This window comes from Bordetella genomosp. 5 (assembly GCF_002261475.1).
In the GTDB taxonomy this organism is placed as follows: domain Bacteria; phylum Pseudomonadota; class Gammaproteobacteria; order Burkholderiales; family Burkholderiaceae_B; genus Bordetella.
In genome coordinates this window covers 1-57,671 of the sequence record NZ_NEVN01000004.1, presented here as the reverse complement: position 1 = coordinate 57,671, position 57,671 = coordinate 1, and the positions used below count along the sequence as shown (strand labels likewise).

General features: G+C 66.9%; 43 protein-coding genes, 3 tRNA genes and 2 pseudogenes (1 of these 48 running past the window's edge). 20 read left to right on the top strand and 28 right to left on the bottom strand.

Features of this window, described 5'->3' with window-relative positions; all coding sequences use genetic code 11:
* Positions 1-192: the 3' end of an aspartate aminotransferase family protein gene (locus CEK29_RS06775; protein WP_094857656.1), read on the top strand. Its footprint begins 1,149 nt before the window's first position; the window shows 192 of its 1,341 coding nt (coding positions 1,150-1,341); its start codon lies beyond the left edge, outside the window; its stop codon occupies positions 190-192.
* Positions 193-243: 51 nt separating this feature from the next.
* Here the strand turns inward: CEK29_RS06775 and CEK29_RS06770 are convergent, their stop codons facing one another.
* The 4 genes from CEK29_RS06770 to parE all read right to left on the bottom strand — a co-directional run bounded on the left by CEK29_RS06770 (position 244) and on the right by parE (position 6,459).
* Entirely contained in the window at positions 244-1,443 is a 1,200-nt protein-coding gene (locus tag CEK29_RS06770) for a DUF418 domain-containing protein (RefSeq protein ID WP_094857655.1), read from the bottom strand.
* Between the two features lie 114 nt (positions 1,444-1,557).
* Positions 1,558-3,873 (bottom strand): DNA topoisomerase IV subunit A, encoded by a 2,316-nt coding sequence (gene parC, locus CEK29_RS06765; protein ID WP_094857654.1) that lies wholly within the window; start codon positions 3,871-3,873, stop codon positions 1,558-1,560.
* A gap of 31 nt (positions 3,874-3,904) precedes the next feature.
* The gene (locus CEK29_RS06760; RefSeq protein WP_094800511.1) at positions 3,905-4,498 is read right to left on the bottom strand and encodes a YcxB family protein; all 594 of its coding nucleotides are present in this window, start codon (positions 4,496-4,498) and stop codon (positions 3,905-3,907) included.
* The gene (gene parE, locus CEK29_RS06755; protein WP_094800513.1) at positions 4,498-6,459 is read right to left on the bottom strand and encodes a DNA topoisomerase IV subunit B; all 1,962 of its coding nucleotides are present in this window, start codon (positions 6,457-6,459) and stop codon (positions 4,498-4,500) included. Before parE ends, CEK29_RS06760 begins: the two co-directional genes overlap by 1 nt.
* 324 nt (positions 6,460-6,783) lie before the next feature.
* Here parE and trxA point away from each other — a divergent pair, with 324 nt between their 5' ends.
* Positions 6,784-7,110, top strand: a complete 327-nt coding sequence (trxA, locus tag CEK29_RS06750) for a thioredoxin TrxA (protein ID WP_094800515.1) — start codon at positions 6,784-6,786, stop codon at positions 7,108-7,110.
* A gap of 138 nt (positions 7,111-7,248) precedes the next feature.
* Positions 7,249-8,505: a transcription termination factor Rho gene (gene rho / locus CEK29_RS06745; RefSeq protein WP_094800517.1), complete on the top strand. Its 1,257-nt coding sequence runs from the start codon at positions 7,249-7,251 to the stop codon at positions 8,503-8,505.
* A gap of 79 nt (positions 8,506-8,584) precedes the next feature.
* Here rho and CEK29_RS06740 read toward each other — a convergent pair whose 3' ends face one another.
* Positions 8,585-12,220, bottom strand: coding sequence for a YhdP family protein (locus CEK29_RS06740; RefSeq protein WP_255176087.1), 3,636 nt, complete (start codon positions 12,218-12,220; stop codon positions 8,585-8,587).
* A 123-nt stretch (positions 12,221-12,343) separates the two neighbouring features.
* Here CEK29_RS06740 and glnE point away from each other — a divergent pair, with 123 nt between their 5' ends.
* Both glnE and CEK29_RS06730 read left to right on the top strand, forming a co-directional pair.
* Positions 12,344-15,154, top strand: a complete 2,811-nt coding sequence (glnE, locus tag CEK29_RS06735) for a bifunctional [glutamate--ammonia ligase]-adenylyl-L-tyrosine phosphorylase/[glutamate--ammonia-ligase] adenylyltransferase (RefSeq protein ID WP_094800521.1) — start codon at positions 12,344-12,346, stop codon at positions 15,152-15,154.
* A 64-nt stretch (positions 15,155-15,218) separates the two neighbouring features.
* On the top strand, positions 15,219-15,893 hold the full coding sequence (locus CEK29_RS06730) for an epoxyqueuosine reductase QueH (RefSeq protein WP_094800523.1): 675 nt from the start codon (positions 15,219-15,221) through the stop codon (positions 15,891-15,893).
* Between the two features lie 48 nt (positions 15,894-15,941).
* Here CEK29_RS06730 and CEK29_RS06725 read toward each other — a convergent pair whose 3' ends face one another.
* On the bottom strand, positions 15,942-17,333 hold the full coding sequence (locus CEK29_RS06725) for an L-serine ammonia-lyase (protein WP_094800525.1): 1,392 nt from the start codon (positions 17,331-17,333) through the stop codon (positions 15,942-15,944).
* A 220-nt stretch (positions 17,334-17,553) separates the two neighbouring features.
* Between CEK29_RS06725 and CEK29_RS06720 the strand changes: the two genes are divergently transcribed.
* Entirely contained in the window at positions 17,554-19,218 is a 1,665-nt protein-coding gene (locus CEK29_RS06720) for a Na/Pi cotransporter family protein (RefSeq protein ID WP_094800527.1), read from the top strand.
* A gap of 45 nt (positions 19,219-19,263) precedes the next feature.
* Here the strand turns inward: CEK29_RS06720 and CEK29_RS06715 are convergent, their stop codons facing one another.
* The 3 genes from CEK29_RS06715 to polA form a co-directional block, all read right to left on the bottom strand.
* Positions 19,264-20,055 carry a dienelactone hydrolase family protein gene (locus CEK29_RS06715; RefSeq protein WP_094800529.1) on the bottom strand — a complete coding sequence of 264 codons (792 nt, stop codon included), beginning with the start codon at positions 20,053-20,055 and terminating at the stop codon, positions 19,264-19,266.
* A 58-nt stretch (positions 20,056-20,113) separates the two neighbouring features.
* A complete protein-coding gene (locus tag CEK29_RS06710) occupies positions 20,114-20,959 on the bottom strand; it encodes a ZIP family metal transporter (RefSeq protein ID WP_094800531.1) in 846 nt (281 codons plus the stop codon).
* A gap of 126 nt (positions 20,960-21,085) precedes the next feature.
* Entirely contained in the window at positions 21,086-23,806 is a 2,721-nt protein-coding gene (gene polA, locus CEK29_RS06705; protein ID WP_094857652.1) for a DNA polymerase I, read from the bottom strand.
* 52 nt (positions 23,807-23,858) lie between these two features.
* Here polA and CEK29_RS06700 point away from each other — a divergent pair, with 52 nt between their 5' ends.
* A complete protein-coding gene (locus tag CEK29_RS06700; RefSeq protein ID WP_094800535.1) occupies positions 23,859-24,488 on the top strand; it encodes a TIGR00730 family Rossman fold protein in 630 nt (209 codons plus the stop codon).
* A gap of 16 nt (positions 24,489-24,504) precedes the next feature.
* Here the strand turns inward: CEK29_RS06700 and CEK29_RS06695 are convergent, their stop codons facing one another.
* Entirely contained in the window at positions 24,505-25,461 is a 957-nt protein-coding gene (locus CEK29_RS06695) for a LysR family transcriptional regulator (RefSeq protein ID WP_094857651.1), read from the bottom strand.
* A 145-nt stretch (positions 25,462-25,606) separates the two neighbouring features.
* Here CEK29_RS06695 and CEK29_RS06690 point away from each other — a divergent pair, with 145 nt between their 5' ends.
* Positions 25,607-26,005, top strand: coding sequence for a tautomerase family protein (locus CEK29_RS06690; protein ID WP_094857650.1), 399 nt, complete (start codon positions 25,607-25,609; stop codon positions 26,003-26,005).
* Between the two features lie 86 nt (positions 26,006-26,091).
* Here CEK29_RS06690 and typA read toward each other — a convergent pair whose 3' ends face one another.
* The 8 genes and pseudogenes from typA to scpB all read right to left on the bottom strand — a co-directional run.
* Positions 26,092-27,912 (bottom strand): translational GTPase TypA, encoded by a 1,821-nt coding sequence (typA, locus tag CEK29_RS06685; protein WP_094800540.1) that lies wholly within the window; start codon positions 27,910-27,912, stop codon positions 26,092-26,094.
* A 10-nt stretch (positions 27,913-27,922) separates the two neighbouring features.
* Entirely contained in the window at positions 27,923-28,663 is a 741-nt protein-coding gene (gene truB, locus CEK29_RS06680; protein ID WP_094857649.1) for a tRNA pseudouridine(55) synthase TruB, read from the bottom strand.
* Positions 28,664-28,710: 47 nt separating this feature from the next.
* Positions 28,711-29,109 (bottom strand): 30S ribosome-binding factor RbfA, encoded by a 399-nt coding sequence (rbfA, locus tag CEK29_RS06675; RefSeq protein WP_094800544.1) that lies wholly within the window; start codon positions 29,107-29,109, stop codon positions 28,711-28,713.
* Positions 29,110-29,139: 30 nt separating this feature from the next.
* The gene (infB, locus tag CEK29_RS06670) at positions 29,140-32,247 is read right to left on the bottom strand and encodes a translation initiation factor IF-2 (protein WP_094857648.1); all 3,108 of its coding nucleotides are present in this window, start codon (positions 32,245-32,247) and stop codon (positions 29,140-29,142) included.
* A gap of 76 nt (positions 32,248-32,323) precedes the next feature.
* Positions 32,324-33,802 (bottom strand): transcription termination factor NusA, encoded by a 1,479-nt coding sequence (gene nusA, locus CEK29_RS06665; RefSeq protein ID WP_094800548.1) that lies wholly within the window; start codon positions 33,800-33,802, stop codon positions 32,324-32,326.
* Positions 33,799-34,296 carry a ribosome maturation factor RimP gene (rimP, locus tag CEK29_RS06660; protein ID WP_094800550.1) on the bottom strand — a complete coding sequence of 166 codons (498 nt, stop codon included), beginning with the start codon at positions 34,294-34,296 and terminating at the stop codon, positions 33,799-33,801. The genes nusA and rimP overlap by 4 nt, the downstream gene beginning before the upstream one ends.
* Positions 34,297-35,005: 709 nt before the next feature.
* Positions 35,006-37,090 carry a 23S rRNA pseudouridine(2605) synthase RluB gene (gene rluB, locus CEK29_RS06655; protein WP_141218331.1) on the bottom strand — a complete coding sequence of 695 codons (2,085 nt, stop codon included), beginning with the start codon at positions 37,088-37,090 and terminating at the stop codon, positions 35,006-35,008.
* A gap of 1,000 nt (positions 37,091-38,090) precedes the next feature.
* Positions 38,091-38,751, bottom strand: a pseudogene (gene scpB / locus CEK29_RS06650) (SMC-Scp complex subunit ScpB); the annotation flags it as partial.
* Between the two features lie 68 nt (positions 38,752-38,819).
* On the opposite strand from scpB, the gene CEK29_RS06645 reads away from it, so the two are divergent.
* A tRNA-Met gene (locus tag CEK29_RS06645) sits at positions 38,820-38,896 on the top strand.
* Positions 38,897-38,934: 38 nt separating this feature from the next.
* On the opposite strand, the gene CEK29_RS06640 is transcribed toward CEK29_RS06645, so the two are convergent.
* The 3 genes from CEK29_RS06640 to CEK29_RS06630 form a co-directional block, all read right to left on the bottom strand.
* Positions 38,935-39,153, bottom strand: coding sequence for a hypothetical protein (locus CEK29_RS06640; protein ID WP_094857647.1), 219 nt, complete (start codon positions 39,151-39,153; stop codon positions 38,935-38,937).
* A 959-nt stretch (positions 39,154-40,112) separates the two neighbouring features.
* Positions 40,113-41,021, bottom strand: coding sequence for a LysR family transcriptional regulator (locus tag CEK29_RS06635; RefSeq protein WP_094857646.1), 909 nt, complete (start codon positions 41,019-41,021; stop codon positions 40,113-40,115).
* 191 nt (positions 41,022-41,212) lie between these two features.
* Entirely contained in the window at positions 41,213-42,247 is a 1,035-nt protein-coding gene (locus CEK29_RS06630; protein WP_094800554.1) for a CobW family GTP-binding protein, read from the bottom strand.
* Positions 42,248-42,420: 173 nt separating this feature from the next.
* Between CEK29_RS06630 and CEK29_RS06625 the strand changes: the two genes are divergently transcribed.
* Positions 42,421-42,777, top strand: coding sequence for a cupin domain-containing protein (locus CEK29_RS06625; protein ID WP_094857645.1), 357 nt, complete (start codon positions 42,421-42,423; stop codon positions 42,775-42,777).
* A gap of 78 nt (positions 42,778-42,855) precedes the next feature.
* On the opposite strand, the gene CEK29_RS06620 is transcribed toward CEK29_RS06625, so the two are convergent.
* Positions 42,856-42,931, bottom strand: a tRNA-Asn gene (locus CEK29_RS06620).
* 238 nt (positions 42,932-43,169) lie between these two features.
* Between CEK29_RS06620 and CEK29_RS06615 the strand changes: the two genes are divergently transcribed.
* A tRNA-Thr gene (locus CEK29_RS06615) sits at positions 43,170-43,245 on the top strand.
* Between the two features lie 191 nt (positions 43,246-43,436).
* Here CEK29_RS06615 and maiA read toward each other — a convergent pair.
* The 3 genes from maiA to CEK29_RS06600 all read right to left on the bottom strand — a co-directional run bounded on the left by maiA (position 43,437) and on the right by CEK29_RS06600 (position 45,660).
* A complete protein-coding gene (gene maiA / locus CEK29_RS06610) occupies positions 43,437-44,081 on the bottom strand; it encodes a maleylacetoacetate isomerase (protein WP_094857644.1) in 645 nt (214 codons plus the stop codon).
* A 146-nt stretch (positions 44,082-44,227) separates the two neighbouring features.
* A complete protein-coding gene (ispH, locus tag CEK29_RS06605) occupies positions 44,228-45,205 on the bottom strand; it encodes a 4-hydroxy-3-methylbut-2-enyl diphosphate reductase (RefSeq protein ID WP_094857643.1) in 978 nt (325 codons plus the stop codon).
* Entirely contained in the window at positions 45,205-45,660 is a 456-nt protein-coding gene (locus CEK29_RS06600; protein ID WP_094800562.1) for an FKBP-type peptidyl-prolyl cis-trans isomerase, read from the bottom strand. Before CEK29_RS06600 ends, ispH begins: the two co-directional genes overlap by 1 nt.
* Positions 45,661-45,732: 72 nt before the next feature.
* On the opposite strand from CEK29_RS06600, the gene radC reads away from it, so the two are divergent.
* From radC to CEK29_RS06570, 6 genes are all read left to right on the top strand, one after another.
* Positions 45,733-46,410 carry a RadC family protein gene (gene radC, locus CEK29_RS06595; RefSeq protein ID WP_094857642.1) on the top strand — a complete coding sequence of 226 codons (678 nt, stop codon included), beginning with the start codon at positions 45,733-45,735 and terminating at the stop codon, positions 46,408-46,410.
* A gap of 80 nt (positions 46,411-46,490) precedes the next feature.
* Positions 46,491-47,120, top strand: a complete 630-nt coding sequence (gene kynB / locus CEK29_RS06590) for an arylformamidase (RefSeq protein ID WP_094857641.1) — start codon at positions 46,491-46,493, stop codon at positions 47,118-47,120.
* 46 nt (positions 47,121-47,166) lie between these two features.
* The gene (gene kynA, locus CEK29_RS06585; protein ID WP_170948486.1) at positions 47,167-48,054 is read left to right on the top strand and encodes a tryptophan 2,3-dioxygenase; all 888 of its coding nucleotides are present in this window, start codon (positions 47,167-47,169) and stop codon (positions 48,052-48,054) included.
* Positions 48,055-48,230: 176 nt separating this feature from the next.
* Positions 48,231-48,497, top strand: a complete 267-nt coding sequence (locus tag CEK29_RS06580; protein WP_094800568.1) for a type B 50S ribosomal protein L31 — start codon at positions 48,231-48,233, stop codon at positions 48,495-48,497.
* Positions 48,498-48,653: 156 nt separating this feature from the next.
* Entirely contained in the window at positions 48,654-50,390 is a 1,737-nt protein-coding gene (locus CEK29_RS06575; RefSeq protein WP_094857640.1) for an ArnT family glycosyltransferase, read from the top strand.
* The gene (locus CEK29_RS06570; RefSeq protein ID WP_094800572.1) at positions 50,387-51,829 is read left to right on the top strand and encodes an MATE family efflux transporter; all 1,443 of its coding nucleotides are present in this window, start codon (positions 50,387-50,389) and stop codon (positions 51,827-51,829) included. The genes CEK29_RS06575 and CEK29_RS06570 overlap by 4 nt, the downstream gene beginning before the upstream one ends.
* Positions 51,830-51,933: 104 nt before the next feature.
* Here the strand turns inward: CEK29_RS06570 and CEK29_RS06565 are convergent, their stop codons facing one another.
* The 3 genes from CEK29_RS06565 to radA form a co-directional block, all read right to left on the bottom strand.
* Positions 51,934-52,143 (bottom strand): hypothetical protein, encoded by a 210-nt coding sequence (locus CEK29_RS06565; protein WP_094800574.1) that lies wholly within the window; start codon positions 52,141-52,143, stop codon positions 51,934-51,936.
* Positions 52,144-52,364: 221 nt separating this feature from the next.
* Positions 52,365-53,132, bottom strand: coding sequence for a sulfite exporter TauE/SafE family protein (locus CEK29_RS06560; protein WP_440588314.1), 768 nt, complete (start codon positions 53,130-53,132; stop codon positions 52,365-52,367).
* 94 nt (positions 53,133-53,226) lie between these two features.
* Positions 53,227-54,591 carry a DNA repair protein RadA gene (radA, locus tag CEK29_RS06555; protein WP_094800578.1) on the bottom strand — a complete coding sequence of 455 codons (1,365 nt, stop codon included), beginning with the start codon at positions 54,589-54,591 and terminating at the stop codon, positions 53,227-53,229.
* Between the two features lie 173 nt (positions 54,592-54,764).
* Between radA and CEK29_RS06550 the strand changes: the two genes are divergently transcribed.
* The 3 genes and pseudogenes from CEK29_RS06550 to CEK29_RS06540 form a co-directional block, all read left to right on the top strand.
* A complete protein-coding gene (locus tag CEK29_RS06550) occupies positions 54,765-56,537 on the top strand; it encodes a vWA domain-containing protein (protein ID WP_255176086.1) in 1,773 nt (590 codons plus the stop codon).
* 13 nt (positions 56,538-56,550) lie between these two features.
* Positions 56,551-57,201 (top strand): RNA polymerase sigma factor, encoded by a 651-nt coding sequence (locus CEK29_RS06545; RefSeq protein ID WP_255176085.1) that lies wholly within the window; start codon positions 56,551-56,553, stop codon positions 57,199-57,201.
* Positions 57,198-57,671, top strand: a pseudogene (locus tag CEK29_RS06540) (hypothetical protein); the annotation flags it as partial. The gene CEK29_RS06545 and the pseudogene CEK29_RS06540, both read left to right, overlap by 4 nt.

Here is a 57,671-nt window from a genome sequence, read left to right as displayed (position 1 = left end):
CACGCACAGATCAAACGCGAGGCGATGGCCCGTGGCCTGATGGTGTATCCGATGGGCGGCACCATCGACGGACGGCACGGCGATCACGTCCTGATCGCGCCGCCGTTCATCATCACCGACGACGAGCTCGATCAATTGGTCGCGCGGCTCGCCGAGGCGATCGACGCCGCCATCGGCGGGCTGACGCGCTGAGACACGGCTTGCGCCAGCGCGGCCGTCATGCCCGAGACGGCCGCGATCCGCTCATGCCCGCCGGCGCCAGACAGGGCGGCGCGCGTAGGTCGCGGCGCGCAACAGCCATTCCACCGGGCCGTATTCGTGATGCCGCAGCCACCACGCGGACCACGGCGCCTGCGCGGCAAAAATCGCGAGCGCGATCAGCACGGTCTGGAGCGGCGACACCGTGCCGACGAGGCGCAGCCCCCAGGCAGTGAACACGAACGCGCACACCACCGACTGCATCAGATAATTGCTGAGCGCCATGCGCCCCATCGGCGCCAGCCAGCCCAGCAGGCGCGGGCCGATCGCCGTGCGCCAGACCAGAAAAAAGACGCCCGCATACGAGAGGCTCAATAGCGGCGCCGTGAAGAGCCCGATGGCAAGACCGATCACGGTGTAGGCTTCGGGCACCTGCGGCAGACCGGAGGACGCATACACGGCCGCCCCGGCCAGCCCGGCCGGCAGGCACAACGCGACCAGAAGACCCAGCGTGCGCGGCGATTGCCAAGGCGCGACGAGCGCACCGCGGCGACCGAGCGCCAGCCCGGCGAGAAACATCGCGAGCACGTAAGGCCCCTGCACCAGCAGCACCATGAACCACGCCGTTTCGATCAGCTCGCGTGCGTGCTGGGCGATCGTGGACCCGATGGTGCCGCGGTAGGCCTCGGCCGCGGCCAGCGGGCCGTCGTAGCTGATGGCGGGCGGCTGCATCGCCTGCGGGTCGAGCGTGGCGAGCCCGCCCAGCAGCAGCCATCCCAGCGAGGCCAGCGTGATCACGAACAGCGCGGCGTTCAGCGCGCGAGCCGGCGCCATGTCACGGCACGCCAGCAGGATCAACGCCAGCACGCCGTAGGTGACGAGAATATCGCCGTGATAGAACAGAAACGCGTGAATCAGGCCGAGCAGGACGAGCACACCGAAACGGCGCAGCAGCCTCGACACCGGCGCCACACCGGCACGCGCGGCCGAATCCAGCTGCAGCGAAAAGCTGTAGCCGAAGAGAAACGAGAACAGCAGATAGAACTTGGTTTCGAACAGCCAGGCGACGGTCCACAGCACCGTGCCGTCGAGAGGCCGATCGAAGTTTGGATCGGCCACCGCGTATCCGTAGTAGGTGGACGCGAACACATTGATGTTCACGAGCAGAATGCCGAACAAGGCAAATCCGCGCAGGGCATCGAGGTGCGTCAGACGCGAGGCGGTGGGATCGGGGAGTAGCGGCATGGATGAACGCGGCGCGGCCCGCGGCGGCAGCCGCCGCGGCGCGGCCCGCGGCGGCAGCCGCTAAGAATGCAAAAACGGCGATGAGCCTCGAGGCCCATCGCCGCCAGACACCGGTCAGAAGACCGGCGAGAGCAGCGGCTGCTTGGGCCGCACGTCGAGCTGACGGCCCTTGCGAGCGCGCTTGCCAACGTAGGGCGTGAGCGCCGTGCCCGCGAGGATGTCCTCGGTGGGCTTGTTGCGATAGATGCCGGTCGCGCGCACCCCGGCCTTGCCGATGGGCACGGCCTGCTCGAGCTTGTCGTTGGGATCCAGGCCCATCAGGATGGTGCCGCGGCCGCCACCCGACAGGGCTTTGACCTCGTCCAGCCCGAACACCAGGAACTTGCCCTTGGCCGACAGCAGCGCCAACTGCGCCGCGCCTTCGAAGAGCGGCACCGGGCGCAGCAACGCATCGCCCGCCTCGAGCGTGACGAATTGCTTGCCGCCGCGCTGACGGCTGCTAATGTCGGACAGGCGCGTGGCAAAGCCGTAGCCGCCCTGCGTGGCCAGCAGCCAGCGCGTGTCGGGCGCCGCCGCGATGGTATGCACGATGCGCGTGCCGGATTCCAGATCGATCATCGTGGTGACCGGCTGACCGTCGCCGCGCGCCGACGGCAGGCCCGCCACCGCCACGGTGTAGACGCGGCCGTTGTCGCCCACCGCGATCAGCGTGTCGGTCGTGCGGCACTCGAATGCGCCGTAGAGATCGTCGCCCTGCTTGAAGCTGAATTGCGCGGCATCGTGGCCGTGGCCCTGACGCGCACGCAGCCAGCCCTTTTGCGACACGATGACCGTGACCGGCTCGTCGACGACCTTGGTCTCGAGCACGGCGCGCTCGGCGGTCTCGATGAGGGTGCGGCGCTCGTCGCCGAACTGCTTGGCGTCTGCCTCGATCTCTTTGATGAGCAGGCGCTTCAGCGAACTGGGATTGTCGAGCAGGTCTTGCAGCTTCACCTGCTCTTCGCGCTTGTCGGCGAGCTCCTGCTCGATCTTGAAGCCTTCGAGGCGCGCCAGCTGGCGCAGACGCATTTCGAGGATGTCTTCGGCCTGACGCTCGGACAGCGAGAAGCGCGTCATGAGCGCTTCTTTGGGCTCGTCGGATTCGCGGATCGTCTGGATCACCTCGTCGACATTGAGGTAGACCACCATCCGGCCTTCGAGCACATGGATCCGATCAGCGACCTTATCGAGGCGGTAGCGCGTGCGGCGCACGACGGTGTCCGTGCGGAACGCGACCCACTCCTCGAGCACTTCGCGCAAGCCCTTCTGGCGCGGACGGCCATCCGTGCCGATGCACACGAGATTGATCGGCGCGTTGCTTTCCATGCTGGTCTGGGCGAGCAGCGTGTTCACGAAGTCGTCGCGATCGACCTTGGACGTTTTGGGCTCGAACACCAGACGCACGGCGGCATCCTTGCCCGACTCGTCGCGCACGGTATCCAGCAGGCTCAGCATCACTGCCTTGGACTGCTGCTGTTCGGGCGACAGGGCCTTCTTGCCGGCGCGCACCTTGGGATTGGTGAGCTCTTCGATTTCTTCGAGCACCTTCTGGCCAGAGGTGCCCGGCGGCAGTTCCGTGACGACCAGTTGCCACTGACCGCGCGCCATCTCTTCGAACTGCCAGCGCGCGCGCACCTTCAGCGAGCCACGCCCGGTGGTGTAGATCTGCGCGATATCGGCCGGCGCGGTGATGATCTGGCCGCCGCCCGCGAAGTCGGGGCCGGGGATGAACGCGAGCACGTCTTCGTCGGCGAGCTTGGGATTGCGGATCAGCGCCACGCAGGCGGCCGCGACCTCGCGCAGATTGTGCGGCGGAATCTCGGTGGCCATGCCCACGGCGATGCCCGACGCGCCGTTGAGCAGCATGACGGGCAGGCGGGCCGGCAGCATCTGCGGCTCTTGCTGGCTGCCATCGTAGTTGGGCACGAAGTCGACCGTGCCCTCGTCGAGCTCGTCGAGCAGCAGGCGCGCGAACGGGGTCAGGCGCGCTTCGGTATATCGCATCGCGGCGGCGTTATCGCCGTCGCGCGAACCGAAGTTGCCGTGGCCATCGATCAGCGGATAGCGCAGCGAGAAATCCTGCGCCATGCGGACCATGGCGTCGTACGCGGCCTGGTCGCCGTGCGGGTGATATTTGCCCAGCACGTCGCCCACCACGCGCGCCGACTTCACGGGCTTGGCGTTGCCGCCCAGCCCCATGGCCTGCATGGCGTAGAGAATGCGGCGTTGCACCGGCTTTTGGCCGTCGCCCACGTCCGGCAGCGCGCGCCCGCGCACCACCGAAACGGCGTAATCCAGATAGGCCTGCTCGGCATAACGGCCCAGCGTGATGGCCTCGTCGTCGCCCCCGGAAGGCGCGTCGAACAGGCCGGCTTGGTTGGTATCGGTCATGATCAGTCTTTATCCAATATGCGCTTCTTGCTCAGTCGGGCTGCAGCTGCGATCCGCTCACGTGCGCACGCACCTGCGCCCGCACCGCGGCCAGCGCGGCCGGATCCTGGCCCCGCTTGGGCAGGATCACGCCCTGCAGCGGCGCGATGAACAGGAAGAGGTAATCCGGGGTTTCTTCGGCGCTACGCACCATGTCCCAGGGCACGCTGCCCGAGGCATGCTCGGTCGCGTCGCCGATGCCGTCGTCCTCGAACAGAAAGTGATGGCGTCCCAGGAAAGGATTGTCGGGCTCGCGTGCGAAGGCACGGCGCACGTTGAAACGCGCCATCGCCGGCACCGCATGTTCGAACACCAGGGCCATCAGCAGCAGCGTGCCCAGCCCGACCACCGCGCTCTGCGCGAAGGCCGGCAGCACCACCGACAGACTGGTGCCCAGGCCGGCGCTCGAGCTGCGTGCCGCCGTGTAGAGCAGCAGACCCACGGCCATGATGATCCCGAACCGGATATGGCTCTTGATCCGGCGGCGGCGCAATTCGGGCCGGCGGTGCGCGTAGGTGATGAACGTCTGGTAATCGTCGAGCGTCAGATCCACCGTGAGCGGCGCGGGGGGCGTCACCTGCGTCATCAGATGTCGAGCTCCGCGAGATTGCCCTTTTCTTCGATCCACGCGCGGCGCTGGGACGACTCACCCTTGCCCATCAGCATGTCGAACAGACGCGTGGTGTCTTCGGGCGTCAGGTCGCCATAGCCCACCGGCAGGAGGCGGCGGGTGTCGGGGTTCATCGTGGTTTCCCAGAGCTGCTCGGGATTCATTTCGCCCAGACCCTTGAAGCGGCTGACGCTCCAGGCGCCTTCACGCACGCCTTCCTTGCGCAGCTTGTCCTGCGCGGCTTCGAGCTCGCCCGAATCGAGGCAGTACACCTTGCGCGCCGGACGCTTGCCCTGCGCGGGCACGTCGAGGCGGAACAGCGGCGGACGCGCCACGTAGACGTGACCCGCCTCGACCAGCTTGGGGAAGTGGCGATAGAACAGCGTGAGCAGCAGCACCTGGATGTGCGAGCCGTCGACGTCCGCGTCGGACAGGATGCAGACGCGGCCATAGCGCAGGCCCGAGAGATCGGGCGTGTCGTTCGGACCGTGCGGATCGACGCCGATCGCCACGGCGATGTCGTGGATTTCGTTGTTGGCGAACAGCCGGTCGCGGTCGACCTCCCAGGAGTTGAGCACCTTGCCGCGCAGCGGCAGGATGGCCTGGAATTCTTTGTCGCGGCCCATCTTGGCCGAACCGCCCGCCGAGTCACCCTCGACCAGGAAGACTTCGGTGCGCGTCGCGTCGCTGGACTCACAGTCGGTGAGTTTGCCCGGCAATACCGCCACGCCCGAACTCTTGCGCTTCTCGACCTTCTGGGCGGAACGCGCGCGTGCCTGGGCCTGCCGGATGGCGAGCTCGGCGAGCTTCTTGCCGAACTCGACATTGCTGTGCAGCCACAGATCGAGCGCGCTCTTGGAAAAGCCGCCGACCAGCCGCACGGCGTCGCGGCTGTTCAGGCGCTCCTTGATCTGCCCCTGGAACTGCGGATCCAGCACCTTGGCCGACAGCACGAAGCTCGCGCGAGCGAACACGTCTTCGGGCAACAGCTTCACGCCCTTGGGCAGCAGGCTGTGCAGCTCGGCGAAGCTCTTGACCGCGCCGAACAGGCCCTCGCGCAGGCCGGACTCGTGCGTGCCGCCCGCGGGAGTCGGGATCAGGTTGACGTAGGACTCGCGCACGACGTTGCCGTCGTCGGTCCAGGCCACCACCCACTGAGCTCCCTCGCCCTCGGCGAAGCTCTCGTGATCCGCGCCCGCGTACTGCTCGCCCTCGAAGAACGGCACCATCAGCTCGGCTCCGGCCAGCGCCTCGGCCAGATAGCCGCGCAGGCCCTCCGTGTATTGCCAGGTCTTGGTGTCGCCGGTCTTTTCGTTGACCAGCTGGACCTTCACGCCCGACAACAGCACGGCCTTGCTGCGCAGCAGGTGCGTGAGTTCGCCCAGCGGAATATTCGGACTGTCGAAGTACTTGGGATCGGGCCAGACGCGCACCCGGGTGCCTGCCTTCTTGCGGCCCGCTTCGGGATACGGCGCGAGCGCTTCGGTGACGTCGCCGCCTTCGAAGACCAGGCGATGCACGCCGCCATCGCGCCAGACGACCACCTCGAGCCGCTTGGCCAAGGCATTGGTGACCGACACGCCGACGCCGTGCAGGCCGCCGGAGAAGGCATAGGCGCCGCCGCCCGCCTTATCGAATTTGCCCCCGGCATGCAGCCGGGTGAAGACCAGCTCGACCACGGGCGCGTTTTCTTCGGGATGCATGCCGACGGGGATACCGCGGCCGTCATCTTCGACGGAAATGCTGCCATCGGCATGCAAAGTGACCTGGATCTGCTTGCCATGACCGGCAAGTGCCTCGTCGGCCGCGTTGTCGATGACCTCCTGCACGATGTGCAGGGGGTTTTCGGTGCGGGTATACATACCCGGGCGCTGGCGCACAGGCTCCAGCCCCTTCAGGACGCGGATCGACGATTCGGTGTAACGTGGTGTCGCCAAGTTATCCCCAACATCTGTGGAAAAAAACCGACATTCTACGGACAAGCCCTTATTCGGCGCGCCTTTCGGTGGAATGCGCACGAGCTGAGCAACCCGGAATTCGGTAGGATGGACAGGATGCGCCCGGCTGGGGAGCCGGTTGCGCCGCATCATGCTACACAAAACCGGCAAACCCTGTTGTTATCGACAGTGGTATGCTTTAATCCTTACCCTAACAAGTCACAGAGGGCGGCTGCCGCAGGCGCGCCACTGGCGAGCCGGTCCCCGGGCCCCCGGGGCAGTAGTTCCGGCCCATCCCTCCTCCCCCCGTCGAGAATCAGATCCATGAGCGAGCAAATCAAGAACGTCAGCGACGCCAGCTTCGAAGGCGACGTGCTCCAATCGGCCCAGCCCGTGCTGGTCGACTACTGGGCCGCCTGGTGTGGTCCCTGCAAGATGATTGCGCCGATCCTCGAAGAAGTCGCCACCGAGTACGCCGGCCGCCTGACGGTCGCCAAGCTCAACGTCGATGAAAACCAGGAAACCGCCGCCAAGTACGCCGTGCGTGGCATTCCGACCCTCATGCTCTTCAAGAACGGCCAGGCTGCCGCGACCAAGGTCGGTGCCCTGTCCAAGTCTCAACTGACCGCCTTTCTGGACAGCGCGTTGTAAAATACGCGCTGCGGACCGCGCCGCGCTGCGCCGGGAGCCACGCTCCCGGAATACGCAAGCGGCGCGACACTACCGCGCGGGCCCGTCCGTGGCCTGCCGCCAGATCCCGTCTCCCTCTTTTCCCCCTATTTCACCGCGATGCACCTCAATGAACTGAAGGCGCTGCACGTGTCGCAGCTGCTGGAAATGGCCGCTGGCCTGGAAATCGAGAACGCCAACCGCCTGCGCAAGCAGGAGTTGATGTTCGCCATCATGAAGCGGCGCGCCAAGCAAGGCGAGCAGATCTTCGGCGACGGCGTCCTCGAAGTCCTGCCCGACGGCTTCGGCTTCCTGCGCTCGCCCGAAACGTCGTATCTGGCCAGCACGGACGACATCTACATCTCGCCCTCGCAGATCCGCCGCTTCAACCTGCACACGGGTGACTCGATCGAAGGCGAAGTCCGCACGCCCAAGGATGGCGAGCGCTACTTTGCCCTGGTGAAGGTCGACAAGGTCAACGGCGTCACGCCCGAGACCATCAAGCACCGCATCATGTTCGAGAACCTGACGCCGCTGCACCCGAACCAGGTGATGCGTCTGGAACGCGAGATCAAGAGCGAAGAAAACCTCACCGGCCGTATCCTCGACATCTTCGCCCCGATCGGTAAAGGCCAGCGCGGCCTGATCGTGGCGCCGCCGAAGTCGGGCAAGACCGTGATGATGCAGCACATCGCGCATGCCATCACGACCAACTACCCCGACGCCGTCCTGATCGTCCTGCTCGTCGACGAGCGCCCCGAAGAAGTCACCGAAATGCAGCGCACCGTGCGCGGCGAAGTCGTGGCCTCGACCTTCGACGAACCGGCCACCCGCCACGTGCAGGTCGCCGAAATGGTGATCGAAAAGGCCAAGCGCCTGGTCGAAATGAAGAAGGACGTGGTGATCCTGCTCGACTCGATCACCCGTCTGGCGCGTGCCTACAACACCGTGGTGCCGGCCTCCGGCAAGGTGCTCACCGGCGGTGTCGACGCCAACGCCCTGCAGCGCCCCAAGCGCTTCTTCGGCGCGGCGCGCAATCTCGAAGAAGGCGGTTCGCTCACCATCCTGGGCACCGCGCTGATCGAAACCGGCAGCCGCATGGATGAAGTCATCTATGAAGAATTCAAGGGCACCGGCAACTCCGAAGTCCACCTCGAGCGCCGTCTGGCCGAGAAGCGTGTCTATCCGGCCATCAACCTGAACAAGTCGGGTACCCGCCGCGAAGAGCTGCTCATCAAGCCCGAGCTGCTGCAAAAGGTGTGGGTGCTGCGCAAGTTCATCCACGACATGGACGAAATCCAGTCGATGGAGTTCATCGTCGACAAGATGCGCGCCACCAAGACGAACGCCGAATTCTTCGACATGATGAAGAAGTAAGCCGAACGTCGGCAGTATCGAAAACGGGAGCCGAGGCTCCCGTTTTACATGGGTCGAACCGGCGGGCGTGGCTGCCCGATCAGCTGCCGCCGGTGCCGAAATCGGCCGCCGGATCTTCCTGCACCCGCGGGACGCGGGTTTCGATCGGGGCGATCTTGGGGTCGTCCCAGGATCCCGTGACCGCGTATTCCGCCGACATGGCGCGCGCGAGCGGTTGCTTGAGCAACCACTGCGTCAGAAAGGCGCCCAGGCCGATCAGCGGATTCACGATGGCGGCCGTGGCCACGGCCGCGCCGCTCGCGTCGATGTTCGGAATCACCACCGTTTTCAGGTCCCAGCGCTCGTCGATGATATTGGTGGTGCCGGCCAGCACGATGGCGGCCACCGGGCCGTTGACCTTGAAACCCTCGGTCCGGACCAGGCCATCGTTGATGGCCACATCGCCCCGCACCGTATCGAACGGGAAGCCCTCGCGCAGCACGCCGGCGGGATTCAGATCGAGCTTGCTCAGCCGCTGCAGCGACTGCAGCGACAGCAGCTCGAGCAGCCGCGCCGTGCGGGAGTTGACGTTGAGAAAACGGCCTTTGTCCAGGCTGAGCAACAAGGCGCCATCCACATTGGCGAGGTTGTGCGTCCAGGGCAGATCCTGCCAGGACAGATTGCCGTCGAGCGTGCCGCTGCCGCCCGCCATCACCTGCTTCAGGCCGACCTGGTCGAGCAGCTTGCCCATGTCCGCGAACTTGGTTTTGACGTCGATCGACAGGCCGCGCTGAGCGCCCTCGAGCCGCCAGGTGCCGGTCGCGTCGAGCGAGGCCGCGTCGTTGGTGATCTGCAGCGTGTCGAGCCGCCAGAGTTTGCCCCGCTCCAGATTGGTGCCCAGCAGGCGCAGCTTGCCCAGCGGTTTGTCGTACAGCACGAACTGGTCGGCGACGAGATCGACGGCGGGAATATCGGAGAGGTCGGTCCCTTCGTTCAGCGCATCCTTGGCCTGGTTGGTGTCGTCCGAGCCGCCCAGGGCCAGGTGTTTGAAGCGCGCGGTGATGCGCCCCGCGATCACCTGCGACGCTTCGGTCCATTCGAGCGCCCCCTTGGCCTGACGGGAATCGATGTCCACGCGCCATTGATCCGGCGCGGGCCGTTGCGCATACAACTTCAAATTGTCGAGCACGTAACCGCCCGCACGCAGCTTCTCGGTGGCCAGATTCACCTGGGCCGCCGGCGGCAGCGCGGGCCGGCTGTTCGCCACCGGGCGCGCGCTCTTCACCGCGGGTTCGTCGAACGCATCGATGACGGTATTCCAGCCATCGAGATCGAGCGCGGGCACGGTCGCCGCGAGGCTGAGGCCCGTCGGGGGCAGCACGGCCGCGCGGTTCACGCCCACCGCGCCGCGCGAGAAATAACTGGCGCGCAGCGCCGGGTCGCGCTCCAACAGCACGTTGATATTTTCGCCGAGGCTGCCCGAGAGCCAGCGCCGGTCGCGCGCGCCGGCATCGGTCGCGGCGCTCCATTGCAGCGACAGCGGCAGCGCGCTCGCGGCCGGCTTGCCCACGGGCGCCGGCATGTCGATCGCCAGGCCGTCGAGGTCGGATTTGACCGAGATGTCGACCGCACCGCCCCGCAGATAGCTGAGCTGTCCGCTGTAGCGAGTCCGGCCGGAAAAGCGCTTCATGGCCTGGGCGTTGACCAGTTCGCCGAGCGCGTCGCCGGCCAGCGTGCCTTCGACCCGCAGCGGTTCGGCGCCCTGCTCCATCTTGCCCCACACGCGCGCCGGGCCGCCCAGGAAGTGCCCCTTGATGTCCTTGACCTCGAGCCCCCGCTCGGTGAACAGCAGCTCTCCTTGCACCTGATTGAACACCGGGATCTCGGGCATGAAACGGAAGCTGCCACCGTTGAAGATCACCTTGCCCGCCACGCGCGAATCGTCGGCGTTGAGCAGGGGGACGTCGAGCTTGAGCGGCACATGCCAGTCGCCCTGCCCGCTGGCCTCGTCGAGCGCGCCGTCGAGCAGGCCACCCAGCGGGGAATGCGCCACCAGCGCAAGATAGGCCGGCACCGAGCCGTGCGAATCGCCGTCGACCGTGAGCGTGGCGTCGTGCTCCATGTCGGGAATCACGGCGTGGACCTTGCCCAGCGAGAGCGTCTCTTTGTCGCTGGTGCGGATGCGGCCCTCGCCCGGCGAGTCCAGGGTCAGGCTGGCACGGTCGATGGCAAAGCTGCCGCCGAGGTTTTCGAGCCGGGGCCAGGCCTTGCGCCCGGGTCGCGCCGGCGCGTAATCGACGATGGCGTCGCGATACGCGCCCGCCAGCCGGAACTCGCCCACGGCGCCCGGGGCGGAAAAGGGAAAGCCGTCCAGATCGCCCCGGATCGTGATGGCCGCGTCGCGGATCTCGCCGGCGGGCAGCCCGTAGGCAAGCCAGTCGCGTGCGTCCTGGTTGACCTCCAGCGGCAGGTAACGATGAATCGCGGACATGGCGGCGCGCGACAGACTGCCGCGCAGGTCGGCCGTGCCCGCGGGCGTGCTGCCCTCGGCCCGCCAGGTGCCTTGCAGACGGCCCTGCAGGTCATCGTTGACCAGACTGAGCTCGCGCAGGTCGAGCCGCAGCGGCTGACCCGGCGGCTCGACCCACCGGCCGTCGAAGACGGCCTGGTGCGCATCGAGCGTCGGCGTGGCGAACACCTCGGGCAGGGCCACGCTCGCCCGATCGAGCTTGAGCCTGACCGACACCCCACGGCCGTCGGCGCTGCGCGCGAGCGGCACATCGGCGAACGTCACGATGTCGCCGGGCGATCCTTCGGCATGCAGGCTGGCGCTCGAAAACCCCGCCTGCGTTTTGCCGTCGTCGGCACGCCACGCGCCCCCTCGGGCCAGGGCGTCGGCGCTGAAGCCGGTGATCTTGCCGGCGGCCATGTCGGCCCAGGCCCGCGCGGAGAATCGGCCCTGCACATGCACGGGCAGATCGAGCCAGCGCTTCCAGGCCATCGGTTCGGCATCGATGAGCTCGGCGTACAGTTGGCCGCTCCTGTTGGCGGGATCGCGCGACGCACCGCGCACGAACAACGCCCGGTTGTACTCGCCCTTCACGTTCAGCGACGCGCCCAACTCGGCCGGCGGCCGGGCGCGCAGCGCGAAGCGGTGCGACAGGGCGCCGTTGCGCACGACAAAATTCAGGTCGGTGAGCGCGATTTCGGGCACCTGCCGCAGCTCGTCCTGCCAGCGCAAGGTCGCGCCGTGCAGGCTCAACTCGCGCTGACGCATGAGCCAGCGCATGAGCGGCGACTGGCCGTCGCCCGTTTCGCTGAGATCGAATGACTGCCCCGCGACCCAAAGATGATTATCCGCGGCGCGCCGCAAGGTCACGTCGGCGTTGTCGATGCGCAGATTCAGGAGCCGCGGCGAGAGCAGCAGCACGCTGCGCCAGCCGAGCGTGGCCGCCACCTTGGGCAGTTCGAGCACGGACTGCCCGGTCTGCGGGTCGTGGATGCTGACGCCCAGCAGCCGCAATCGCGGATTGAGTCCACGCCAATCGGCGCTCAGGTGTTCGATCGAGACCTTGGTGCCCAGCGTCTCGCTGGCGTATTGTTCGATGTCCGGCCGCCAGCGGTCCACCTGCGGCAGCACCCAATACCGCAGCCCGATGAAACCGGCGGCCGCCACGCAATAGAGGGCAAATAGCCCCCAGAACAGGCGTCGGATCAATTTGCGGGAAACGGACACGTTGGATGATCGGGAAAGTGCATTCTCAGGTATCGTCCCCTTATACATTAAACCTGTCCGTCCTGCGCAGCGCCGGCGAACTGCCTGACGGGCTCGCCCGCCTCTTTTGTAGCGAAATACATCATGACTCGATCCGATCTGCTGGCTCCTGCCCTCGCCTGGTCCGGGCATCTGCGCCGCCGCCTCGACGCGCATCCCGATCTGGCCGCCTGGCTGACCTCGGCCGCACCGCACGCCGTCACGCCCAATGTGCTGGCATCGTGGCAGGCCGAACTCGCCGGACCGGACGCGCCCGACACCCTGAGCGTGGAGCAGTGCCGTGTCGTGTTGCGGCGCCTGCGCGAGCGCGTGTTTCTGGCCCTGATCGTGCGTGACGTGGCCGGGCTGGCGGATCTCGAAGAAGTCGTGGGCGCGATGACGGCACTGGCCGATACGGCCGTGGCCACGGCGTACCGCAGCGTCGCCGCAGAACTCGCCGCCACCCATGGCCTGCCGCGCGAACAGAGCGGCGGCGAACCGCAGGAGATGCTGATCGTCGGCATGGGAAAGCTGGGCGGTTGCGAGCTCAACGTCTCGTCCGATATCGACCTGGTCATGCTGTATGGCGACGAGGGCGAGACCGATGGCCCCCGCCGCATCAGCAATCATGAGTTCTATGGCCGACTGACGCGCCGCATGATGCCGGTGATCTCCGAGGTCGATGCCGAGGGCCAGGTGTTCCGCACCGACCTGCGGCTGCGCCCCGACGGCGACGCGGGCCCGCTGGCCTGGAGCCTGGATGCGTTCGAACACTACCTGATCGGCCAGGGCCGCGAGTGGGAGCGCTATGCGTGGCTCAAGGCGCGCCTGATCCCGGCGCAGGCCTTCGCGGGCAGCGATAGCGCGCCGCAGGAGCGCGTGCTCGAGAGCCTGCGCGTGCCGTTCGTGTACCGCAAGTACTTCGATTTCGACGCGCTGGCCGCGCTGCGCTCGCTGCGCGAACGCATCCGCCAGGACTGGCAGCGCCGCGCGCTGTCGCGCAATGGCGTGGACAGCGCCAACAACATCAAGCTGGGCGACGGCGGCATCCGCGAAATCGAGTTCGTGGTGCAGCTGTCGCAACTGATCCGGGGCGGCCGCATGCCCGCGCTGCAGCGCCGTGGATTGCTCGAAGCGCTGCATGCCGAACGCCAGGCCGGCCTGCTCGGCGCGGAAGACGCCGAGCGGCTCGAGGCGGCCTATCGCTTCCTGCGCCGCACCGAGCACATGCTGCAGTATCGCGAAGACGAACAGACCCACCTGCTGCCGGGCGACCCCGCGCAGCGCGCCGCGCTGGCCCAGGCGCTGGGCCTGAGCCCCGAAGAATTCGAGCAGACGCTCGCCGCGCACCGGCAGTTCGTCTCGCAGACCTTCCGCAATGCGTTCCGGCTGGCCGGCATGGGCGAAGAGGAACAGCAGGAACGCGCGCCCGCCCAGGATACCGGCGCCCAGGGCAACGCCCAGGCAGCCGGTGACACCGACGGCGATGCCGAAGACCGGCTCGCGAGCCAGATCCAGGCGGCCTTTGGCGAGCAGGCGCCCGATCTCGTGCGCCGTACCGAATCGCTGCTCGGCAGCCACCGCATCCGCAGTCTGCCGGAGAGCAGCCGGCGCCGGCTCGAGGCGCTGCTGCCCGCGGCGCTGGCCGCCGCGCAACAGACGCCCGCGCCCATGGATGCCGCGACGCGCCTGCTCGACCTGATCGAAGCGATCGCCCAGCGCAGCGCCTATCTCGCGCTGCTGGCCGAGTATCCCGACACCCTGGCGCGCGTGGCGCGCATGGTGGCCGCGAGCCCGTGGGCCGCTCAATACCTCACTCAGCATCCCCTGCTGCTCGACAGCCTGATCGACTGGCGCACGCTGTTCCAGGCGCTGGACTTCGCGCAGATCGCGCGCAGCCTGTCCGCCGATCTCGATGCCTGCGTGCTGCCCGGCGGCGAGCCCGACATCGAACAGCAGATGAACCTCATGCGCGACGTCCAGCGTCAGGCCAGCTTTCAGTTGCTGGCCCAGGACCTGGAGGGCGAGCTCACGGTCGAGAAGCTCGCGGACCAGCTGTCGGCGCTGGCCGATCTGCTGCTGGCCGAAACCATCCGACGCGTCTGGCCGCTGGTCAATCGTCAGGCGGGCGCCGAGCCGCGCTTCGCCGTGATCGCCTACGGCAAACTGGGCGGCAAAGAACTGGGCTACGCCTCGGATCTGGATCTGGTGTTCGTGTTCGACGACCCGCGCGAAGACGCGCCGGAGCTCTACGCCAAACTCGGCCGCCGGATGACCTCATGGCTCTCGACCATGACCTCGTCGGGCCGGCTCTACGAGATCGACCTGCGCCTGCGCCCCGACGGCGACGCCGGCCTGCTGGCCGTGTCGCTCGAAGCCTTCGAGCAGTATCAGCGCAAGCATGCCTGGCCATGGGAACACCAGGCGCTCACGCGCGCCCGCTACGCGGCCGGTGACACCACCGTGGGCGCCGCCTTCGAGCGCATCCGGGCCGACATCCTGGTCACGCCGCGGGATGCCGCGAAGCTGCGCGAAGAGGTGTTGAGCATGCGCGAAAAGATCAATGCCGGTCATCCCAATACCAGCGGACTGTTCGATCTCAAGCACGATCGTGGCGGCATGGTCGATGTGGAATTCGTCACGCAGTATCTGGTGCTGTGCCACGCGGGCGAACATCGCGTGCTGGTCAACAACCTGGGCAACATCACCCTGCTGCGCCTGGCGGGCGAAGCCGGGCTGATCGATCCCGCGGCCGCGCGCGCCGCCGGCGATGCCTATCGCACGCTGCGGCGCGCCCAGCACAAGCTGCGTCTCAAGGGCATCGACAAGGCGCGGGTGCCGGCGGATCAGCTCACCGAAGAACGGCAGGCCGTGACCCAGCTCTGGGACGCGGTACTGGGGGCGCCGTCCGCCTGAGTGGCAGCGCTGCTGCAAGTCGTCGTAAAATAACGGTTTTCCGCCTGAAAGCCCGCTTTTTGCCATGTCCGAACTCGTGCGCCCCAAACTCGAACTGCCCAAGGGCCGCAGCAAGGTGCTGATGCACTCGTGCTGCGCCCCCTGCTCCGGCGAGGTCATGGAAGCCATGACCGCCTCGGGCATCGACTACGCGATCTACTTCTACAACCCGAACATTCATCCGGTCAAAGAGTACGAGATCCGCAAGCAGGAAAACATCCGGTTCGCCGAGCAGCACGGCATCGAATTCATCGATGCCGACTACGACATGGACAACTGGTTCGATCGGGTCAAGGGTCTCGAGGATTCGCCCGAGCGCGGCGAGCGCTGCACGGTGTGCTTCGACATGCGCTTCGAGCGCACCGCGCTCTACGCCCACGAACATGGCTTCGATACCATCACCAGTTCGCTCGGCATCTCGCGCTGGAAAGACATGAACCAGATCAACGGCTGCGGCGAGCGCGCGGCCGGTCGCTACGACGACCTGATCTACTGGACCTACAACTGGCGCAAGGGCGGCGGATCGGCGCGCATGATCGAGATCAGCAAGCGCGAAAACTTCTATCAGCAAGAGTATTGCGGCTGCGTCTATTCGCTGCGCGACACCAACCGCCATCGCCGTTCGCAGGGCCGCGAACGCATCCACATCGGCGTGAAGTTCTACGGCAAGGAAGACCTGATCAACGAAGAACAGCTCTGATCCACGCAGAGCCATCAGCGGGGGGTGCCATGCGCCCCCCGCTTCATTTCAGCATTCCACGATGTTCACGGCCAGACCGCCGCGGGCGGTTTCCTTGTACTTGGTCTTCATGTCGGCGCCGGTTTCGCGCATGGTCTTGATCACCGAATCCAGCGACACATAATGCTTGCCGTCGCCGCGCAGCGCCATGCGGGCGGCGTTGACGGCCTTGACCGATGCCATGGCGTTGCGCTCGATACAGGGGATCTGCACCAGACCGCCGACCGGGTCGCAGGTCAGGCCGAGGTTGTGCTCCATGCCGATCTCGGCCGCGTTCTCGACCTGCTCGACCGTTCCGCCGAGCACCGCGGCCAATGCCCCGGCCGCCATCGAACAGGCCACGCCCACCTCGCCCTGGCAGCCGACTTCGGCGCCCGACAGCGACGCGTTGTATTTGTAGAGCAGGCCGATGGCGGCGGCTGTCAGCAGGAATTCGCGGATGCCCGCTTGCGACGCACCTGGCACGAAACGATCGTAGTAGTGCATGACGGCGGGAATGATGCCGGCCGCGCCGTTGGTGGGCGCCGTCACGACCCGGCCGCCGGCGGCGTTTTCTTCGTTGACCGCCATGGCATACAGATTGACCCAGTCGAGCGCCGACAAGGGATCCGCCAGCGCGCGCTCGGCGCGCTGCGTGAGGCTGCGGTAGAGCTCGGCGGCACGCCGGCGCACCTTGAGCGGCCCCGGCAGATCGCCGTCGGCCTCGGGGTAATCGATGCCACAGCCGCGCGAGACACAGGCCTGCATGACCTCCCAGATCCGGTCGAGGCCCGCCTCGATCTCGTCCTGGGCGCGCCAGGTCAGTTCGTTGCGCATCATGAGGCCGGCGACCGACAGGCCGCTGGTACGGCACATGTGCAGCAGCTCACGCCCGGTGCGGAACGGAAACGGCAGTTGATCGTGGGCCGCGATGACCTGGGCATTCGCCGCGCCGGCGGTCACGACGAAGCCGCCGCCCACCGACAGATAGCGAGCCTCGCGCAACGAATTGCCCTCGGCATCGAACGCGTGGAACTTCATGCCGTTGGGATGTTCGGCCATGGCTTCGCGGCGATAGAACAGCAGGTGTTCCTTCTCGATGAACGGCACGCGATGATGACCGAGCACCGGCATCACGCGGCTGGCGCGCACGGCCTGCAGCATGCCCGCCACCGCCACCGGGTCCACGGTGTCGGGCGCCTCGCCCATCAGGCCGAGCATCACCCCTTTGTCGGTTCCGTGTCCCTTGCCCGTCGCGCCGAGCGAGCCGTAGAGTTCGGCGCGCACGTGGGCGACACGAGGCAACAGGCCATCGCGCTCCAGGCCCTGCGCGAACAGCAGCGCGGCGCGCATGGGTCCGACGGTATGCGAGCTGGACGGCCCAATGCCTATCTTGAAGAGATCGAATACGGATACCGCCACGGCCACTCCTGCTGGTGTCAAACGGGGAACATGATTCGCGCCCATGATACGCGGGCATACCACCCGCGCAAGGTTGGGCGCAGAATGGGGGCGGACACGAATCGAAAGCACCACCTAAACGTGTCCATTGCGCGCCGCCGCATGCGATCATTACAAAATTAATTCATGTCATATTTCCGCCGGGTCGGCACCCGGCGGAAAGTCAGGCCTGAGGAGTGTCATGTCGGGACTGTTGCCGTTATTGGATTTCGCGGGATACGTCGCCCTGCTGCTGTGGGGCGTGCATATGGTGCAGACGGGTGTGCAGCGCGCGTTCGGCGCGGCGCTGAGCGCAGCGTTGGGCAAGGCGCTCGGCACGCGGCTGCGCGCCTTTCTGGCCGGTCTGGGCATCACGGCGGTGTTGCAGAGCAGCACCGCGACGGGCCTGATGATCACCGGCTTTGCGGCCGGTGGCGTGGTGAGCCTGGTCCCCGCGCTCGCCGCCATGCTGGGCGCCAACGTCGGCACCACGCTGATCGTGCAGCTGCTGTCGTTCGATCTCACGGCCGCCGCGCCCATCCTGATCCTGATCGGCGTATGGATGTTCCGCCGTTCGCAGCCCGGCCGCTCGCGCGACCTCGGGCGGGTCTTCATCGGCCTGGGTCTGCTGTTGATGGCCCTGCATCTGCTGGTGGAGCTCTTCGCCCCCTTCGAAAGCGCGCCGCTGCTGGCGGTGATCCTGGGCGCCCTCGGCAGCCAGCCGGTGGCGGCGGTGCTGATCGCGGCCGCCCTCACCTGGGCTGCCCATTCCAGCGTCGCCGTCGTCGTGCTCATCATGTCGCTGGTGAGTCACGGCATCGTCGAACCGCACGTGGCGTTCGCGCTGGTGCTGGGCGCCAACCTGGGCACCGCGGTGAATCCGATGCTCGAAGGCGTGACGGGCGATGATCCGGCCGCTCGCCGCCTGCCGCTGGGCAACCTGCTCACCCGCGTCGCGGGCGTGCTGGTGGGCGTGATCCTGCTGCCATGGATCGAGCCCTGGCTCTCCGGCATGGCGAGCGGCGATTCCGCGCGCGCGGTCGCCAACTTCCACACGCTCTTCAACATCGTGATCGCGCTGGTGTTCCTGCCGCTCCTCACGCCGTATGCGGCCTTTCTCACCCGTTGGCTGCCCAAGCGGGCCGATCCCAACGACCCGTCCCGGCCGCAATACCTCGACGAATGGGCGCATGACGTTCCTGCCGTGGCACTGGGCAACGCGGCGCGCGAATCGCTGCGCCTGACCGACATGCTGCAGACCCTGCTGCTCTACGCGCGCGCCGGCTTCAAGCGCGACAACCGCCACCGCATGGTGCAGGCGCGTCAGATCGACACGGCCGTCGACAAGCTCGAAAACGCCATCACGACCTACGTGGCGACGCTGGACCACGAAAACATGACGCAGGAAGATCGCCAGCGCGTGGACAGCATCATCGCCTTCGCCAGCAACATCGGGCACGCCGCCGACATCGCGTATCACGGGCTGCTGGGCCACGTGGGCAAGCTGCGCAAGCAGGGATTGGCGCTCACGCCGGAGCAGCGCGACCGGATCGACGAAACGCTCGCCGCCCTCATCGCCAATCAGCGTCAGGCGGCGGCACTGTTCGTGAACGACGACGTGCGCCAGGCCCGCGCGCTCGCGGGCGAGAAATCACGCTTTCGCGCGCTCGAGGCCGAAGCCGCCGACACGCATCTCGCGCAGATCAAGTCGGGCAAGGTCGAGTCGGCCGATGTGGGCGCCCTCTATCTCGACATCCTGCGCGACATGAAGGGCATCAACTCTCATCTCATCGGCGCCTCGGCCTACCCGCTGCTGGCGCGCCACGGCGAACTGCTGCCCAGCCGTCTGCGCGACGCGGGCAACTGATACCAAAGCAAAGGCGGCCCGGATCCGGGCCGCCTTGTCGGGCGATCAGCCCAGGTGACGCTGGAACCACGTCAGCATGCGGGCCCAGCCGTCGCGCGCGTCTTCGGCGCGGTAGCTCGGCCGGTAATCGGCCAGGAACGCGTGACCGGACTCGGGATACACCACGAAGCTCGACGCCTTGCTGGCGTCGTTACCCGACTGCAGCCGTTGCTTCATGGTGTCGATGTCGGCGAGCGGAATGCTGTGATCCTGCGCGCCATACAGCCCCAGCACCGGGCCATGCAGCTGACCCGCGATGTCGAGGGGCACCTGCTTGATCAGCGGGCCGTGGCCTTCCGCCAGCTTGCCGTACCAGGCCACGCCGGCCCGCACCTTGGGATTGTGGGCGCTGTACATCCAGGTGATGCGCCCGCCCCAGCAAAAGCCAGTGATGCCCAGGCGGCTCGTGTCGCCGCCGTTCTTGCCGGCCCAGGCCACGCAGGCGTCGAGGTCCGCGTAGACCTGCTCGTCGGGCACTTTGGCCACGAGCTCGGAAATCAGCTTGGGAATGTCGTCGTAGGCCGAAGCGTCGCCCTGGCGCTGATAGAGCTCGCTGGCGATCGCCAGATAGCCGGCATGCGCGAGCCGGCGGCAGAGGTCCTTGATGTGCTCATGGACGCCGAAGATCTCCTGGACCACCAGGATGACCGGCAGCTTGTCCTTGCCCGCGGGCGCGGCGTAATAGGCGTTCTGCGTGCCATCGGCCACCGGCAGGGCGAAGTCGCCGTGCACGAGGCCGGCGGCGTCGGTGTGAATGGTGGTGTCGGCGGGCTGGCCGGCGGCGGCGGCAAAATTCATGGGCGGACTCCTGACGGGATGGAAGAGGTCCCGGCAGCCAGCCCGCGCGACCGCGAGATCAATGCGTGTGCGGTGCCTCGATACGCGCAGGACCGTGGTCGTGGGCGTGATCGTGGCCGTGGTCGTGGCCGTGATGCATGAACGAGGTGACGCCATAAATGATGACGACACCGATGCCCACCAGCAGCAGCTGTGGCACCGCATCGGCCAACGTCACCCGCTCGTGCATTTGCGGCATCAGGTCGGCTACCGAGATATACAGGAAGCTGCTGGCGGCGATCACCAGCACGTACGGAACGAGGTTCTGCGCTTCCTGCAACACGAAATATCCTACACCGCCGCCGATGGCCGTGCACAGGCTGGTGAAGAGGATCAACCCGAACGCGCGCTTGCGCTGCAGGCCCGCGTTGATCAGCACCACGAAGTCGCCCAGCTTGTGAGGCACTTCGTGCACGATGATCGAGGCCGCCGTCAGCAGGCCCAGCACCGGATCCGTGAGGAACGCCGCGGCGACCAGAACACCGTCGCACAGGTTGTGCAGCGAACTGCCGATCAGGATCAGCACGCCGCCCCGCCCCGCCTCGTGGCGATCGTGACCCTTGTGGTGGTGGTGCCCATCGCCTTCGTGGTGATGGCTATGGCGCAGCAGCGCGATCTTCTCGAGCACGAAAAAGCCGATTAGACTGGCAAGCATCAGGCCGAAGAGCGTGTGCACATCGGCTTGCGCCGACTCGAACGCCTCGGGCAGCAGATGCAGCAGCGCGACCGACAGCAGGACGCCCACCGACAGGCTGACCATGTGATGGAGATAACGGGCAAAGACGCGATAGGCGAGCCAGCTCGCGACCGAGATGGCGATCAGACCGCCAGCAATCGTGGCCAGGACGATCCAGAGTAGCAACATGGGGAGAAAATCGGTGGGGGGCGAAAGCGCAACATTATATCGTTGCAGCCGCGCGGGAGGAAATCGGCCTCGGCCAGCCGGGCAGCGCGGCAGGGAACGCGCGGACGCGCTCCCTGCACAGGCGCCTCAGTGCGCCTGTTCCCAGTTGTGGCCCATGCCGACTTCGGCAATCAGCGGCACGCGCAGCTCGGCCACATCGCTCATCAAACGCGGCAGGCGTTCGCGCACCCGCTCGAGCTCGGACTCCGGCACCTCGAGCACGAGTTCGTCGTGCACCTGCATGATGATGCGGCTCTCGAGCCCTTCGGCATCCAGCCAATCCTGGGCGGCCACCATGGCCAGCTTGATCAGGTCGGCCGCCGTGCCCTGCATCGGCGCGTTGATGGCGGCGCGCTCGGCGCCCTGCCGGCGCGGGCCCGACGCGGCGCGGATGTCGGGCAACTGCAGGCGTCGGCCAAAGACCGTCTCGACGTAGCCCTGATCGCGCGCCTGATGACGCGTGACGTCCATGTAGCGTGCCACGCCGGGATAGCGCGTGAAGTAGCGGTCGATGTACTGCTGGGCGGCGTCGCGCGTGATGCCGAGGTTGGAGGCCAGACCGAACACGCCCATGCCATAGATGAGGCCGAAGTTGATGGCCTTGGCGGCGCGGCGCTGATCGCTCGTCACCTCGTCGAGGGCCACGCCGAACACCTCGGCGGCCGTGGCGCGGTGGATGTCTTCGCCCGCGGCGAAGGCGCGCTGCAGGTTCGCGTCATCGGAGACGTGCGCCATGATGCGCAGCTCGATCTGGGAATAGTCGGCCGACAGCAAGACGCGCCCTTCGGACGCGATGAAGGCCTCGCGCACGCGGCGGCCCGCCTCGGTACGCACCGGGATGTTTTGCAGGTTGGGATCGGACGACGCCAGCCGGCCCGTGATCACCGCGGCCTGCGAGTAATGCGTGTGCACCCTGCCCGTGGCCGGGTTGATCATGCGCGGTAGTTTGTCGGTGTAGGTGGACTTGAGCTTGGACAGACCCCGGTACTCGAGCAGCACCTGCGGCAACGGGTAATCCTGAGCCAGTTTGGACAACACTTCTTCGTCGGTGGACGGCGCGCCGCTCGCGGTCTTGCGCACCACCGGCAGGCCCATGCGGCCGAACAGGATCTCACCCAATTGCTTGGGCGAGTTGAGGTTGAACGGCTGGCCCGCCAGCTCGTAGGCGCGCTGCTCGAGCGAAAGCATCTCGCGGCCCAGCACATTGCTCTGGCGGCCGAGCTCGGCGGCGTCGACCAGCACGCCGTTGCGCTCGATCACGTTGAGCACGCGCGAGACCTGCATTTCGAGCAGATAGGTGCGCTCTAGGCCCGCATCGGCGCTCACGCGCGGACGCAGCGCCTGATGCAGCTGCAACGTGAAGTCGGCGTCTTCGGCGGCATAGAAGCCCGCCTTGTCGATCGCGACCTCGTCGAAGCCGATCTGCTTGGCACCCTTGCCACAGAGGTCTTCGTAGCTCACGCCGCTGCGGCCCAGGAAGCGCTGCGCCAGATCGTTGAGCCCGACGCCGCGATGCGACTCCAGCACATAAGCCTGCAGCATCGTGTCTTCGGCCACGCCGCGCAGCGCCACGCCCTCGTTGGCGAACACATGCGTGTCGTACTTGGCGTGATGCAGCAGCTTGGGGCGATCCGCGGCTTCGAGCCAGCCGCGCAGGCGTTCGATCACGTCGTGCTTGGGCAATTGCGGGCCGGTGTCGGGGCCGCGATGCGCGAGCGGGATGTAGCAGGCGACGCCGGGCGCGACCGCCATCGAGACGCCCACCAGGCGTGCCTGCATTTCGTCGAGCGAGGTGGTCTCGGTGTCGAGCGCGACCAGCTCGGCGGCGTCGACGCGCGCCATCCAGTCTTCGAGATCGGACCACTCGGTGATGATGCGGTAATCGGTTTCGACGGGGGCGACATGGGCCGCCTCGACGGCGCGCGCGTCGCCGGTCGGCACGCGCTCCGGCTCGCCGCTGAGCTCGCGCAACCAGGTGCGGAAGCCGTAGCGGTCGTACATGCGGGCCAGCGTGTCGTTGTCCTGCGCCTTGGGCGTGAGGTCGTCCATACCCGCGATGTGGCCGGTGAGGTCACAGTCGCACTTGATCGTGAGGAGCTGACGCGTGAGCGGGAAATTGGGAATGGCTTCGCGCAGGTTGTTGCCCGCCACGCCCTTGATGTCGGCCGCATGCTCGACCAGATTTTCGATCGAGCCGTATTCGCCCAGCCATTTGACCGCGGTCTTGGGGCCGACCTTGGTCACGCCCGGCACGTTGTCGACCGCGTCGCCCACCAGCATCAGATAGTCGACGATGCGCTCGGGCGGCACGCCGAATTTGGTCTGCACGCCGGGCGGATCGAGGGTCTCGCCGCTCATCGTGTTGACCAGCGTAATATGGGGATCGACCAACTGCGCCATGTCCTTGTCACCGGTGGACACGATGGTGTGGATGCCCTGAGCCGCGGCCTGGCGCGCGAGCGTGCCGATGATGTCGTCGGCCTCCACGCCCTCGATGGCGAGCAGGGGCCAGCCCAGCGCGCGGATGGTTTCGTGGATGGGCTCGATCTGTGCTGAGAGGTCGGGAGGCATCGGCGGACGATGCGACTTGTACTCAGGGTAGAGGTCGTCGCGAAACGTCTTGCCACGCGCATCGAAGATGCATGCGGCATACTGTGCCTTATGATCCTGAACAAGCTTCTTGAGCATGTTCACGACACCATACAGTGCCCCGGTCGGTTCGCCCTGGGCATTGCGCAGATCGGGCATGGCGTGAAAGGCTCGATACAAATAGCTCGAACCGTCCACCAGCAACAAGGTTTTTTTCATGGTTAATAAGGCAGAAAAAGAGACGCCCGCCGGCATGCAAATACCGGTGATTATGTCAGAGATAAAGACCGCGGCCGAAAAGCTGGCGCATATCGGTCCGGCTGTAAGTGTGTTCGGAAGCGCGCGGATCAGCCGCGATTCCCCGCATTATGAAACCACCGTGGCCATCGCAGCCGGGCTGGCGCGCGAAGGCTTCGCGGTCATCGCCGGCGGCGGCCCCGGCATCATGGAAGCCGCCAATAAAGGCGCTTTCGAAGCCGGCGGCACGAGCATCGGCTTGAACATCAACCTGCCGCACGAGGCGCACAACAACGAATTTCAGACCATCAGTCTGCAGTTCGACTACTTCTACTCGCGCAAGGCCACCTTCTTCATGCACAGCGCGGCCTACGTGTCGATGCCGGGCGGCTTCGGCACCATGGACGAGCTGTTCGAGGCGCTCACGCTGATCCAGACCGGCAAGGTGCCGCCCGCGCCGATCATTCTCGTCGGCAGCGAATTCTGGGGCGGTCTGGTCGACTGGCTCGGCGAACAGCTGCTCGGCAACGGCATGATCGGCGCGCACGATCTCAATCTCTTCATCATCGAAGACGATCCCGAGAAAGTCGTGCGCCGCGTCGCGGAGTTTTTCGACAAGGTCAAGGTGCCGGACGAGGCCTACGCCCCGTCGCTGCCGGCCTGAGGCCGCGCCAGCCGCCTCAACGAAAGTGCGCGACCACCGCGTCGCGCACCTGCCCTGCCCGCGCGTCCTCACCGGCGCGCGGCGGCAGCGCCTCGAATACCGCCATCCCCAGCGCAGGCAACGCGCCGGCCCCGCGCCACGGCACGATGCCGTCGCTCATGGCCCCCCGATTCAGGCACGCCACGCCCAGGCCGGCCGCCAGCGCCATCTGCAGGCCCGCCACCCCGGTCGTGACGTGGGCTACCCCGTAGGCCACGCCAGCCCGCCGCAGTACACCCTCGGTGTATTGGCGCAGTGAGCACGACTCCGTGAGGCACAACAGCGGCAAGGACGCGGCTGACATATCGACATCCGACGCCCCGGCGCCCGATGTATCGGGGCCCGACGTACCGCCGCCAGCCGCAAAGACCTCGGGATCGCCCGCCACGCCGAGATCCACACCCTCACCGGCCAACCATACCAGCGGCTCCCGGCGCAGCACCCAGGCCGGATCGGCGGCCGCGTCCGACGCGCCGGCCTCGGTCACCCGCATGGCCACCGCCACGTCGAGCTCGCCGCGGGCGTAGGCGGCGCGCACCAAGTCGCTCTTGGCGATCTCCACACGCAGCCGCAGGCCCGGATAGGTCAGCTTCAGGCGGGCCAGCAGCGGGCTGATCTCGTTGGGCCGGAAGTAGTCGGTGATCCCCAGACGCAGGTCGCCCTCGAGGGCCAGCCCGCGCATCTCGCGCTGCGCCTGCTCGGCCAGCGCGAGGATGCGGCGGGCGTAGTCCAGCAGGCGCACGCCGGCCGGCGTCAGCACCACGCCGGTTTTGCCCCGCCGCAACAGAACCTGGCCGGCGCGCTCCTCGAGCTTGCGGATCTGCTCGCTGACGGACGACTGCGACAGGAAGACCCGGGGCGCCGCCGCGGTCAGGCTGCCGGCGTCGGCCACGGCGGCGAAGGTACGGAGCTGGTCGAGATCGAGTTGTGACATGGCGGGCTTCCGGGGGAGATGGATTTATCCATCGCTAAAACCGATCGATTCGATCATAAATTCCCGCTATGCCGATGCCAAAGGCCTCCCTAGACTGATGTCATGGCGGATGCGACCGCACCGCCGCCCCTCTTGGAGAACCACCATGCCTCACATCGTGATCCACCTATCCGGCGCACCCGACGCTGCCCGCGACGAACGCGTCGTGCAAGCCACCATGGACCTGACGCAGCGGGTGCTGGGCAAAGAACGGGATGTGATCGCCATCACCCTGCTGCACGTCCCCGCGGCGGCCTGGTACGTCGGCGGCCGCAGCCTGGCCGATCTCGCCCGCAACGCCTTCCATCTGGACATCAGCGTGACCGACGAGACCAACACCAAGGCCGAGAAGGCGGCCTATCTGAAGGAAGTGCATACCGCGTTCGCTGCGATTCTCGAGCCGCTGCACGAGGTTTCGTACGTGCACGTCATCGACGCCCGCGCGGCGGCCTACGGCTACGGCGGCCGCACGCAGGAATACCGGCATCAGCACCGGCCCACCTGACGCCACAAATGACAAAGGGCGCATCGTTGCCGATGCACCCTTTGTCGGTGGCGGCGCCGGAGATCCCGGCGCCCCTGCCCTGGCGCTTATGCGCCTTCGCGCGACGCGCGGCGACGCTCGTGCTCTTGCAGGTGACGCTTGCGCAGACGGATCGACTTGGGCGTGATTTCGACCAGTTCGTCGTCGTCGATGAACTCGACCGCGTACTCCAGCGTCAGCTGGATCGGCGGCACCAGGCGCACGGCTTCGTCGGTGCCCGAGGCGCGCACGTTGGTCAGCTGCTTGCCCTTGATCGGGTTCACGACCAGGTCGTTGTCGCGGCTGTGGATGCCGATGATCATGCCTTCGTACAGCGGCTCGCCCGGGCTCACGAACATGCGGCCACGATCCTGCAGCTTCCAGAGCGCGTAGGCAACGGCGTCGCCGTTGTCCTGGCTGATCAGCACGCCGTTACGACGCTCGCCGATCGAACCTTCCTTGAGCGGCGCGTATTCGTGGAACGTGTGGCTCATCAGGCCGGTACCGCGGGTCAGCGTCAGGAATTCGTTCTGGAAACCGATCAGGCCACGGGCCGGGATCAGGTATTCGAGGCGGGTGCGGCCACGGCCGTCCGGCTGCATGTCCTGCAGGTCGCCCTTGCGGCGGCCCAGCTCTTCCATGACGCCACCCTGGTGACCGTCTTCGACGTCGACCGTCAGGGCTTCGACCGGCTCGCACTTCACGCCGTCGACTTCCTTGAACACCACGCGCGGACGCGACACGGCGAGTTCATAGCCTTCGCGGCGCATCGTTTCGAGCAGAATGGTCAGGTGCAGTTCGCCACGGCCCGACACTTCGAACACGGTGTCGTCACCGGTGTCGCGCACACGCAGCGCCACGTTGGACTTCAGTTCGCGGTCGAGACGGTCGCGCAGCTGGCGGCTGGTCACGAACTTGCCTTCGCGGCCGGCCAGGGGCGAGGTGTTGACCATGAAGTTCATGGTCAGGGTGGGCTCGTCGATGCGCAGCACGGGCAGCGCTTCGGGCGTGGCCGGATCGGTCACGGTGGTGCCGATGTTCAGGTCTTCGATACCGTTGATCAGCACGATGTCGCCGGCTTCGGCTTCGTCGACCACCACGCGCTCCAGGCCGCTGAACTTCAGCACCTGGTTGATGCGGCCGCGCTGAGCGGCGGCTTCGGGACCGAAGCGGAAAGCCACGTCCATGCCGGGGCGCATACGGCCACGGTTGATGCGGCCCACGCCGATCTTGCCGACGTAGCTGTTGTAATCGAGCGAGATGATCTGCATTTGCAGCGGACCATTGGGATCGTCTTCACGCTGCGGCACGTGCTGCAGAATAGCTTCGAACAGCGGACGCATGTCGCCTTCGCGGATGTCGGCGGTCAGGCCGGCATAACCCGACAGGCCCGAGGCGTACACCACCGGGAAGTCGAGCTGCTCTTCGGTCGCGCCGAGCTTGTCGAACAGTTCGAAGGTCGCGTTGATCACGAAGTCGGGACGGGCGCCCGGACGATCGATCTTGTTGACCACGACGATGGGCTTCAGGCCGAGGGCCAGCGCCTTGCGGGTCACGAAGATGGTCTGCGGCATCGGGCCTTCGACCGCGTCGACCAGCAGCAGCACGCCGTCGACCATCGACAGCACGCGCTCCACCTCACCGCCGAAGTCCGCGTGTCCCGGGGTGTCGACGATGTTGATGTGCGTGCCTTCGTACTCGACCGCGCAGTTCTTGGCCAGAATGGTGATCCCGCGTTCTTTTTCGAGATCGTTCGAGTCCATGACCCGCTCGGCCACGGCCTGGTTCTCGCGGAACGTACCAGATTGGCGCAGAAGTTGGTCAACCAGCGTGGTCTTGCCGTGGTCCACGTGGGCGATGATGGCGACATTGCGCAAGGCGCGGGTCATAGCAGGTCCTTTAAGTTCGAGTGACGGGCAGCAAGCCCGCCGGCAATTCATTCAGGGCAAGCAGCGCCGTCTTGGGATCGGGCATCGCCTGCAAGGCGTCTAACGTCACGGCGCGGTCGAGCGAAAACGGCCCGACCTGAGTACGCCGCAGCGCCGCCAGGTGGCCATAGCATCCCAGCGCGCGCCCGATGTCCTGGGCCAGCGTGCGGATGTATGTCCCTTTACTGCATGCCACATCGATCTCTGCCTGCATGCCATCACAGGACAGCAGCTCGATGCGGTGGATGGTCACCCGCCGGGGCGGGCGCTCCAGTTCGATACCGGCGCGCGCATACTCATAGAGCGGCTTGCCGTCGCGCTTGAGCGCGGAATACATGGGCGGAATCTGCTCGATGCTGCCCTGGAAACGTGACAGCACGTCGAGCACCTGCTCGCGCGTCACGCCCGCGAAGCCGGCGTCGGCGCGCGCCACGACGTTGCCGGTCAGGTCGCCGCTGTCGGTTTCTTCACCGAACTGAATGACGGCGCGGTACGCCTTGTCGGCATCGAGCATCGCGCCCGAAATCTTGGTGGCGCGGCCCATACAGCACAGCAGCAGACCCGTTGCGAACGGGTCCAGCGTGCCGGTGTGACCGGCCTTGGCGGCGTCGAGGGTGCGCCGCGCACGCTGCAAAGCGTGATTGCTCGACAAACCCACGGGTTTATCGAGCAGCAGCACACCGTCGAGCGCGAGCCCGCGTCGTTTGGCCATCGTCTAGATCCGGAAGTAAAACGAAAAAAACAGAGACGACAGCCCGATCAGGACTCGTCTTCGGGCTCGTCGGGCACGCCAGAGTGCGGCCCGCGATTGGCGCGGTCGATCAGCATCGACATTTCGATGCCGCGCGTGATTTGCGGATCATGGAAGAACCGCAGCGTGGGAACAGTGTGGATGTGCAGCAGCTTGTAGAGCTGCGAGTGCAGCCAGCCGGCCTTCTCGTTCAGCAAGGCGGCAGCGGTCTCGGGCTCGGCGCCCAGGACCGTGAAGAACACCTTCGCGTGTGCGTAGTCGGCCGAAAGCTCCACACCCGACAGCGTGATCAGTCCGGCGCGGGACATATCGATCTCGCGCTGGATGATCCCGGCCAGATCCTTCTGGATCTGGTCGGCCAGCCGCAGATTGCGGCCGGGGATGGCTTTGGACTTGTGACGGCTCATGTAGAAAACGACTTGAATCGCACGTATGCCTTACAGCGTACGCGCAATTTCCTTGATTTCAAAGACTTCCAGCTGGTCGCCCATCTGGAGATCGTTGTTGCCGCGCAGGGTCAGACCGCAATCGAAGCCCGACTTGACTTCCTTGACGTCGTCCTTGAAGCGGCGCAGCGAATCGAGCTGGCCGGTCCACTGGACCACGTTGTTGCGCAGCAGGCGGACCTGCGAATCGCGACGCACGTAGCCGTCGAGAACCATACAACCGGCGACGGTACCGATACGCGAAATCGTGTAGACCTCGCGCACTTCGACCAGGCCGATGATCTCTTCGCGCTTCTCGGGCGCCAGCATGCCCGACATGGCTGCCTTAACCTCATCCACGGCGTCGTAGATGATGTTGTAGTAGCGCAGGTCGATGCCGTTGTTCTCGGCCAGCTTCTTGGCGCTTTGTTCGGCGCGCACGTTGAAGCCGATCACGACGGCATTGGAGGCGATCGCAAGGTTGACGTCGCTTTCGGAGATGCCACCCACGGCGGCATGCACCACCTGGACGCGCACTTCGTCGGTCGACAGCTTGGTGAGCGAGGCCACCAGTGCTTCCTGCGAACCCTGCACGTCGGTCTTGACGATGAGGGGCAGCGTCTGGGTGCCTTCGCCCATGTTGTCGAACATGGATTCGAGCTTCGCGGCCTGCTGGCGAGCCAGCTTGACGTCGCGGAACTTGCCTTGACGGAACAGCGCGATTTCGCGGGCCTTGCGTTCGTCGGACAGCACGATCAGTTCGTCGCCAGCGGCGGGCACGTCGGTGAGACCCTGAATTTCGCAGGGAATCGACGGACCGGCGGCCTGGATCTGCTTGCCGTTTTCGTCGAGCATGGCGCGCACGCGGCCGAAGCTTGCGCCGGCCAGCACGACGTCGCCGCGCTTGAGCGTGCCGCTCTGCACCAGAATCGTGGCCACCGGGCCGCGACCCTTGTCGAGACGGGCTTCGATGACCAGACCCTTGGCGGGTGCCTCGATCGGTGCCTTGAGCTCGAGAATTTCGGCTTGCAGCAGCACGTTTTCGAGGAGGTCGTCGATGCCGGCGCCGGTCTTGGCGGACACGGACACGAACGGCACGTCGCCACCGTATTCTTCGGGCACGACTTCTTCGGCGACCAACTCCTGCTTCACGCGCTCGGGGTTGGCATCGGGCTTGTCGATCTTGTTGACGGCCACGACCAGCGGCACGCCGGCGGCCTTGGCATGGTGAATGGCTTCACGCGTCTGGGGCATCACGCCGTCGTCGGCGGCGACCACCAGAATGACGATGTCGGTAGCCTTGGCACCGCGAGCACGCATGGCCGTGAAGGCCTCGTGACCCGGGGTGTCGAGGAAGGTCACCACACCACGGCCGGTTTCGACGTGGTACGCACCGATGTGCTGCGTAATGCCGCCGGCTTCGCCCGCGGCGACCTTGGCGCGACGGATGTAGTCGAGCAGCGAGGTCTTGCCGTGGTCGACGTGACCCATGACGGTGACGACGGGGGCACGCGGTTGCTCTTCGGCATCCGACGCCACGGGCGCCAGGTCGAGGAAGGCTTCCGGATCGTCGAGCTTGGCGGCGATGGCCACGTGACCGAGCTCTTCCACCACGATCATCGCGGTTTCCTGGTCGAGCACCTGGTTGATGGTGACCATCTGGCCCAGCTTCATCAGGTGCTTGATCACCTCGGCGGCCTTGACGGACATCTTGTGGGCCAGGTCGGCCACACTGATGGTCTCGGGCACGTGGATTTCGCGTGCGATGAATTCCTGGGCTGCCGGCTCGTTGCGGCGGTCGTTCTGCTGATGACGGTTGTTGCGGCCCTTGCCACCACCACCCTTGCCACCCGCGCGCCAGCCGTCGCGCGACGGCGCGGCGGGCGCCTTGTCGGCGGGCTTCTTGCGCGACGCGTCGTCGGACCAGGTGGACGACACTTCGGCCGTCTTGATGACCTTCTTGGCGCCCGGAGCGGCCGGCTTGGCGCCGTCCTTCTTGGGGGCAGCAGCGGGCTTGCCGGCAGGCTTGTGCAGCGTACCGGTGATCGCGCCCGCGGCGGGCTCGGGTTCCGGTGCGCGCAACACCTTGCGCGGACGGTTCAGCATTTCGCGCAGCGCGGCGGCTTCGGCTTCGGCGGCGCGACGGGCGTCCTCGCGGCCGGCACCGCCGGCGGAGGCGGCCACGGGGGGCGCGGCACGGCGAGCGTCGGGACGCGCGGCGGACTTGGGTGCGTCGGCACGAGCGGCGGCAGGCTTGCCGGCGTCGGATTGGGGCTTGGCGGGCGCGGCGGCCTGCGCTTTGGAGTTCAGATCGGTTTGAGCTTGCACAACAGGTTCAGATCGAGCAGCTTCAGCCGGTTGCTCGACGGCAGGTTCATTCTTGGCTTCGGGCTCGGCGGGCTGCGCCGAAGACTGCTTGCTGGAAGCCTCGGGTTGAGGTTCGGACTCGGACTCAGGCTCAGCCTGGGCCGCGGGTTGGGCGGAAGCCGGAGCCGGGGTGGCTTCGGCGGGCACGACCGGCGCGGCGGGCGCTTCGGCCACGGGGGTCGTCGCAGGCGCAGCCTCGGGCGCGGTTTCGGTGGCGGGCGCCTCGGCGGCCGGCTCGGCCTTGGGCGCTTCTTGCACTTCGGGCGCCGGCTCGGCCGCGGCGGCGGGCGCCTCGGCGGCGGCTTCTGCGACCGGGGCGGCCTTCACGTCGGCAGGGGCGTCCTGGACGGGCGCCTCGGCGGCCGGCGTCTGCGCAGCGGGCGCGGCGGCGGCGTCCTGAGCCGCGACATCGGCGGCTTCGGCCTGCTCGGCGGCCTGTTCGGCGGCGAGCTCGGCCGGATCACGCTTGACGAAGACGCGCTTCTTGCGCACTTCGACCTGGATCGTACGCGAGCGACCGGTGGCATCGGCCTGGCGGATTTCCGAAGTCTGACGACGCGTGAGCGTGATCTTCTTGCCTTCGGAACCGCCATGCGCGCGGCGCAGCGAGTCGAGCAATTTCGCCTTGTCGCTGTCGGTCACGGCATCGTCGACCGATTTGAGGTCAACACCAGCCGCACGCAGCTGCTCCAGCAGCGTGTTGGCAGGCATTTTCAGCTCGGTGGCGAACTGGGCGACAGTATTACTCGACATTAGGCTCTCTTCCCTATATGCAGCTATTTACAAACTTCAACTCGCGGCGGATCGCCGGCCTGATAGGCGGGGCGGATCATTCCTCGTCGAACCAGTGAGCGCGTGCACGCATGATCAGGTCGCTTGCCTGGCTTTCGTCCAGGCCGGCGATCTCGGCCAGCTCATCGGTGGAGAGCTCGGCCAGATCATCACGCGTGTGCACTTGACGCTCGGCCAGCTTGGCAGCCAGCTCGGGCGTCACGCCTTCGAGTTCGAGGAGGTCCTGCGCCGTTTCGAGCCGCTCTTCCTGGGCGATCGCCTCGGTCAGCAGCGCGTTGCGGGCACGGGCACGCAGCTCGTTGATGGTGTCTTCGTCGAATGCCTCGATTTCCAGCAGTTCCTGCATGGGCACGTAGGCGATTTCTTCGATACCGGTGAAACCTTCATCGATCAGGATGTCGGCGACCTCTTCGTCCACGTCCAGCTTCTGCATGAAGGTGGCGCGCAGCGAGGTACGCTCGGTTTCCTGGCGGTTCAGGCTTTCTTCCGGCGTCATGATGTTGATCTGCCAGCCGGTCAGCTCGGAGGCCAGACGCACGTTCTGGCCCTTGGCGCCGATCGCCTTGGGCAGATTTTCTTCGTCGACCACGACGTCCATGGCGTGCTTGTCTTCGTCGACCACGATGGATTCGACGTTGGCAGGCGCGAGGGCGCCGATCACGAACTGGGCCGGATCTTCGGACCACAGCACGATGTCGACTTGTTCGCCGCCGAGCTCGTTACGCACGGCGGTGACACGCGAGCCGCGCATGCCGACGCAGGTACCGATCGGGTCGATACGCTTGTCGTAGGCGATCACGGCGATCTTGGCGCGCACGCCAGGATCACGGGCCGCGGCTTTGATCTCGAGCAGACCCTGCTCGATCTCGGGCACTTCGTTTTCGAAGAGCTGGCGGATGAATTCGGGCGACGTGCGCGACAGGATGACCTGCTGGCCGCGGGCGGCATGGTCGACACGCAGCACGAAGGCGCGCACGCGATCACCGATGCGGAGGTTTTCCTTGGGGATCATTTCCGAGCGCGGCAGACGGGCTTCGATCTTGCCGGTTTCGATGATGGAATCACCCTTGTCCATGCGCTTGATCGTGCCCGAGATGATGGTCTCGCCACGGTCGAGGAAGTCGTTGAGCACCTGCTCGCGCTCGGCGTCACGGATCTTCTGCAGAATCGCCTGCTTGGCGGCCTGTGCGCCGATACGGCCGAATTCGACCGGCTCGAGCGGCTCTTCGATGTACTCGCCTTCCTGGATTTCGGGCACGATCTCCTTGGCGTCCGACAGCATTTCCTGCTTGTCGGGCTCTTGCAGACCGGCCTCGTCAGGCACCACGAGCCAACGGCGGAAGCCTTCGTGGCTACCCGTCTCGCGATCGATCGAGACGCGGATATCCGCATCTTCCTTGAAACGCTTTTTCATGGCCGAAGCCAGCGCGCCTTCCAGCGCCCCGAACACGACATCGCGCGTGACGTTTTTCTCACGCGCCAGTGCATCGACCAACAGAAGAATTTCGCGACTCATCGCTTTTTGCCCTTGAAATCCAGAACGGGATCCAGCTTGGCGCGCTCGATGTCAGCGAGCGTGAAGCTCAACACCTGGATATCGTTCTTCTTTGCCTCAAATTCGAGACCGAACATCGCCGTGTCCTGCGCCGCGCCTTCAGCGGAAGGCGCCGGCTCGGCCAGACTCAGGATGCCGGTGAATACTTTGCGTCCGTCGATGGCGTCGCGCAGCTTGATCTCTACGCGCTCGCCCACGAAACGGCGGAATTCTTTTTCGGTGCGCAAGGGCCGATCGACGCCGGGCGAGCCGACTTCGAGACGCTTGTAGTCGATGTTTTCGACTTCATACACACGCGAGAGCTGGCGCGAGACCTGCTCGCAGTCTTCGATGCGCGCACCGCCTTCACGGTCGATCGTCACGCGCAGCAGTCCCATGGCGGCACGTTCGACATCGACGAGTTCGATGTCCATGCCAGCCAGCGCTTCTTCGGTCAGTGTGAATAAATCAGCCATACGCTCAAAAAAAATGGGCTGTACGCCCAGCCCACCCTATTGCCTGCCCGAGATGCCACCAGAACGCCCGCCTTAAAAACGGACATCGCCCCGACAACCCTCTCCAGACAGACCCAATGTTGCGACCTGCGCCGTGGAAATACCGGTATCAGCTACCGCGAGCTCGCAGGCTCGTGACCACGGCAGTGGCGGACAGAAAGGAGCCCGATACCGCCAGGCCCTGCACGGCGTCCGCCGCTATAACGTCTGTTTTTTCGTTGCGCCTGCCTTGCGCAGCCAGCTCAACGAGCCCGCGGATCGCGCGTCGCACGATACCGGCAACCGCGGCACACGGCCCGCAGCGCGATCACGAAAGCGCCGTGGCAGGCAAACCTGCGGGTGCTTCGTCCGTACTGGCCACATGCAGCGCAGTCTCTGCGCGGTTTTTGCTCAGCTGCTGCAGTTTCTGCAGCTGCCATGTACTGCCACCTGCATCAACCTACACCCGAGGGGCAGAACGCAAAAACCAGCAACGCTGGCGCGGTTCTCCATCGCCACCCGCCAAAAACCGGCCGAGGCAAAAGATACGCGCGCCACGAAAACGAATGATTCTACCAGAAATTGAAAGAAATTGCCTGATTCGTCGCGGGTTTACGCGTAATCGGGACATATCTCTGGCAGCTCGGGCATCGTGCCGCGGACGCGCCGCGGCACGACGGACCCGCATCGATCAGCGGTCGCCGCGGCCCCGGCCACCCATGAATCCCAGGCGGGACTCGTGCGCCGAAGCGCCCTTGGGTTGCCAATCGTCGCCACGACCGGCGCCACCACCATTACCACCGCGGCCGCGGGGCTTGCCGGAGGCTGCCGGCTTGTTGCCTCCATTCGCCGATTTGGCGGCGCGCGGCGGCTTACCACCCGCACCCTGCGCCTTCTGATTGCGACCCTGACCCTGACCCTGGCCCTGGCCTTGACCCTGACCGGGGCCCGCGCCACGCGGCTTCTTGCCACGCCCGCCGGCGGGCTTGTCAGCGCCCTCGACACCCGGGCCACGCGGCTGGCCGCGGCCACCCGGCGCCGCCTTGCGCGCGCCACCGCGACCCTTGCCGCCTTCGGCGCGAGCACCGCCCGCCTTGCCGCCCGCGCCACCCTTGCCACCGCGGCCCGAGCGATTGCCATTGGCATCGCCACCGAGCGGATGACCGTTGGCGTAGCCGCCGGTGATCATGAGACCCGTGCCGAAGGGATCCGACGGACACGCCGCGGCCTGGCCCGCGCTACCGGCGCGACCGCCCTGCAACTTGCCGCGACGGCCGATACGCGCACCGTTCATGCCATTGCGATCCATGGTGCCGAACCCCGGCGGCAGCGCGCTGTCATGCGACTGCGGCTGGCGCGACTTGCGGCGTCCGCCCTCGGAATCGTCGTCGTCATCGCGCAACAGACCGAGCTGGACCATCAGCGCGCTCACCAGCTTGCCGTCGAGCTCTTCCCAACGACCGCGGCGCAGGCTGCGCGGCAGCACGATGTCGCCGAAGCGCGTGCGGATCAGGCGGCTCACCGTGACACCCACCGCCTCGAACATGCGGCGGACTTCGCGGTTGCGGCCTTCCTGCAGCGTGACGCGATACCAGCGATTGCTGCCGTCGCCACCGATGTATTCGAACGAACCGAACGCCGCCGTGCCGTCATCGAGCTCGATGCCTTCGGTGAGGGACTTGCGCTGAGCCTCGTCCATCTCACCCAGCACGCGCACGGCGTACTCGCGCTCGGTGCCGTAACGGGGATGCATGATGCGGTTGGCCATGTCACCGGAGGTCGTGAAGATCAGCAGACCTTCGGTGTTCAGGTCCAGACGGCCCACCGACAGCCATTTGCCGGTGCGCAGCTTGGGCAGGCGCGCGAACACGCTGGCACGGCCGCCCGGGTCGTCATGGCTGACGATCTCGCCGGCCGGCTTGTGATACAGGATCACGCGCGGCGGCTTCTTGGCATTCGGACGCATCACGGGCTTGCCATTGACGCGCACCTGATCGTTGGCCGCGACACGCTGCCCGATGTGGGCCGGCTCGCCATTGACGGACACGCGGCCCGCCACGATCAACTCTTCCATTTCGCGCCGCGACCCGATACCGGCGTCGGCCAGCACCTTGTGCAGCTTGGGCATGACCGCTTCGCTGTTGAGGTACTTGCCCAGACGCTGTTCGATGCGCTCGGCGTTGTCGAGATAAGACAGAGCCTGGTCGGCATCGCGCTCGGCGGCCGGGTCCGCGGCGTAGGCCGGGAACTGATCGCCGCCCTCTCCACGAGGCGCGCGCTCACCGCGGGGCGAGCGTGCCCCGGGCGGACGCTCGCCGCGAGGGGCGCGCTCGCCGCGAGGGGCGCGCTCACCCGGAGCGCGCTCGCCGCGAGGGGCACGCTCGCTCTTCTCGCCTTTTGCGGCACGTTCGGCCTTCGGCGCACGTTCACCCTTGGCGGCACGTTCACCCTTCGGCGCGCGCTCACCCTTGGGCGCACGCTCACCACGAGGCGCTCGCTCGCCCTTCGGGGCGCGTTCGCCACGGGGCGCGCGCGCAGGACGCTCGTCAGGCGCGGCGCCCTCTACCGCGGGGGCAGCCTCGGAGGACTCGCCATCGCCCGCGGCGGCTTCCGCGCCCGGCGCCTGCTCGGCATCACCCCGGCGGCGACGGAACGGCGTGCGCAGCTTGCGGCCACGGCCACGGCTGCCCGCATCGCCCTCGGCGCTCGCGCCGGGCTGCTCTGCGCCAGCGTCGGCGGCGTCGTTGCCCGGGCCCGGGGTATTGTCATCCTGCATCGTGATATTGGTTGTCACTGGGACAGCTCCGGATTTCAAACTTGGGAAGGCTTGCCGTCGGCAAGCTCATCGTCATCATCATTGGACGGATTCGATGCGCCAGACACGCCGGGCAAAGCCTCGGGCGCGGGGGGCGCGATCTCGGGTTCTTGCAGGCCCGGCTGGAATTCCGGCGCGGGCGCTGGGGGCGTGGTTTCGCCGGGCACGGACGGCGGATCGATACGATCCGAGTCGAGCTGTGGCACCTCGGGCACCACATCGGCCAACGGTACGCCCAGAGGCGCGCGCGGGGCGCTCGCCTGGACATCATGCGAAGCTTCGGAAGGAAGCGCCGCGGGGGGAACAGCATCGATCCGGGCGCGGCCCGAAAGCCCTGCGGGATCGCCAGCGGCAAACCCTGCCGCATCGGCGACACGCCCTGCCCCGCTCGCCACCCCGGCCGGATCCTGATCTTGCGAATCGGGGTCTTGTTCGGGGGTTTGCTCCGAACTTTGCTCCGAACTTTGCTCGGGGGTTTGCTGGGGCTCCTGCTCGGGGCGTTGCTCCGGGTTTTGCCGGGGCTCCTGCTCGGGCTCCTCCGGGAGACTCGGCTTTTGGCCTTGCTCTTGCCCGGCATCGGAAACCGGCGCGGCGCCCTGAAGTTCGACACCTTGCAGGTCAACACCCTGACCGTCGGCACCGTCGGCACCCTCGCCGTCGAGCGCCGGATCCGAATCGGAGGCGACGCGCGAAACCATCGATTCTACGCCATCTGCGTCCTGTGCGTCAGGCAAAGCTTCGGGCGTGTGCGACGCGGTTGCGACCGCAACGTCTTCGACCACGCTGTCGCCCGGCTCCTCGGCAGGCGGCAGATCTTGCGCCACCGACGTCCGGGCCTCGCCGTCGGGGGCTGATTCGCCAGGGGCGACGTCGGCCTGCGAGCCCGCCTCGGCGCCGCTCTCGGCGGCGTCGGCGTCCTGCGCGCGATCGGCGCCCGGCTCACCATCGAGCAGCGCGCCCTGCTCCGGCGCATCACCCAAGGCATCGCCCACGGCCTGCGCGGCGGGATCGGTCTCTTCCGGCGCCAAGCCTTGTGCGATCGCAATCTCTTCCGGCTGAATTTCGGCCCCGCCCAGATCGAGGCCGGCCAGCGCGGCGGCGGCCTGCGCCGACTCGAGCGGCGGCAGCTCATCGAGCGCGCGCATGCCCAGATCGTCAAGGAATTGGCGCGTCGTGCCGAACAGTGCCGGGCGACCCGGCGCGTCGCGGTGGCCGATCACTTCGATCCAGCCGCGATCCTCGAGCGCCTTCACGATCTGCGACGACACGGTCACGCCGCGGATGTCTTCGATGTCGCCGCGCGTCACGGGTTGACGCCAGGCAACGATGGCGAGCGTCTCGAGAACGGCGCGCGAGTACTTGGGCGGGCGCTCCGGATTGAGACGCTCAAGATAGCGCTGCATGGCCGGGCGGCTCTGAAAACGCCAGCCCGATGCCAATTGCACGAGCTCCAGCCCGCGGCCGTCCCACTGCGTTTGCAGGGATTCGAGGCAGGCGCGCAGCGTGTTGTTGTCGAAGTCGGGGCTCTCGCCAAAGAGCTTGCGCATCTCGGCGATCGGCATCGGCTGGCTCGCGCACAAGAGCGCGGTTTCCAGCACGAGAGTGGCTTCGCTATCGTTCATTGGTACTCATCAAAAAAACGGCAAACTTGCACCAGGTTGGAATTCAGAGTAATATCTTTCTTCTCAGACGCGGGGTGGAGCAGTCTGGCAGCTCGTCGGGCTCATAACCCGAAGGTCGTAGGTTCAAATCCTGCCCCCGCAACCAGTTATTGATTGAAGCCCGGTTTTCGAACCGGGCTTTTTTCATTTCTGCCGCCGGCGCAGCATGAGCAGCAGCCACAGCATGAGCAGCAGCCACAGCATGAGCAGCAGCCACAGCATGAGCAGCAGCCACAGCATGAGCACCAGCCGCAACATGAGCACCGGCCGCAACATGAACACTGGCCGCGAGATGAGCCCCAGCGTGAGCCCCAGCGCGGGCATGCGCCTGAACAGCACAGCCTGACGAAACAGGCGCAACATGACCGTGCGAGGCCGAAGCCGAAGCGACCTCGGCAACGGCCATGGCACGAGCCGCGGCCGCACGCGCAACCGCCAGGTCCGCGCCAACACCCCTGGAATCTCCCGCCCGTAGCCCTGCCGCGACGGCTGCGCGCGCAAGGCCTGCGACAGCGCGCACCAGGCCCCACCAGCGCGGCATCTCCGCGCAACAGGCCCGCGCAGCGCGTACGCAGCCGCGAACGGCCGCATGGATGCGCGCAAAAACGCTGAAGCACATCCAGACGCAGACGCACCAGCGCGCGGCCTCGGCCGGATGGCGATGGCTGGCGGGTGTGGTCATGAGCCCGAAGAACACGATGTGTCTGTTTTCAATTGCTTAGGGTTAAACGCCGCGGCCCGATCCGCACGCTGGATGGGCCACGCAGCATCCGCGGATGCTTGCGCGCGAACTGCGCGCTGGCCGCGCGCAAACACGGCGTACAGAGCAAAAAAAATGCGCAGGGCAAGGTATTGCACGGCATCGATCGCCGCGACAGCGCGGCGGTCAGTCCAGGCAAGCGCCCGTGCCACCGCCGAGGCGGGACCGACGCCGCAAAGAGACCGGACAACAATACGGCGGGACAACACCGGACAAACCGGCCACATGCCCCGCCCGACGGTACATCGGCCGCCTGCGGCCACGACGACTATCTCGTGGTGAACCCAGACCGCCAGGATGACGCTGAATCGCAGGACCGGCGCGCCATGGTGGCCGATCAGCTCACCCGGCGCCGTGCGACGACGGAGAGCCAGGTGTGCCGGACATCGCTGGCCCGATCAGGCCAACTGCCGACGACGATTCTTGGACGATTATGGTTGCTGCCAGGAGAGCCGCCCCGCCCCTATAAGGGCGCAGGCGCGGAACCGCAGCGTGAAACAATTATAGCCCCCAAGGCAGAAGGGGCAACACCCCCATAAGGATGATCCGCGCGGCCCTCATGTCAGGCCTTGATCTCCTGATCCCAGGGCGCAGACCCGAGTCGCTCGACCAGAAAATCCAGCATCGCACGGAGAATGAGCGGCATCTGGCGCCGCGAGGCGTACACGCCATGAATGCCGAGCACCTGGGGTTCGCACTCCGGCAGAATGGCGCGCAGTCTGCCCGCCGCCACCTCGGGCGCCGCCAGATAGGTGGGCAGCAGCGCAACGCCGGCGCCGCCCAGTGCCGCGCGCATCAATACGACGGCCTCGTTGGCGGTGATATTGCCGCTCACCGGCACATCGACGGTTTCGCCATCGCGCACGAACCGCCACAGACTGCGGCCGTAGTAGGAATGCGTGAGACAGTTGTGCAGCGAGAGATCCTCCGCCCGCGCGGGCAGCCCCGCGCGCTCCAGGTATGCCGGCGCGGCGCAGACCAGCGAGCGGCAGTCGGCGAGGTGACGCGCGATCAGATTGGGATCTACATCGTTGGTGATGCGGACCGCCAGATCCACACGCTCTTCGACCAGATTCACCGCCCTGTCGACGAGCATCAGGTCGACGGCGGCGCCGGGATAGCGCCCGACGAACTCGCTCACCACCCCGACAAGCTGGCTTGTGCCGAACGACATCGGCGCCGTCACGCGCAACAGCCCTCGCGGAGACGCCTCGGGCGTGGCAACGGCGTCGCGCATGTCGCCGACGAGATCGAGCATGCGGCGGCAACGAGGCAAGGTTTCCGCGCCCGCCGGCGTCAGGCTCAGGCGCCGCGTCGTGCGGTGCAGGAGACGCACGCCGACCCATTCTTCGAGTTCGGCCAGGTAGCGCGACACCATGGCGCGCGACATATCCAGGTGCGCGGCGGCCGCAGACAGGCTGCCCCGGTCCGCCACCTCGACAAAGACCTGCATGGCTTTCAGGCGATCCATGATTGTCTCGTTTGACGCATCAGATTGCCTTTGTTTATACCGTATTTTGATCGGATGCAGGCCCTCCGAGGGCGATCTTCCGCCCGGCCCATCGTTGCGGAGACCCCGACGCTCACTGGCAGCGCCTGACGGGAAAAACAGGCCGGCAACCCGGCGCGACGACACGCGCCGCGGTCGCACGCACAGGGCGTTCAGGCGAGTGGCGGCTGGTGCAATGCGCGACGCACCTGCTCCTGGACCGCGTCGCCCCGCAAGCCGCGCAGAATGAACACGAGCCGCGAGTCGCGACCATCTCCCGGCCACTGCGGCAAGGCCTCGAGCGGATAGAGCTGGCGGTGCACGCCGTGCACGGCGCAGGGCAACGCGTCGCCGGAGAAGCAGATCATGCCCTTGATGCGCAGCAGGCCCTGATCGTAGCGGGCCTGGATGTCATGCATGCCCGCCAGAAACTGGCCACGGCTGATCGGCGCGACCAAGGTCATCGAGAAATGCTCGACCTGGGCGTGACCGCCGGGCCGGCCCGGCGCGCCGAGCGGCTTCGAGTAGGCCGACAACCAGCCGTCGAGACCTTCGGGCGACGCGCGCTGCCGCGCGAGCGCGGCCTCTCCCAGCATGCTGTCGAGTGGCGCGTCCGCCCGCAGCACGGTGCAAGGCACCCCCGGATTGATGCGCATGACCTCGGCCCGGGCGCTTTCGATGCGTGCGGGATTGACCAGATCGGCCTTGCTGAAGGCCACGACGTCGGCCAGGGCCAATTGCTGCGTCGCCTCGGGTTGCGTGCGCAGATGATTGTGCAGATGCTGCACGTCGGCGACCGCGATCGCGCCACGGTAGACGTAGCGCTCCGCCAGAAATGGATCCGTGCGCAACGTGAACAGGATAGGCGCCGGACTCGCGAGTCCGGTGGTCTCGATGAGAACGCGCCTGAAGGGTTTGATGCGCCGCTGAAGGGCGAGCATGAACAGCGAACGCAGTGTGTCGACGAGGCCGCCGCTGACCGTGCAGCAGATGCAGCCGCCTTCGAGGAGCACGATGCGATCGTCGGCCACGCGCACCAGCTGGTGATCGATACCGATATCGCCGAGCTCGTTGACGATGACCGCGGCGTCGGCATAGGCCGGGTCGCGCACCAGACGATTGAGCAGCGTGGTCTTGCCGCTGCCCAGAAAACCCGTCAGAACGGTCAGCCCGATCCGCCGATCCTGTATTGCCCCACCACCGCTCATCCGCCTGATCCCGACTCACCACGCGCGCGCCCCCGAGGCGCGCTACCGCTGTTGTTTCGAGGCATGTTAGTACAGAGAGGGAGGCCCGACTATGTGCTGCGCAGCATCGGCGAGCGCGATGTTACGCTCACACAACGCCCAGACTCGCCTTCCCGATCTCTCAGGAGCCGCACATGTCCCTGCACCACGCCCGCCCCGGCGAGCTTATCGACATCCGTCCACTCGGGCCCGCGCTGCGTGACACGCCATCGAAGGCACTGGTGCGTTCGGACCAGATCGAAGTGCTGCGGCTGAGCTTGATGGCGGGCGAGACGCTGCCTCCACACGAAATCGCGGCGAGCGCCATCACCTTGCAGTGCCTCGAAGGCGTGGTCGAAGTCACGGCGTATGGCGTGACGCAGCCCATGGAAGCGGGCACGCTGCTGTTTCTGGCGGCCGGCGTGCCGCACAGCCTGCGCGCCATGACCGACACCTCGGTGCTGGTCACGCTGTTTCTCAATCGCGCACCGCTCCCGCCAACCTCGGTCTGAGCGCGCCGGCCCGCACAGAAAATCTCGCGCAGAAAGCCAAAAGGGCCATTCACTTGCGTGAATGGCCCTCGAATACTTTGGCTCCCCGAGCTGGGCTCGAACCAGCGACCTGCGGATTAACAGTCCGTCGCTCTACCGACTGAGCTATCGGGGAACTGCTAAGAAACGAGATTATGAAGGAATTTTTCAAACTGTGCAAGCGAGGGAGTTAGAGAATTTTTTTGCGCCGCAGGCTTCACAATGCCTGAAAACTTCTGATATGATCTCGGTCTTTCCTGATCTGCACTTACCTGCAGAGATGCTGAGCAGAAATGCAAAGCATGCGGCTAAGCAGAAATGCAAAGCATGCAGCAAAAGCGGATTCGGAAAACAAAACAAAGCACAGGTTAAAAGCCGGCATAGCTCAGTTGGTAGAGCAGCGCATTCGTAATGCGAAGGTCGGGGGTTCGACTCCTCTTGCCGGCACCAGTTGTAAGGAAAGGGCCACCCATCTGGGTGGCCCTTTGCTATTGGGCGAAACCGCGAGGCCACCATTACGGTGGCCTTTTGTTTTTGAGGCACGCTGTGCGAATGCGCATTTCAAAACAACGCCGCCCCATGGGCGGCGCTGTGAACCGGTCTGCGGCAGCGGCGGAACAGACGGTCCGCCACCGACGCATTCATTCTGCGTCGGGCTGATTCTGAGGCTGCGCGTCGACGAAGGCCTGCAACTCGCCGCAGGCCGCATCGATGCGTTCGATCGTCGGGAACGCGCTCAGATCGCAGCCGAACCGGCGCGCGTTGTACACCTGGGGCACGAGGCAAAGGTCGGCGACGGTGGGCGTGTCGCCGTGGCAGAAGCGTCCGGTGTCATCGGACTGCGCCAGCATCGCTTCGAGCGCGCCCAGACCCACATCGACCCAATGGCGGTACCACTCGTTCTTGGCGTCGTCGGACACTTGCAGCGTGTGCTTGAGGTACTTCAGCACGCGCAGGTTGTTCAGCGGATGGGTATCGCACGCGACCGCCTGGGCCAGCCCGCGCACCCGCGCACGACCCAGCGCGTCGGCGGGCAGGAGCGGCACTTCGGGGCGGGTCTCGTCGAGATACTCGATGATGGCGAGCGATTGACCCAGCGCCGCGCCGTCGTCGACCAGCGTGGGCACCAGCGCCGCCGGATTGAGCGCGCGGTAGGTATCGCTCAGTTGCTGCCCGCCGTCCTTCAGCAGATGGACCGGCACGTATTCATAGGAGAGCCCCTTCAGATTGAGCGCGATGCGCACGCGGTAGGCTGCCGAACTGCGGAAGTATCCGTACAACTGCATGAAGAGGTCTCCTGATTGTTATGTATGAGGGCACCGGACGGCACGGGTGTTGAGGTGCGCCGGCAGGCCAGCATGCGATGGGCGCGATCCCGACGTGCCGGCATCGCAGCCCCCGCCCGGCCGCGCGGACCGGACGGACAAGCCGATTACTCCAGCGTCTCGATCTGCGCGCTCTTGCGCGAGAGCCCGCGAGGCAGCGGAAACGCCACGTTTTCTTCGAGGCCGGGCATGGTGCGCACCGACACGGCACCCAGCTCGCGCACCCGCGTGATCACCTGCTGCACCAGCACTTCGGGCGCCGATGCGCCGGCCGTGATGCCGATGCGCTGGCGGCCTTCGAGCCAGGCGGGATCGATCGCGGCGGCGCCATCGACCAGATACGCATCGACGCCGATGCGCTCGGCGACTTCACGCAGCCGGTTGGAATTCGAGCTGTTGGGGCTGCCCACCACGAGCACGAGATCGCACTCCGGCGCCAGGACCTTGACCGCATCCTGGCGGTTCTGGGTGGCGTAACAGATGTCGCTCTTCTTGGGCTCGACGATGCTCGGGAAACGCGCTTTGAGCGCCGCCGAAACCGTGGCCGCGTCGTCCACCGAGAGCGTGGTCTGGGTGACGTAGGCGAGGTTGTCGGGGTTGACGACCTCGAGGGCCGCGACATCTTCGGCGGTCTCGACGAGATACATGCCGCCCTGTGCCTGGCCCAGCGTGCCTTCGACCTCGGGGTGCCCCTTGTGGCCGATCATGATGATTTCGCGGCCGGCGGCGCGCATGCGAGCCACCTCGACGTGCACCTTGGTCACGAGCGGGCAGGTCGCGTCGAACACGCGCAGCCCGCGCTCGTCGGCCTCGGCGCGCACGGCCTTGGACACACCATGCGCCGAAAACACGACGATCGCGCCCGCAGGCGCCTGCTCGAGCTCGTCGATGAAGATCGCGCCCTTGCCGCGCAGGTCTTCGACCACGTAGCGGTTATGCACGATCTCGTGGCGCACATAGATCGGCGCGCCGTGCAGCTCGAGGGCGCGCTCGACGATTTCGATCGCGCGATCCACACCGGCACAGAAGCCGCGCGGCTGCGCGAGCAGGACTTCCGCCTCGGGGGCGGTGACGGAGACGGGCATTACAGAACTCCCAGAATGGCGACGTCGACCCGCAGACGGGTGCCGGCCAGCGGGTGGTTGAAGTCGAACATCGCCCAGTCGTCGTTCATTTCTTTGAGCACGCCGGAATACCGCCCGCCGTTGGGCGCCGTGAACTCGACCAGATCGCCGGGCGCGAAGGTGGCGTCGGCACCCGCGTGTTCGGCGAGCATCTTGCGCGTGACCTTCTGGATCAGATCGGGGTTGCGGTCGCCGTAGGCGTCGGCCGGCTCGAGCGTATAGCTGAAGCGCTCGCCTTCCAGGCGGCCGGTGAGCGGCGCCTCCATGCCCGGCGCCCACTGGCCGCCGCCCATCTGCAGGGTGGCGGGACGGCCGTCGAAGGTGTCGGTGAAAACCGAACCCTCCGCCGGGCCGGAGGCCAGGACGATGCGGTAGTGCAGGGTGAGGTAGGAGTCCGGACGGATGGAAACAGTCATTTTGCGTGAGGCGGCGCCAGGGCTTTGGCACTCTATTTGAACATCGATGAACCTGATTTTAGAGCCTAGACGATGAACCTGCCCGACCGCATCCCCGAAACCGAACGCCCGCGCGAGCGGCTGACCTCCCACGGCGCCCCCGCACTGCAGGATTCGGAGCTCCTGGCCGTGATCCTGCGCACCGGTGCGCGCGGCACCCACGCGATCGATCTGGCCCGCGAATTGATCCTGCGCTATGGCGGGCTGCGGGGCGTGCTGTCCGCGCCGCTGCACGAGCTGTGCCAGACCCACGGATTGGGCATGGCCAAGGCCAGCAGCCTGGCGGCGGTGCTGGAGATGGCGCGGCGCGCCCATGTCGAGCCGTTGCGCTCGCGCAACCTGATGTCACACCCCGAAGCCGTGCGCCAATATTGTGTCGCGGCGCTGGGCCACCTCGAGATCGAGCTCTGCCTGGCCCTGTTTCTGGACCAGCGGCTGCATCTGATCGAGGCCACCGAACTGGCGCGCGGCACGCTGAATCAAGCGTCCCTGTATCCGCGCGAGGTGGTGCGCGAGGCGCTGCGGCGCCACGCCGCGGCGATGGTGCTGGCCCACAACCACCCGTCGGGCGCCACCCGGCCCAGCGCGGCCGACGTGGCCATCACGCGCCACCTGAAACAGGCGCTCGCGCTGGTCGACGTGCGGCTGGTCGACCACCTGATCGTGGCGCGCGACCAGGCCATCTCGATGGCCGAACTGGGCGAACTCTGACGGCGCACACGCGCGCGTTGCTCTCGTCGGGGCGGCCGATTTTCGTTAGACTAGGCGCCGACGCAGGAATTACTTTAACCATGAAACGTTTGTGGGACATTTCGCCGCCGGTCTCGGCCAGCTCCCCGGTTTTTCCGGGAGACACGCCGTACAGCCAGCAATGGAAATGGACGCTGACGCCGGACTGTCCGGTCAATGTCAGCGAGGTCCGCATGTCGCCCCATATCGGCGCCCATGCGGATGCCCCCCTGCACTATCAAAATGACGCCGCCGCCATCGGCGCGGTGTCGCTCGAGCCCTTTCTGGGCGTGTGCCGCGTCATTCATGCGATCGACTGCGGACCGCTGATCCTGCCCGAACATCTCGAGCCCTGGGCGCACTCCCTGCCTCCGCGCGTGCTGGTGCGTACGGCCAAGCATGCCGCGCTCGACTGGTGGACCGACGATTTTTCCGCCTACGCGCCCCAGACCATCGAATGGCTGCATGCACGCGGCGTGACGCTGATCGGCATCGATACGCCGAGCATCGACCCCGCGTCCAGCAAGACCCTGGACAGCCATCACACCATCCTGCGGCACGACATCCGCGTGCTGGAGAATCTGCTGCTCGATGAGGTGCCGGCGGGCGATTACGAATTGATCGCCCTGCCGCTGAAGCTGATCCAGGCCGACGCCAGCCCGGTGCGTGCGGTATTGCGCTCGCTGGGCTGACCCTTGCATGCCCGCCGCCACACCCGTGGCGGCATCGAGATCTGCCATGACCGACAAACCCCGCAGCGCGCCGCCCACGGGCGGCTGCCCCATGCACGCCAAGCCCGAAGACATCGTCCATACCGAACGCGCGCAACTCGATTTTTCGCGCGACATGACGTACGGCGATTATCTCGACCTCGATCGCATTCTGGGCGCGCAGCATCCGCTCTCGCCCGAGCACAACGAAATGCTCTTCATCGTGCAGCACCAGACCAGCGAGCTCTGGATGAAGCTGATGCTGCACGAGCTGCGCGCCGCGATCGCCAGCATCAGCCAGGATCGCCTGCCCCCCGCCTTCAAGATGCTGGCGCGGGTCAGCAAGATCATGGAGCAGCTGGTCCATGCCTGGGACGTACTGGCCACCATGACCCCGCCCGAGTACTCGGCCCTGCGCCCGTACCTGGCGAAGTCGAGCGGCTTCCAGAGCTATCAATACCGCCAGATCGAGTTTCTGTTGGGCAACAAGAACGCGGCCATGCTGCGCCCGCACGCCCATCGCGCGGACCTGCTGGCGCAGGTTCAGGCCGCCTACGAGGCGCCGTCGCTCTACGACGAGTCGCTGCGCCTCTTGGCCCGTCACGGCGTGCCGGTGCCGGCGTCCCACCTGGAACGCGACTGGACCCAGCCCTATGCCGCGGACGACGGCGTGGAGGAAGCCTGGCTCACGGTGTACCGCGACACCGAGCGCTACTGGGACCTGTATCAGCTGGGCGAGAAGCTGACCGATCTCGAGGACGCGTTCCGCCTGTGGCGTTTCCGCCACGTCACCACCGTGGAGCGCGTCATCGGCTTCAAGCGCGGCACCGGCGGAACCTCGGGGGTCGACTATCTGCGCAAGATGCTCGATGTCGTGCTGTTCCCCGAGATCTGGCGCCTGCGCACGGAGCTCTGACGCCCGGGCCCGACCGGACCGCCCACGGCCCCTTCCCGGGCCGTGGGCGCCCTGCCCGCATCAAATCCGCCACGAAACGGCCCTGCGTGCTAGAATTCAGGGTTACTTTTTGGATACGTGGTCCGGCGCGAGGGTTTTGCGTCTGGCTGGCGACCCGCCCAACCCTAGGATTCGACATGAAAGAAGGCATTCACCCCGAATACCGCGAAGTGGTGTTCCTCGACGTGCAGACCGGCAACAAGTTCGTCACGCGCTCGACCATCAACACCCGCGAAACCATCGACATCGATGGCAAGACGTACCCGCTCTTCAAGTGCGACGTGACGTCCGAATCGCACCCGTTCTACACCGGCGCCCAAACCCGTATCGTCGAAACCGGCCGCGTCGAGAAGTTCCGCGCCCGCTTCGCCCGCACGGCTGGCACCGTCAAGTCGGCTTCGTAATTCACGAGCCGCTGCGGCACTCCTGCGGGAGGCGCACGAAAAAGCAGCCCTCGGGCTGCTTTTTTTTCCCCTCGATTTCCCACACCGGATCGGCCCGCCTCGCGCCGCTCCGCAATTAGGGCTGCCGATTCCACGTCGGTCGGTTACATTACGTCAGTGTCCCCACTTACGCGCTCCACTCCCGCCAGACTGACCGCGCTGGCCACCGCCAAGCTGCCTCGGCTGGTCCTGATCGGCCTGTCGCTCGCCTATATCGTGGCGGGCCTGTTCATGCGCGACCCCTGGAAGACCGACGACGCCGTGGGACTGGCGACGATGGTGACGGCGCTGCGCGAGGGCGGCATCACCTGGCTGCTGCCGCAGGTGGGTCATCTGGCGCACGCGGAAGAAGGCCCGTTCATCACCTGGGTGGGCGCCATTTCGATGTGGCTCTTCGGGCCACTGCTCGGTGACATCGCCGCGGGCCGCCTGCCCAATCTGCTGTGGTTCGGCATCAGCGTGTTTTCGGTCTGGTACGGCACCTACCTGCTGGGCCGACGCAACGAAGCCCAGCCGCTGGCGCTGCCGTTCGGCGGCGAGCCCTCGGTGCGCGACTATGGCCGCATGCTGGCCGACGCTGCCCTGTTGCTGTTGCTGGCCACCGTGGGCATTTTGCAGCGCGTGCACGAGACCTCCGTCGTGCCGGCCATTCTGGCCTCGCAGGCCCTCGCGTTCTATGCGATGGCGCGCACGCTCGACCGCCCTTTCCTGGGCGCGACGACGCTGGGCGTGGCCGTGGCGACCGCCTTTCTGACCCGCGGCTGGATCGGCGCCGCGCCGATCATGGTCGCCGCCGTGCTGGCGTTTTACCCGCGCAGCGCGCTCTGGCAACACAAGCGCTGGCTGCCCTGGGCCGCCCTGGTCGCGCTGGTGCTGATCCTGGCCTGGTGGCTGCCCGCCTCCACCGGTCATGGCAACGACTACTGGATCCGCAACTGGAAGATCTGGAACCTCACCTCGTTCGACTGGCCCCAGATCGGCACCACCGGCCGCGCGCTGCGCGATCTGCCCTGGTACCTGTGGCCGACGTGGCCGCTGGCGCTGCTCGCGATCTGGCGCTGGCGCGCCTGGCTGTTCGCCCCGCACATCTGGCTGCCGCTGATGTTGCTGGTGCCGGCTGCCGTCATGCTGCTGATGCTCGAAGAGCCCAACGACGCCGAATACATTCTGCTCGTCGTGCCCTGCGCCGCCCTGGCCGCGTTCTCGCTGCCCACGCTGCGCCGCGGGGTGGTCAATGCGCTCGATTGGTTCGCCGTGATGTGCTTCTCGCTCACGGTCGCGACGGCGTGGCTGGGCTGGGTGGCCCTGCACTTCGGCTGGCCCACGCAGATCGCACGCAACATCGCGCGTCAGACCACGGGGTATGAACCGCAGATTTCGTGGATTGCCTTCCTGCTGGCCCTGGTCGTGACCGGCGCCTGGGTCACGCTGGTGGTCTGGCGTCTGCGCGTGAAGCCGCTCGCGCTGTGGCGCGGCACCGTGCTGTCCGCCGGCGGCCTGACCGCCACGTGGATCCTGCTGGTCCTGCTGTGGCAGCCGGCGGTCGACTACGCGCGCTCGTACCGCACGGTATCGGGCGAACTCGCACAGGCCTTGCGTGCCAACCTGAAGCCGGGCGAGTGCGCACGCGGCCTCAGCCTGGGCAGCGGCCAGCGCGCCTCGTTCCTGATCTTCGACAACCTGACGTTCTCGTACGACTCGCGCTGCACGCTGGTGCTGCAACAGACCACCCAAAGCAGTCTGCGCGATGGCACCGCCGCGTATAGCGAAGGGGCCACCGAGCTGTGGCGCGGCGGCCGCCGCGCCGATCGTCACGAGATCTTCCGCCTCCTGCGCGTCAACGCCCCGCGATGAACACCACCGTTGCGCCTCCCGTCGGCCTCGGCGCGACGATGCTGGGCATCGTCCGTCAGGCCTGGCCCGTGCTGGTGAGCCAGTGGGCCGGCATCGCTTTCGGCGTGCTCGACACCGCCATGACCGGGCATGCCAGCCCGCAGGATCTGGCGGCGATGTCGCTGTCGGCGTCCGTCTATATCACCGTGTTCGTCGGGCTGATGGGCGTGATCCATGCGCTCATCCCGATTCTCGCGCAGCAGTTCGGCGCGGGACGGCTGAGCGAGGTCGGGCGCACCTGGGGCCAGGGTGTCTGGCTGGCGCTCGGGCTCTCGCTGGCCGGCGCGGTGCTCATGCTGTTTCCCGACATGTGGCTGGCGTTCTCGGGCGATGTCGACCCCGAGGTGCGGTCGCGCATCACCTGGTATCTGCGCGCGCTGATTCTGGCGCTGCCGGCGGCGCTGGTGTTCCGCACGATCTACTGCCTGGGCACCGCCGTCTCGCGGCCGAAGGTGGTGATGAGCATCAACCTGGGCGCCATCGGTTTGAAGGCCTTCTTCAACTGGGTTCTGATCTACGGCAAGTTCGGCCTGCCGGCGCTCGGCGCCACGGGCGCCGGGCTCGCGACCGCGCTGGTGTCGTGGATCAGCCTCGCCGTGGGCTTGTGGTTCGTGGCGCGCAACGGCTACTTCCGCCAGTTCAGCCTCCGCGTGGAGCGCCCCGACTGGAAGGCGTTGCGCGAGCTGCTGCGCCTGGGCCTGCCGATGGGCGGCTCGTATCTCGTCGAAGTGTCCGCCTTCACCTTCATGGCCTTGCTGGTGGCGCGCGAAGGCACGTATGTGTCGGGCGGACATCAGATCATGTCGAACCTGGCCGCGCTCTGCTACATGATGCCGATGGCGCTCGGCGTGGCGACGGCCGCGATGACGGCACAGTCGATCGGCGCCGGTCGCCTCGAACACGCACATCGCTGCGGCCTGGCCGGACTGGTGCTGGGATTGCTGGGCGCGCTGCTGACGTCGGTGATCCTGCTGGTCGGACGTCCGGCCATCCTGGCCGCCTACACCGACGACGTACAGGTGGCCGCCGTCGCCGCATCGCTGCTGGCCGTGATTCCGTTCTTCCATCTGTGCGACTCGATGCAATGCATCAACTCGTACCTGTTGCGCGCGTACAAGGTGGCGGTCGTGCCGCTGATCCTGCAGACGGTGGCATTGGCCGGCGTGGGGCTCGTGGGCGGCTGGTGGCTGGGCTTCGGCCCGGGCCTGGAAAGCGCCGCGCATGGCACGGTCGAAGGCCTGCGCAATCTGATCATGCCGGGCTCGCCGCAAGGCGCCGGCACGATGTGGATGATGGCCATGGTGGGCCTGGGCTTGTCGGCCATCCTGCTGCACGTCTGGTACTGGCGCATCGTGTATCGCGTGCGCACCCAGGGCATCGACGCCGTCATTCCCCGCTAGTCGTCTCACCTGAAACACGAAGGCCCCGCCCGACGCACTGACGCCGGGCGGGGCCTTGTCTTTGGCCGCGCACCGCGCCGTGAGCGCGGCGCGGCGCGGCGACACTACTTGACCGAGGCGGCGCTGGTCTTGGCCTTGGCATGCGCGTGCGTGCCGGTCTTCTTGGCGTGATGCTTGGAAGCGTGCGTCTTGGTGTGGGCCGTGGCGCCCGGGGTCGCGTCGGCGGGCGCCGCGAAAGCGGACGGCGCGGCGGCGAGGCCCAGGCACAGGGCCGAGGTGGACAGGAAAGCAGCAATGCGCGATTGAGTGGTCATCTGAGAAACTCCTGGTCAGGCATGAGGCCCGGACAGCGGGCCAGCTGGGGTCAGCCGCGACCGCGCCTGTACCCTCACTGCGTTGGAGCGCGCAAAGGGTGCCGTGGTTCTGTGCTGCACGACTCTTTTGCGCACGTAACGACTCGACACGGCGCCGACATCGGAGCGACAGACTTCGTTCATCGTGGCGTCAGCCTGCGCGGCCGCGCACGCCCGTCGCGTCAGCCTTCGAAGACGAGCAGCGCGACTGTGGCCATGAGCATCGCCGCGAAGTAGATGCGCAGCTTGCGCTCGGGCAGGCGATAGGCCAGACGCACGCCGACCGGCACGAAGACCAGGCTCCCGATCGCGAGCGGCAGCCCGACCCACCAGTTGGCCTCGCCGGCCCAGGTGTAGGTGACGAGGGCGATGGTCGATCCCGGAATCACCATGCTGAGCGCGAGCGCCTGCGCGGCGGTTTGCGGCAGGCGGAACACCGAGGTCAGGATCGGCACGGCCAGCACCGCGCCGCCGACGCCGAAGAAGCCGCCCAAGGTGCCGCACACCATCCCGAGCACGCAGGCGCGGCGTGGAGTGAAGGCGGGTGCGGCGGCCGTTGCCGCGGCGGCCGTGCCGCCGTTCTTCGGCTTGCCCCGCCGCAACGTCTGCTGGATGTAGTGCAGCGCGATCACGAACAGGAACACGGCGAAACTCAGGCGCAGCGTGCTCGACGGGATGCCGAGCGCGAGCCGGGCGCCGATCCAGGTGAAGAACATCGCACCCGCGGCGCCGGCGGCGGCCGCGCGCAGGTCGATGCGCGCCTGCTGGTGATATTTGCGCACGGCCATCATGATCGTGGGCAACACCATGATGAGCGCGGTGCCCTGCGCCATCTGCTGCGACATGCCCAGCGTCAGCACCAGCGCGGGAATGGCGATCATGCCGCCCCCGATCCCGAGCACCCCGCCCATGAAACCGATCATGGCGCCGCTCGCCAGACCCGCCACCATCACCCACACACTCACGTGCCACTCCTCGATGCATGAAATCGGCCCGGGCGATGCGTGGCAACCCCCGGGCCCGTATGACGTCTGGCGCGCTGCCTCAGCGCAGTTTTTCGAGTGCGTCCTCGAGACGATCCACCGCCCAGATCTCCAGGCCCTCGATGGGCTGGCGCGGGGCGTTGGCCTTGGGGATCAGCGCCACGCTGAAGCCCAGCTTCGCGGCTTCGCGCAGGCGCTCCTGGCCGCGCGGCGCGGGCCGGATCTCGCCCGCCAGGCCGATCTCGCCGAACGCGATCAGCCCCTTGGGCAGCGGCCGATCGCGCAACGACGACATGATGGCCAGCAACACGGGCAGGTCGGCCGCGGGCTCGGTGATGCGTACGCCGCCCACGGCGTTGACGAAGACGTCCTGGTCGAACGTCGACACACCGGCGTGACGATGCAACACCGCGAGCAGCATCGCCAGCCGGTTGCTCTCGAGGCCTACGGTGAGGCGCTTGGGATTGGGGGCATGCGAGGCATCGACCAACGCCTGGATCTCGACCAGCAGCGGGCGCGTGCCCTCCTGCGTGGCCATCACGCACGAACCGGCCACCTGGCTCTGGTGTTGCGACAGAAACAGCGCGGACGGATTCGCGACGCCGCGCAGCCCGCGGTCGGTCATGGCGAACACGCCAAGCTCGTTGACCGCACCGAAGCGGTTCTTGAAGGCGCGCACCAGCCGGAACGAGGAATGGGTATCGCCCTCGAAATACAGGACGGTGTCGACGATGTGCTCGAGCACGCGCGGCCCTGCCAGCGCGCCATCTTTCGTGACGTGGCCGATCATGACGATCGCGATGCCGGTCTGCTTGGCCAGGCGGGTGAGCTGGGCGGCGCATTCGCGCACCTGCGACACCGAGCCCGGCGCCGCGGTCAGCTCGCCGCTGTAGAGGGTCTGGATGGAATCGATCACGGCCACGGCCGGCTTCTGCTCGGACACCGCCGCCTGAATCGCCTCGAGCCGGATCTCGGCGAGCAGATTGACCTCGCCCGTCTGCAGGCCCAGCCGCCGGGCGCGCAGCGCCACTTGCTCGGCCGACTCTTCGCCGGTGACATAAAGCACCGGCGTGGTGGCGGACAGGGAAGCGAGCGCCTGCAGCAACAGGGTGGACTTGCCGATCCCCGGATCGCCGCCGATCAGCACCACCGCCCCGGCCACGAGACCGCCGCCCAGCACCCGGTCGAACTCTTCGAGCCCGGTGGGTTGACGCGGCGTTTCGCGGGCCTCGATTTCGGCGAGGCTGCGCACCGGACTGGAATTGGCCAGCGGTGCATAACGGTGGCTCGCCGCGGCCTGGCTGGCCGGCGACTCGACCGTTTCTTCGAGGGTGTTCCAGGCGGAACAATGCGGGCATTTGCCCTGCCATTTGAGGCTGGTGCCGCCGCACTCGGTGCAGACGTAGACGGTTCTGGATTTGGCCATGGGCGAGAGTGTACCGGGAAGCCCGGCGCCTGGACCGGGCCGGCCCGACGCGCGCCCGACACACCCGGCCGGCCGGCGGATACATTCTTTTGCACTAAAGCCGGGCGGCCTTTAACCCCGATGTCGGGCGGCGGGCGTTTCACCGTACATCACCCCACACGAGGATGTCCGCCATGAGCCACCCGAACCGCCGCGCCGCCCGCTTCATGCCGCGCCTGATCTGCGTCTTCACCTCGCTGGCCCTGCTGGCCGCCTGCACGCCCTCCCGCGACACCGACGGTCAGGTTCGCAGCGCTCCCGGCACGACCGCGTCGGGCGCCGCTGCGAGCGCCGCCCCGGGCAGCGACGCCGCCAGCCCGGCAACGCGGCAACAGGAGTCGCAGGCGCGGGTCGACGCCAGCACCCTGAACGCGCCACCGCCCCCGCCGCACCCGCAGCCCGCGATAACGCCCGCGAGCGAGCCGTACGCCGCCGCCACCGTGCGCCGCATGGTACCCGCTCCCGCCTCTTACGCGCCGCCCGCCGCCCAGGAGAGCCGGGACCGCTACAGCAAGTACACCGAGAATCCCGTGCGCATCACCCGGGAGGCGCCGCTGGCGACCTTCGGCGTGGACGTCGACACCGGCTCGTATACCCACGTGCGCCGCATGCTGTCGATGGGCAAGCTGCCGCCCACGGATGCGGTCCGTGCGGAGGAGTTCATCAACTATTTCGACTACGGCTACACGCCGCCCTCGAACCGCGACGTGCCCTTCTCGGTCACGACCGAGCTCGCGCCCTCGCCGTGGAACCCGAAACGGCAGTTGCTGCTGGTCGGCATCCAGGGCTGGCAGGCCGAGCCGAGCACGCTGCCGCCGGCCAACCTCGTGCTGCTGGTCGACACGTCGGGTTCGATGGCCGGCCCCGACCGGCTGCCGCTGATCCAGGCCGCCATGCGGCAGCTGGTGGGTCAGTTGCGGCCACAGGATCGCGTCGCCATCGTGACGTACGCGGGATCGGCGGGCGTGGCGCTGCCCTCGACGGCAGGCGACAAGAAAGCCGAGATCCTGGCGGCCATCGACGCCTTGCGCGCGGCGGGCTCCACCAACGGCTCGGCCGGTCTGGAGCTGGCCTACAACGAGGCGGCCCGCGGCTTCATCGATAAGGGCGTGAACCGCATCCTGCTCGCCAGCGATGGCGACTTCAACGTCGACACGACCGACATCGATGCGCTGAAAGAACGCATCTCGGTGCAGCGCAAGCGCGGCATCGGCCTGACGACGCTGGGCGTAGGTTCGGGCAACTTCAACGAAGCCCTGGCCCAGCAACTGGCCAACAGCGGCAACGGCAGCTACCACTATCTGGACAACCTGCAGGAGGCGCGGCGCGTGCTGGTCAACCAGATCGGCGCCACGCTCTACACGATTGCCAAGGACGCCAAGGTGCAGGTGGAGTTCAATCCGGCCTATGTCGCGGAGTACCGCCTGATCGGCTACGAGAAGCGCGCGCTCGCGAGCGAAGACTTCAACAACGATCAGGTCGATGCCGGCGAGATCGGCGCGGGAGCCAGCGTGACCGCGCTGTTCGAGATCACTCCCGTCGGGTCCGATGCGCCCAGCGTGGATCCGCTGCGTTACGGCGACAAAAAGGCCGATGCCGAATCGAGCGCCGGCGCGAATGAGCTGGCCATGGTGAAGGTGCGCTACCAGAAGCCCGAAGGGGGCCCGAGCCAGCTCGTGTCGCGGCCGGTATCGACGCGCGCCGACGCCGCGCCCTCCGATCGCCTGAGCCAGGCGGCCGCCGCCGGCGCCTTCGCACAATGGCTGCGCGGGGGCAAGTATCTCGCCGGCTACGCCCCCGCCGATATGGCCGCCCTGATCCGCCAGCACCGCCCCAACGCCGGTCAGACGGCGCTGGCCGATCTGGTCGATGTCGCCGGCAGTCTGGGCGTGCCGGTCCAGCGCTGAACGCCGTCTCGCGATGAACACGTTGGCCGCCCCGCTGCCCGCCGAGATTCCCGCCGCCCCGGGATGCGCGGCGGGCGCGGGGGCGATACACTTCGCCGCCATGGACTATGCGCGCGCGGAAGACGAAGCGTTGATGATGGCCTACGGCACGGAGGGCGACATGGCCGCCTTCGACGTGTTGTATGCGCGCCATCGCGCCGGCTTGTACCGCTATATCGCGCGTGGCGCCCGCCATCGGGAGCAGGTCGACGATCTGTTCCAGGAAACCTGGAGCCGCGTGATCGATGCCCGGGGGCGATACCGTCCCCAGGAATCCACGCGATTTTCCACCTGGCTTCTACAGATCGCGCATAATCTCTTGATCGACGCCTATCGCCGCCAGGCGCGTGCCGGCACGACGGTGAGCGATGACGACACGCTGCACCAACTCAGGGCGTCGGAACACGAACAGCCCGACCAGCAGCTGTCGCAATTCCAGTTGCGTCGCCGCCTGCAGCGCGCGATCGAAGCGTTGCCCCCCGATCAACGTCTTACCCTGCTTTTGAAACTGGAGCATGATTCGAGTGTGGACGAGATCGCTGCCATCACCGAGGCGCCGCGCGAGACCGTGCGGTCGCGTCTGCGTTACGCCACACGCCGGATTCGCGAGGAGCTAGGCGCATGAGCCCTCATATGTCGCCCGACGACGACACCGAAGATCGCGACCTGCGCGGCCTTTACCGCCATCTGCCGCCCGTCGAACCGTCCGCCCAGCTCGATTCGGCGATTCGCGGGCAGGCGGCGAGCGCTGCCGCGTCGGATCGGCGTGGCCGGCGTCCGCACGGCACCTGGCATCCCGGTTGGGGCGTGGCGGCGTCGGTGCTGGCCGTGTGCGCCCTGCTGTTCCTCACCGACTACAGCGATCTGGCCAACACGCCCACGCTCGACAGCGAGTCCGACGAAACGGCCGCCGTGGATGAAGAGGCGCCGCAACCCGAGATCGACACGCAGCTGGCAACGCCGCCGCCGCTGGGCACCTATGCGCCCGCCCCGGCGCCGGCCCTGCCCTCGACCCTGACGGCGCCGGGCGGCACGGCCGCGCCACCGCCACCGCCGCCGCCCGCCGCCCCCGGCGCCGCGCCGGACGCAGCGCCT

What these genes read in the sequence shown, in the direction of transcription:
- CEK29_RS06770 (WP_094857655.1), bottom strand. Translation starts at nt 1,443, where the DNA reads ATGCCGCTACTCCCCGATCCCACCGCCTCGCGTCTGACGCACCTCGAT.
- parC (WP_094857654.1), bottom strand. Translation starts at nt 3,873, where the DNA reads ATGACCGATACCAACCAAGCCGGCCTGTTCGACGCGCCTTCCGGGGGC.
- CEK29_RS06760 (WP_094800511.1), bottom strand. Translation starts at nt 4,498, where the DNA reads ATGACGCAGGTGACGCCCCCCGCGCCGCTCACGGTGGATCTGACGCTC.
- trxA (WP_094800515.1), top strand. Translation starts at nt 6,784, where the DNA reads ATGAGCGAGCAAATCAAGAACGTCAGCGACGCCAGCTTCGAAGGCGAC.
- rho (WP_094800517.1), top strand. Translation starts at nt 7,249, where the DNA reads ATGCACCTCAATGAACTGAAGGCGCTGCACGTGTCGCAGCTGCTGGAA.
- glnE (WP_094800521.1), top strand. Translation starts at nt 12,344, where the DNA reads ATGACTCGATCCGATCTGCTGGCTCCTGCCCTCGCCTGGTCCGGGCAT.
- CEK29_RS06730 (WP_094800523.1), top strand. Translation starts at nt 15,219, where the DNA reads ATGTCCGAACTCGTGCGCCCCAAACTCGAACTGCCCAAGGGCCGCAGC.
- CEK29_RS06720 (WP_094800527.1), top strand. Translation starts at nt 17,554, where the DNA reads ATGTCGGGACTGTTGCCGTTATTGGATTTCGCGGGATACGTCGCCCTG.
- CEK29_RS06715 (WP_094800529.1), bottom strand. Translation starts at nt 20,055, where the DNA reads ATGAATTTTGCCGCCGCCGCCGGCCAGCCCGCCGACACCACCATTCAC.
- CEK29_RS06710 (WP_094800531.1), bottom strand. Translation starts at nt 20,959, where the DNA reads ATGTTGCTACTCTGGATCGTCCTGGCCACGATTGCTGGCGGTCTGATC.
- polA (WP_094857652.1), bottom strand. Translation starts at nt 23,806, where the DNA reads ATGAAAAAAACCTTGTTGCTGGTGGACGGTTCGAGCTATTTGTATCGA.
- CEK29_RS06700 (WP_094800535.1), top strand. Translation starts at nt 23,859, where the DNA reads ATGTCAGAGATAAAGACCGCGGCCGAAAAGCTGGCGCATATCGGTCCG.
- CEK29_RS06695 (WP_094857651.1), bottom strand. Translation starts at nt 25,461, where the DNA reads ATGTCACAACTCGATCTCGACCAGCTCCGTACCTTCGCCGCCGTGGCC.
- CEK29_RS06690 (WP_094857650.1), top strand. Translation starts at nt 25,607, where the DNA reads ATGCCTCACATCGTGATCCACCTATCCGGCGCACCCGACGCTGCCCGC.
- typA (WP_094800540.1), bottom strand. Translation starts at nt 27,912, where the DNA reads ATGACCCGCGCCTTGCGCAATGTCGCCATCATCGCCCACGTGGACCAC.
- truB (WP_094857649.1), bottom strand. Translation starts at nt 28,663, where the DNA reads ATGGCCAAACGACGCGGGCTCGCGCTCGACGGTGTGCTGCTGCTCGAT.
- rbfA (WP_094800544.1), bottom strand. Translation starts at nt 29,109, where the DNA reads ATGAGCCGTCACAAGTCCAAAGCCATCCCCGGCCGCAATCTGCGGCTG.
- infB (WP_094857648.1), bottom strand. Translation starts at nt 32,247, where the DNA reads ATGTCGAGTAATACTGTCGCCCAGTTCGCCACCGAGCTGAAAATGCCT.
- nusA (WP_094800548.1), bottom strand. Translation starts at nt 33,802, where the DNA reads ATGAGTCGCGAAATTCTTCTGTTGGTCGATGCACTGGCGCGTGAGAAA.
- rimP (WP_094800550.1), bottom strand. Translation starts at nt 34,296, where the DNA reads ATGGCTGATTTATTCACACTGACCGAAGAAGCGCTGGCTGGCATGGAC.
- rluB (WP_141218331.1), bottom strand. Translation starts at nt 37,090, where the DNA reads ATGCAGGATGACAATACCCCGGGCCCGGGCAACGACGCCGCCGACGCT.
- CEK29_RS06640 (WP_094857647.1), bottom strand. Translation starts at nt 39,153, where the DNA reads ATGTTGCGCCTGTTTCGTCAGGCTGTGCTGTTCAGGCGCATGCCCGCG.
- CEK29_RS06635 (WP_094857646.1), bottom strand. Translation starts at nt 41,021, where the DNA reads ATGGATCGCCTGAAAGCCATGCAGGTCTTTGTCGAGGTGGCGGACCGG.
- CEK29_RS06630 (WP_094800554.1), bottom strand. Translation starts at nt 42,247, where the DNA reads ATGAGCGGTGGTGGGGCAATACAGGATCGGCGGATCGGGCTGACCGTT.
- CEK29_RS06625 (WP_094857645.1), top strand. Translation starts at nt 42,421, where the DNA reads ATGTCCCTGCACCACGCCCGCCCCGGCGAGCTTATCGACATCCGTCCA.
- maiA (WP_094857644.1), bottom strand. Translation starts at nt 44,081, where the DNA reads ATGCAGTTGTACGGATACTTCCGCAGTTCGGCAGCCTACCGCGTGCGC.
- ispH (WP_094857643.1), bottom strand. Translation starts at nt 45,205, where the DNA reads ATGCCCGTCTCCGTCACCGCCCCCGAGGCGGAAGTCCTGCTCGCGCAG.
- CEK29_RS06600 (WP_094800562.1), bottom strand. Translation starts at nt 45,660, where the DNA reads ATGACTGTTTCCATCCGTCCGGACTCCTACCTCACCCTGCACTACCGC.
- radC (WP_094857642.1), top strand. Translation starts at nt 45,733, where the DNA reads ATGAACCTGCCCGACCGCATCCCCGAAACCGAACGCCCGCGCGAGCGG.
- kynB (WP_094857641.1), top strand. Translation starts at nt 46,491, where the DNA reads ATGAAACGTTTGTGGGACATTTCGCCGCCGGTCTCGGCCAGCTCCCCG.
- kynA (WP_170948486.1), top strand. Translation starts at nt 47,167, where the DNA reads ATGACCGACAAACCCCGCAGCGCGCCGCCCACGGGCGGCTGCCCCATG.
- CEK29_RS06580 (WP_094800568.1), top strand. Translation starts at nt 48,231, where the DNA reads ATGAAAGAAGGCATTCACCCCGAATACCGCGAAGTGGTGTTCCTCGAC.
- CEK29_RS06570 (WP_094800572.1), top strand. Translation starts at nt 50,387, where the DNA reads ATGAACACCACCGTTGCGCCTCCCGTCGGCCTCGGCGCGACGATGCTG.
- CEK29_RS06565 (WP_094800574.1), bottom strand. Translation starts at nt 52,143, where the DNA reads ATGACCACTCAATCGCGCATTGCTGCTTTCCTGTCCACCTCGGCCCTG.
- CEK29_RS06560 (WP_440588314.1), bottom strand. Translation starts at nt 53,132, where the DNA reads ATGGTGGCGGGTCTGGCGAGCGGCGCCATGATCGGTTTCATGGGCGGG.
- radA (WP_094800578.1), bottom strand. Translation starts at nt 54,591, where the DNA reads ATGGCCAAATCCAGAACCGTCTACGTCTGCACCGAGTGCGGCGGCACC.
- CEK29_RS06550 (WP_255176086.1), top strand. Translation starts at nt 54,765, where the DNA reads ATGAGCCACCCGAACCGCCGCGCCGCCCGCTTCATGCCGCGCCTGATC.
- CEK29_RS06545 (WP_255176085.1), top strand. Translation starts at nt 56,551, where the DNA reads ATGAACACGTTGGCCGCCCCGCTGCCCGCCGAGATTCCCGCCGCCCCG.